The sequence below is a fragment of the Rhizobium sp. A37_96 genome (assembly GCF_053521765.1).
The window spans coordinates 114,541-171,958 of sequence record NZ_JBNWDS010000005.1 but is presented as its reverse complement, the minus strand read 5'-3'; the positions used below and the strand labels follow the sequence as shown (position 1 = coordinate 171,958).

The following is a 57,418-nucleotide window of genomic DNA, read 5'->3' as shown; positions in this document are numbered from 1 at the left end:
ATACGCAGTAGATCAGTCCCTGACGCCATACATATTACTTCCCGCTCACATGACCTTTGTGGCCTTCGCGGCACACTAACGTAGGCCATAACGGGTGTCTAGCTGGTCAAAGCAATGCAGAGACTTTAAAAAAACTGTCGTCTTTCCAGTGATATATCGGTCTATGCTGAACCGGGGGACGACAGGGGCCGCGAGGTCAGATTTTCGACTTGAACACGCCCTTCGAACTTCTTGGCGTCCCTGTGCAACAGAATGACCTGTTCAGCCTCCGACAGGCTGTCCGCCGCCGTTTCCTGAAAGATTTCCATCGCGCCATTGGCCGCGGTGGCGGCTTTCGGGTAGACGACGGTAAAGCGCTGGCGCACGCCACGCAGCTTCTCTTCGCCGAGTTTTCCCCATTCGCAATCGGTGTAGCTGGAGAATGCCTGGCTCGCGACGACCTCGGTCGAATATTTCTTGGTCAGGGATTGCAGCCGTTCCACCTCGTTGACGGCTGCCCCGAAGGCCGAGAACGTCAATCGGTCCTTCAATCCGACATTGCCGAACATGACGTTGCCGACATGAAGGCCTATTCCGTAGCGGACCTCGCTCAGGCCGCGCGACTGGCGGTCGCTGTTGAGCGCAACGACACGACGCTGCGCCTCGAAAACAGCCGACAAAGCCGCCTCGCAGGCCACTTTGGACGGGTCCTTGTGCCGTCCGCACGGATAGACGGCGAGAAACCCGTCACCGAGAAAGCTCAGGATTTCGCCTCCGTTGCGATTGAACGGGGCTGCGATCGCGTCAAAGAACTCGTTCAGCGTATCGATATAGGCCTGACGCCCTTCCTTTTCGGCATAGACGGTCGATTGCCGCATATCGCCCATGACCAGCGCCGCACGGATGGTCTCGCCGTCACCGCGGCGGATCTGCCCATTCAGCACACGCTTTCCGGCGTCGCCGCCGAGATAGGTGGTCAGCATATTGTTGGCGAGCCTGCCGAGAACCGCCATCTTGGCAGCCATGGCCAGATGGTTCTGCATGCGCATCAAAGCGCCGATCATATCCTCGCTGAACCCGCCGATACTATCTGTAGACCAGGAGCCCATCATGCCCTGGACCGAGCCTGCGCCGAAGGTCTGTACGAAGGCCATGTAGTCGGTGACGCTCTCCCTGCGCAGGTCCTCGAAGATCGGAAACTCGACCGCGCCGTCCACATCGATCCTGCGGCGCAGATGCTGAAGATTGTTGGAAAGAAGATAGTAGTAGGGGCTCTGCATGAAGCGCTCCGGCTTCTCGTTCACATGCCGGTAGCCCTCGATCGTCAGACCGCCGGAGCGCCGCCAGGTGAAACCGAGCGCGTCATAAAGCGGGTGAAGCATGGAAAAGGTGAGATGCACGCGGGCGATCGGCATTCCCGTCGCCGCCATGCGTTCGCAGAAGCCTCGAACGATGGTCTCGAGATTTTCGCCGGTCAACGCAGCCTGCGTCAACCATTCCGCCACTTTATCGAGAAGAATATCAGAAACATTCGAATGAATAGTCATTATCCCCGCGGCCTATCCTGCAGTGCCTGATGCCCCGTCCCGGCCATGAAACGCCGACGATTTCGCCGGCGCCCATTTCCAGAACCTCCGGCCTGTCGGTAAGGCCGGATGAAACCATCATGCTAAATCATCGACACCCTCTTTCACCAGAGAGCATCGACATCAGAAAATTCGACTGCGTTTTCCCGCGCCCCCGCACACGAAATGCAGCAGATGACAGCCGCAGCAAGCAGCGACTCTCGTTTTGTTCTCTTTCAGATAAGGCGCATATGCCGCTGAAACAATGGGCAAAAATAACAGTGATCGAGAAAATCAAGTCCACGACCCGTGCCAGCTGCAGGTGCTATCCGAAAAGTCACTCGCCTGCGGCCAGCTCAGGCGGCCTCTTCTGCCGCAAGGCCATGGCCGCCATCGCATACCCTCCACTTGCGCCATCGATGAAATGCATATGATCCCGCATGAGCGGAGTGGGCACGAAACACGTCATCAGCGCGCTGTCCTGCCGGTGCAGCCCGTAGCGACAGATCCCTTCAGCCTCGGCCTGGCGCAAACGCTCCTCGATGCGGGCGCGATGCGCGGCATCGACGTCGATGGTCATTTTCAGGCCATCGTCGAATTTGCGGAAATCGGAATTCGCGGCAAGATCGCGCCGGTAGATCTTGGCATCAAAGGTTGCCGTTTTCACGCCGAACTTGTCGAGCACCCAGACAAGCGCAATCTGGGCGTCGATGGCGAGCTTGCGCCACCTGCGATGGGGGGGCGATACAGCGGCGCGCGCCTCCATGTCGACACCATCGAAGTTGAGCGCCGGCGTCGGCCCCTCGACGGGTACGGGATGGCCGTCGCGATTTTGTTCGGCGGAAATGGCGATGATATCGGCAACCAGCTGCCGGAACTTCGGGCCATTGCCGGCATCGCCGGGAATGGCGATGATGGAAACGATCTCGCCGTTCTGCGCCTTGATCGGGTTCCAGCGGCAGGAAAGGCCCGTCAGGTCCGGCTCGCTGTCGGTCGTCGTCGCTTCGACGATGAAGTGCCCTGTTTTCATCTGCTTTTCCGCCCAGCTCGTCCCGCCGCCGGAAAACATCGCGTAGGACACATAGTCGCTCGGGCTGAAGCGGGCGACCCGCACATCGAGGCCTTCGCCGCGGATAGCGCTCATCGGCACCAAAGCCGTGCGCAGATCGAGATGCAGTTCCGCCATCACCCAGCCGCGAACGGCGGCAAGCGCCCGGCGAACCCGCTCCTCTCCCGTTGGCGGAATGGCCACCAACGCACCATCCCCGCCGAAGGCAAAGGGATAGTCGCCCCTGTCCAGGGCGTTAAGCACGGCGGAAATCACGCTCGCGCCCGCCATGTTGACGGATTTGTAGTGGCCGGCGGCAATCGCCTTCGTCGAGCTGACAATATCGGCGATCGCAATCAGCCAGTCATCCGGCAGAGGCTGATAGTTGGCGCCATCGGTGACGCCCTCGAAACGGGTGAAGCCCGTAATCCCATGGAAGAAATCATCTCTGGATGGCCCGGCCATGACGTTTCCCCCTTCAGTGAGCGCCGCGACAATCTATCCCTACAGCAAATGCATCGAAAAGCCAGCCGACGGTCGACGCCACGATGCAGGCCGTGCTACTCCCGCTGACGGAGAGGCACAACACGCCAAGGATACTTCAGATACGATGAGCCGCCTGGATAGTTTCATTCGCCGCCTGAGCGCACAACGCGACATCCTCAATGCCGTTGCCGATGAGGTCAGGGCGATCGATGGCCCCGTGCTGGAACTGGGTCTCGGCAATGGCCGTACATTCGACCATCTGCGCGAGCTCTTCCAGGATCGCCGCATCGTCGCATTCGATCGCGCGGCCAATGCCTACGGCCCCTCCATGCCATCGGCCGACAATCTCATTCTCGGCGAGATCAAGGATACGGCCAGGACCTTCGTCGGCGCGAACGCCTCGCTTGCCCATGCCGATATTGGCACCGGCTACGAAGACAAGGATGCGGTGACGCTGACCTGGCTGCCTCAGATCATGGCCGGCGTGCTGGCATCGGGGGGGCTCGCGGTCAGCGGCCTTCCTCTCGATCACCCCGATCTCCAGGCACTGCCCTTGCCCTCGAGCGTCAAGGAAGGGCGCTATTTCATCTATCGCCGCCGATAGAACGGTTCAGCCTCACCCCAGAAACAGAACGTCGAACTGCTCGCCTTCGGTGGGCAGCTCGATCACTTTCATGGCCCGCTCGCCATCTTCGAAAAAGGCGAGGCATTCGCTGTAGTGCGCGGCGAGATCGGCAATGAAGCCTCTGGTCTGATCCTTGCCGTAGAAGGCCGGCGTGAATTCCATGTAGAGCGGCACTTTGCGGGCCATCAGCGCGACCATCGAGCGGCAGGCCACCGGCTCATAGCCCTCGATATCCATCCAGATCAGCCCGACATCGGCGGGATCGATACCAGCCTGCAGAAGAATATCCGGGACGGGACGGACCGGGACGGAGATCTTTTCGTCAGTCGGGCTTTGGCGCAAGGCGCTGCTTTTGCCATGGTTCTTACGATTGAGGTAGAAGTCGAGCTGCCCTTCGCGGTCGCCGGCGGCGCAGTTGACCGCGGTCACTCTCCCCTCCAGGCCGTTGTCGGCGATGTTGATCGACAGCAGCCGGAAATTGCGCGGATCCGGCTCGACAGTGACGAGACGTCCGTACGCGCCGCTGAGAGCAAAATAGCATGTCTGCGTGCCGATATTGCCGCCGAGTTCCAGCAGGGCCGAGCCCTTGCGCAACAGGCCGCGTTCACGCAGCACGCCCAGCAGCCGATCGACGTGGTCGCGCTCGAAATGACCTTTGCGAAAGACCTTGCGGCCGATGTAGTCGGCCGGCGAGAAGCTCAGGACATGATCGCCGCAATCCACCGTCACGGTCCTGACGCGCGGGCCGAGCGCGCTGACAAGGATGTCCCGGCCCAGGCGCGTGTCGAACAGGCGCACGGCGATCGCATCCCGCTTCCTACGGAACGCACGTTTCCAGTATTTTTTCGAGAGGAACTTGCGGTCGAACATGAGGAGCATCCCTACACGAGGGCCTTGCCGTTGCAAACGGAGAACATCGGCGGATGCGCCGCCGGTTCGCTATCCGGATCGTCAGGCGAAACGGCCGCTCGCCTCCTTCGAAACGATATAAACCCGCAAGGGCTCGCCACGGCCGCGAACGGCGATCTCGCGGCTTTCGACACCGGCGGTATCGACCTCGGAAAGCTGTGCGACCGGCTCGGAAAAGACGAGCGCGCTGTTGAATTCCTTGGCAACGCTTTCCAGCCGGCTGGCGACATTGACGGTATCGCCGATCGCCGTCACGTTCTTGACGCTGCCATATCCCATGGAACCGACAACGGCCGAGCCGGTGTGAAGGCCGATGGCGATTTCGAGAGGGGCGGCCAGCTCATCGGCCAGCTCGGCACTGAGCTTGTCGATTTCCTGAATGATCGCGGCGGCCGCTTTCAACGCCTGGCGGTTGGCCTCCTTCGGGGTCGTGCGAAGACCGAAGAGCGCCATGGCGCCATCGCCGATGAATTTGTCCATCCGGCCGCCATTTTCCTCGATGATGCGGCCGACGATGGCGAAATAGCGATTGAGCAGGAAGACGATATCGAAGGGCAGGCGCGATTCCGTCAGCGACGTGAAGTGGCGCAGATCGCAGAAGAAGACCACGATCTCGCGTTCGCGGCCGGGGCTGGCGGTCTGGCTGTAGACGGGGATCGTCGCTTCCGCCATCGGCGTCAGGAGGGGGATGACGCTGATGTTGCCCGTCGGGCGCAGCTGACAGGCAAGCCGGACATCCGGGGTGGCACCGATACGGTTCAGCGTCTTCTGTTCCATCGGCTCCGGCGGCGGCGGGTTTTCGGCGCCTTCGACGATCTGGACACGGCACGTCGAGCATTGGCCCTTGCCCCCGCAGACGGAGTAATGCGGAATGCCGCCGAGGCGGCTTGCCTCGAGGACGCTGAAGCCGCGCGGCGCATGCACCACCTCTCCGCCCGCATAGCGGATGGCGACCTGGTGCTGCCGTTCGCGCAGCCTGCGATGCGCCCGAAAGGCAAAGAGAGTGACGATCGACAGGCTGAAGGCGCCGTAGAACCCGGCCCGATATGGCCATGTGGCCTCGGTCATCCGGTTACCCGGCGCGGAACCGGCCTCGCCGTAGCTTCGCACGTCGCTGTAATAGCCGCCGGGGTAGCCGCGCTCATCCTCCTGGGCTGCCTCATGCGCAACGGTCTTGCCCATAGCGGCAAAGCCGAGCAAGGCAAGAACCGGCAAAACGATGGCGAAGGCCAGCATGACAGGGGCGATGGTCATGTACCAGGAACGATACCGCAGCCAGAAATGAACGCCGATGCAGCCATGAAGCCATACGACCAGAAGCACGAGCGACTGACGTACGCCCATAACGGGCGAGGTTATCCACAAAGTGCGCACGATGGCCCGGTATGTGTCGTGGTAGCCGTAAACCTCGTGGACGACGCGGGTGCCGACGATATGATCGATCAGGAGCAGCGGCACCAAAAGGCCGGTGACGATCTGGAAGGCCTCGCCCGCAGGCATGACCAGCGTCCGGCGCATATACAGCAGCCGCAGCACCAGCGAGATATGGACGATCAATGCCCCGTAAAGAAGCGCAGTTCCCACGGGATTGCGCCAAACCACCAGGAACCAGTGTTGCGCGCGCTCGGCCACGCCGATCGAAATCAGCCCGAGAGAATGATTGGCCAGGTGCATGATCACGAAGGAAAAAACGACCAGACCCGAGCCAAGGCGGAACTTTCGCACGAGACGGTCGGAAATGATTGGCTTTCTTGCCTCGCTGGTCATCAAACCCAATGTATATTGCCCGTTCACAACAGGTGGGAAAACGGCTATCGCCTACTCATCTAGCCGCAACTCCGCATGCTGTCGAGAATGCGGCCTTTTGAAGCAGGGACCTTATTGTCACGCAACCGGTCGGAATTCGGGCAATCCTCTCACAATTCGGGCTCGTGCCATCACTTAATCGTCAACCGTGTGCCGGCAGCATGAAGATCGCCTTCTACGCCCCCTTGAAGTCTCCCAGCCACCCTGTCCCGTCCGGCGACCGCCTGATGGCACGGCAGATCATCGCGGCGCTTAAAATGGCGGGACATCAGGTCGAGATCGCCTCCGAACTGCGCAGTTTCACGCCGACGCCCGAGGCGGGATCGCTGGCGGGGATTGCCCTGTTGGCCGAGAAGGAACTCATCCGGTTGCGGGAGCGCTGGCAAGGCGAGCAGCCGCCCGACCTCTGGTTCACCTATCATCCCTATTACAAGACGCCCGATCTCATCGGCCCGCGAATCGCCCGCGAGATCAACATTCCCTATGTTACGGCGGAAGCTTCCTATTCCCGCCGCCATGACGACAATGGCTGGGGTGAAAACCAGCGCCTGGTTGCCGATGCGGTGCGGCTTGCCGCCGTCAACCTGTGCTTTACCGAACGGGACCGGATCGGCTTGTCGGATGCAATCCCCGATGGCCGCTACGAGCGCTTCCTGCCCTTCATCGATATTGCGCCCTTCTCACGCCACCTGCCGGATCCACGGCGGCTGATCACCGTCGCCATGCTCAGGAAGGGGGATAAGTTCAAGAGCTATGCCATGCTGGCAAGCGCGCTCGATATCATCCGCGATCAGGATTGGAGTCTGACCATCATCGGCGACGGGCCGATGCGAGCCGAGGTAAGGTCGCTGTTCTCCACCTTCGGCGAAGGCCGGATCATCTGGCGCGGGGAACGCTCCACCGCCGAGATCGCCGGGGAACTTGCAACGGCCGGCCTCTATGTCTGGCCCGGCTGCAACGAGGCGTACGGCCTTGCCTACCTCGAGGCACAGGCAGCAGGCCTGCCCGTGATCGCGCAGGCGACGGCCGGCGTGCCGGAAGTGGTGATGGCCGGCGGGACGGGCCTGCTGACGCCGGAAGGCGACCTTGATGCCTATGCCCAGGCCATCGCCCAGCTTTTGAACGATCAGACCCGACGGCAGACGATGGCGGACGCAGCCTACGACTTCGTCCGCCAAGAGCGCTCCTTGACCGCCGCGTCGAAGCGTCTTGAAACCATTCTTCGAAACTATCTGGGAGATACCTGTTATGAGCGATAAGGCCGAATGGCAGCCCTTGCGCGACGAGCTTCGGCGATGGAGCGACGCCGGACGAAAGGCGAAGTTCTGGTTCCGTGATGACGACGCTATCGAACCGACCCCTGCCCTCGATCGGCTGCTGTCGCTTTCCGATCGTTTCGATGTGCCAATGGCATTGGCGATCATCCCCGGCCCTACCGGAGAAGCGTTGGCCGAACGGCTGGCCCGCGAAGACCGCATCACGGCCACGGTGCATGGCTGGACACACCGGAACTATGCTCCCGACGACACCAAGAAGCAGGAACTCGGCCTGCACAGGCCCCAGGCAGTCGTGCTTGACGAGCTTCACCGCGGCTTCGACAAGCTGAAGGCGCTTTATCCCTCGCAGTTCGTTCCGTTGCTGGTGCCGCCATGGAACAGGATCGACGACGCGCTGCTGCCACACCTCGCTCCCTTCGGCTATCGCGCCGTTTCCGTCTTCGGACTGGCAAGGCAGGCTCCCATCGGTCTCATCAACACGCATATCGACATCATGAGATGGCATGGCGCGCGCGGAGGATTACCGCATGACGAAGTGATCGGGCGCCTCGTGGAAGAACTTCAGAACCGCTTCGACGGCAATGACGAGCCTATCGGCGTGATGACGCATCATCTCGTCCACGACGATCTCGCCTGGAGTCTCGTCGAGACGCTGTTTGAGGAAACGGCCGGCCATGCCGCCATCGAATGGCGGCCGGTCGGAGAGTTCGTACATTAGAACAATTCCGGGAAAAGTGAGCGGCGGTTTCCCGTCTGGAATCGCGTAAAAGCAAGGAGATAGAGCGGGTCCGCGGTTCCGTTAAGCGCGGACCCGCTCCGGCATCGATCCGCAGCTTCGGCTTGTCGCGGCGGGCCCTCAGAGCTGCAGCGATTGTCCGTCAAAGGCGACGAACGCTTCGGGAAAGCTCTTCTGCGCGTCGCGCTGCATCTCGTCGAGCTCGCTGTCCGTGCGGCCGGGCGCGTGATGGAAAAGGGCAAGCCGCTTGGCGCCAGCCTTCTTGGCGAGCTTGACGCCCTCCTGCCATGTGGAATGTCCGAAGCCCAGATATTTCGACATCTCGGCTTCGAGGTAGGTCGCGTCGTAGATCGCGAGATCGGCGTCGGCCATCAAGGCTAGCGCGGCTTCATCCAGTTGCCCGGCTACGTGCTCGGTATCGTAGACCATGGCGATGACCCGGCCGGACCATTCGATGCGATAGCCGATGCACCCGCCCGGATGGTTCAGCCGCGCCGTATGAATGACGATGCCCGGATGCGGCTTCAGCGTGTCGCCTGCGGCAAAGTCGCGAAAGCTCATCTCGGCGCGACAGATATCGGGCTCGACGGGGAACCACGGCGGCCGCATGAACTGGCCAATCATCTGCCGTGTCGTCGTCTTGCCGGCCAGATGGCCCGACCAGAGATCGACGCTGACGCGCGGATCGTAGATCGCGTTGAAGAACGGCAGACCGATGATGTGATCGTAGTGCGAATGGGTGAAGAAGAGATCGATATCGCGAACCCCCTCTTTCGCAAGCGACGCGGCCGCTTCGCGCAACCCGGTCCCGGCGTCGAATAAGATATGCCTGCCGTCATGCCGTAACTCGATGCATGACGTATTCCCGCCGTACCGCTCAAATTCCGGTCCCGATACAGGGATACTCCCCCGCACGCCCCAAAACTTCAGCTCGAAACTATCGTTGTTCATGGAAGTTTTTACACCATTCCCCTTTCGGTCAAAAAAAGCACACTTTTGCTATCGTGCGAAGCCAGCAAATTCCAAAAGTCGCGCGGTGGTAAAAACTGGATCCCATCGTCCGGCCGACGCTGATCGTTGGGCGGATGGCCGCCAACGGATCGCACAGACCTAATATAGGTATGGTATGACAAAATAGATAAGGGCCGGGTTGACGCCCCGCTTCTGCGCTCTATCACGAGATCATGACTGCGGCGGACCCGCCGGTGTCGACAAGGCAGGCACTGGCAATGGGCCTGCGCCCTTGTCGCCGCCTTACAGCGTTGCCGCCGACCGCGCGGCCTGTTCATAATAGCCGGAGAGAGCCCGGAGATGCGAGGCGATATCCGAGAGACCGTCCTGCGACAGGCCTGACACCTTGGTCGCCTCCACCAGCAGCCGCTCGCGAATTTCGGTATACCGCCTCAACGCGTCCAGGCCCTTGTCGGTGACACGGATGGTCTTTTCCTTGCCGGCCTTGCCGCTTTTGACGAGCCCCGCCGCCTCCAGCTTCTTGACGGCGTAATTGGCGACATGGGTATCCTCGATGTCGAGCACGAGGCAGAGATCGGCGAGCGTCTTCGGCCTGTCGCGATGTCGCACGGAATGGATGATCAGGATCTCGACCGGCGAAAGACCGGGCACGCCGGCTGCCGCCATGCAGCGCACCAGCCAGCGATTGAAGGCATGGGAAAAGAGGATCGATCCATATTCCAGCTCGGACAAGGCCGGCGAACTGCCGCCTGCAAGATGGGCTGACGATACGATCAATTCGCGTCGTTCACTCTTTTCCTCAGACGTCACCTGAAAACTCCTCAGAACCGGATCAAGGCACCTGCAGACTGCCGAGGCCGGGCGGTCGATTGCCGTCCGGCCTCGCCGTCATGTTCCTATTCGTCCCGCTTTCCGTAGCCGCCGCCGGTGGGGGTAACGACCGTGAAAGCCTCGCCCGCCTCGAGCACGGTATGAGCCGAGCCGATCAGCTCGTCGATCGTGCCATCGTTGCGGCGGACGTAGTTGCGGCCGGTTTGCCCCGCTTCACCGCCCTTGACGCCAAAGGGCGCCACGCGCCGATGACCCGACAGGATAGCGAATTCCAGCTTTTCGCGGGTGCGGATGGTGCGCTGCGTGCCGTTGCCGGCATTCCACTTGCCGCGCCCGCCGGAATGCGGACGAATGTGAAAATCTTCCAGCACGACCGGAAAGCGCGTCTCCAGGATTTCCGGATCGGTGAGCCGCGAATTGGTCATGTGCGTATGCACGGCATCGGCGCCGTTGAAGCCTGGTCCCGCCGGTGCGCCGGAGCAGATCGTCTCGTAATACTGATAGACGTCGTTGCCGAAGGTCAGATTGTTCATCGTGCCTTGCGCCGCGGCGAGCGCCTCGACAGCACCGAACAGGCAGTTGGTCACGGCCTGGCTGACCTCGACATTGCCGGCGACGACGGCGGCCGGATATTTCGGCGTCAGCATCGTGCCTTCGGGAATGATGATCCGGATCGGCCGGAGGCAGCCGGCATTCATCGGAATATCCGCCTCGACGAGAACGCGGAAGACGTAGAGCACGGCCGCGCGCGTCACCGGCTGCGGCGCGTTGAAATTGTCCGGCCGCTGCGGTGATGTGCCGGTGAAATCGACCGTCGCCTCGCGCTTGTCCTTGTCGATCGAGATCTTGACGACGATCTTGCAGCCCTGATCCATTTCGTAGGTGAACGCGCCATCCGACAGACGGTCGAGAACGCGGCGCACGCTTTCCGCCGCATTGTCCTGAACATGCCCCATATAGGCGTCGACGACATCTTCGCCGAAGAGCGCGATCATCTTCTTCAGCTCGGCCACGCCCTTTTCGTTGGCGGCAACCTGAGCCTTGAGATCGTTGACATTCTGCGCGAGCGTGCGCACCGGATAGCGGGCACCCGTGAGCAGCTTCGTCAGCTCTTCCTCGCAGAAACGGCCACGATCGAGCAGCTTGAAATTGTCGATATAGACGCCTTCTTCCTCGATATGGGTGGCGAGCGGCGACATGGACCCTGGCGAAATGCCGCCGATATCGGCATGGTGGCCGCGGCTGGCGACCCAGAAACGGATGCTCTTGCCGGCATCGTCGAAGACCGGCGTGCAGACGGTGAGATCGGGCAGATGCGTGCCGCCATTGTAGGGCGCATTGATCAGGAAGACGTCGCCCGGATGAATGATCGGATTTTCGCGAATAGCCGTTGCCACGGACGCATCCATGGACCCCAGATGCACCGGCATATGCGGCGCGTTGGCGACCAGATTGCCTTGCGCGTCGAAGACGGCGCAGGAGAAATCCAGCCGTTCCTTGATATTGACCGAATAGGCGGTGTTCTGCAGCGTCATGCCCATCTGCTCGGCGATGGACATGAAGAGATTGTTGAAGATCTCCAGCATGACGGGGTCGGCCTTGGTGCCGATGGCATTGCGCTCCGGCAGCGCCTTGATGCGCTTGAGGACGATATGATCCTTGAGCGTCAGTTGCCCCTGCCAGCCGTCCTCGATGACGATCGTCTGGTTGGGCTCGATGATGATGGCCGGGCCGGTGACGGTCTGTCCGGGCTCGATCGCATGGCGCAGGACAACGGCCGCATCATGGCTCTCGCCGCCGGAATAGAAGCTGGTGCGCCTTGCGGCCCGCGCCTCGCCCTCTCCGGTCGCTTCGAGCTTGACCGCGATATCGGCCGCCGCGCCGCCGATCGTTTCGATCTCCACGGCCTCGACGACCAAGGGCTTGTCCTCGGCAACGAAGCCGAAGCGGCGCTTGTGCAGCGTCTCGAACTGACTGCGCAGCCGCGCGGGGTCATCAACCTCGGGGAAGGTCGTCTCCACCGCCAGAATGGTGTCGGTGCCGGCATAGCGGATATGCGCGCGCTGGACGGTCTTGATCTCAGCCGTCGCAACGCCCTGCGCTTCCAGCTCGGGCAGGCATTCGCCGCGCAATTCGCTGCCAAGGGCGGTGATGGCGGCCGGGGCGGCGGCGTCGAGCGGGACGCCGAGCGCCTTCTGGCGCGTTGCCCTGATATCGGCAAGCCCCATGCCGTAGGCGGAAAGAAGGCCGGACATCGGATGCAGGAGGATGCTCTTCATGCCGAGCGCATCGGCAACCAGGCAGGCGTGCTGCCCGCCTGCGCCGCCGAAGCAATTGAGCGCATAGCGCGTCACGTCATAGCCGCGCTGCACGGAGATCTTCTTGATCGCCTCGACCATATTGGCGACGGCGATGCGAATGAAGCCGTCGGCGACGTCCTGCGGGCTGCGGCCGTCGCCGATCTCGGCAGCGAGTTCGGCAAACTTGCCACGCACCGTCTCGACGTCGAGCGGCTGATCCTGGTCGGGGCCGAAGATGGAGGGAAAGAATTCCGGCAGCAGTTTGCCGGCCATGACATTGGCGTCGGTCACCGCCAGCGGGCCGCCATTGCGATAGCAGGCCGGCCCCGGAAAGGCGCCGGCAGAATCCGGACCGACGCGAAAACGATCGCCGTCGAAATGCAAGATCGAGCCGCCGCCTGCGGCCACGGTATGGATCAGCATCATCGGCGCGCGGACGCGGACGCCGGCCACTTCCGTCTCGAAGGCCCGCTCGTATTCGCCGTCGAAATGCGCCACATCCGTCGAGGTGCCGCCCATGTCGAAGCCGATGACATTGGCAAAGCCCGCCTGTTCGCCGGTCTTTGCAAGGCCGACCACGCCGCCGGCCGGGCCTGAGAGGATGGCATCCTTGCCCTGGAACATATCGGCTGCCGTCAACCCGCCCGAGGACATCATGAACATGACGCGCGCGCCGGTGCGCTCAACATCGAGCTCATCGCAGACCTGGCCGATATAGCGGCCGAGCACGGGCGAGAGATAGGCGTCGATCACCGCGGTATCGCCGCGCCCGACGAGCTTGATGAGCGGCGAGACCTCATGGCTGACGGAGACCTGCTCGAAGCCGATGGATCTGGCGATCCTGGCGACGGCGGCCTCATGGGCCGGAAACTTGTAGGCATGCATGAAGACGATCGCCAGCGAGCGATAGCCTTTGGCGAGAAGGTCGCGCAGCGCCGTTTCGGCTGCCTTTTCGTCCAGGGCAAGCTCGACGGTGCCATCGGCAAGCACCCGCTCCTCAATCTCGACGACATCCTCGTAAAGCGCTTCCGGCTTGACGATCTCGGTCGCGAAGATCTTCTTGCGCTCCTGATAGCCGATGCGCAGGGCATCCCTGAAGCCCTTCGTCGTCACCAGGGCAAGGCGCTCGCCCTTGCGCTCGAGCAGCGCGTTGGTGGCGACGGTAGTCCCCATCCGGACCTCGCCGATGGTCCCCTCCGGAACCGGCTCGCCCTTGCCGAGGCCGAGATGCAGGCGAATACCGTGAACGGCTGCGTCGCGATAGGCATCGGGATTTTCCGACAGGACCTTGCGGGCATGGAGAGCGCCGGACGGATCGCGCCCGACAACGTCGGTAAAGGTGCCGCCGCGATCGATCCAGAAATCCCAACGACCCGAAGTGTTCTCCGACAAATCCGCCTCCAGCAGAACGACATCAATAACAATGATAATATATCGATAAATCGTCAACGTTTTGTCGTCAACATGAATCGCGAAACACCAGTGCGGTCGACGCCAAGACGAGGATGGGCTGACCGAAGAAACAGAGCAAGGCACAATCGCGCAGGCTCGATGCCACCTTGAGACCGCCGTTCCCGACGCCATCTGTCTTTCATGACAATGGAAAAGCGCGAAGCGGCCGCTGAAAAAGACGGATGCTAATGCAGCCCGCCGACGCCGAGCAGGCGCTCGACCGTATCATGATCCTGCGCGAGAGCCTGGGGTGTCCCCTTCCAGGCCAGCCGGCCGCGCTCCAGAATGATGACGTCGCTTGCAAAATCCAACGCGCTCTGGATGCGCTGCTCTACGAGCAGGATCGTCATGTCACCCGCCTTGGCGAGCTTGGCGAAGGCCGCCATCAATTCCTCGCAGATGACGGGCGCAAGCCCTTCCAGCGGCTCGTCCAGAAGCAGCACGGAGGGGCGGCCGAGGATCGTGCGGGCGGTCGACAGCATCTGCTGTTCGCCGCCGGAAAGCTGGCCGCCCAGGTTTCTGCGACGCTCCTTCAGGCGCGGGAACATGTCATAGGCTTCCTGCAGAACGCTCTTTGGCCGTCCCTTCAGCCCGACGGAGAGATTTTCCTCGACCGTCAGCGTCGGAAAGACGTCCCGCGTCTGAGGCACGTAGCCGAGGCCCTGATGGGCGCGTCTGGCGCTCGGCAGGCCGGCAATCTCTGCCGGCCCCAGCCGGATGCGGCCGTCATAGCGGCGGGTCTGGCCGGCAAGCGTGGCAAGCAGCGTGCTCTTGCCCATGCCGTTACGGCCGAGGACGGCAAGACGGCCACCGGCAGGCACGAAAAAGGAAACCCCTTCCAGCACGCGCGTCGGACCATAGCCGGCCGACAGGTTTTCCACTTCAAGCGGCGTGGCCGGCATTGGCATAGCTCCCGAGATAGGCTTCGCGCACACGCGCATCCTGCGTCACGTCTTTCGGCGAACCGTCGAATATGATCGTGCCGGCGGCCAGCACCACCACGCGCCTGGCGAAGCGGAAGACCAGATCCATGTCATGCTCGATCATCAGCACCGCGAGATCGGCGGGCAGATCGGCCAGCGCCTGCTCGATGCGGCCCGTATCGCTTTGCGGGACGCCGGCGGCGGGTTCGTCCAGCAGCAGCACTTTCGGCTTCAGGGCCATGGCGACGGCAATCTCCAGCAGCCGTTGCTGGCCATAGGCGATTTCGCTGACCTTTCGATGCGCAAGAGCCGCAAGCCCGAGGGTGCCGAGCAACGCCTCCGTCTCGCCCATGACATCGCGCATGGACAGGAAATTGCCGAACATGCGGCCGGAGCGGCCTGTCCGCTGCAGCACCGCCATGCCGACATGTTCGGCCGGCGTCATGTCCTGAAACAGCCGCGTCACCTGGAACGAGCGCACCAAGCCGCGCCTGACCCGGCCGATGGCATCGAGCCTGTTGACGTTTTGCCCAGCGATGCGGACCTCGCCGGAATCCGCCTGCAGATTGCCCGTCACGAGGTTGACGAAACTGGTCTTGCCGGCGCCGTTCGGGCCGATCAGGGCCACGCGATCTCCGGGCGCCATCGACAGGCTGACATTGTTGGTGACCGTCAGACCACCGAACGCCTTCTTCAGGTTATCGACCTCGAAAATCGCGCTCATGCCCGCGCCTCCCTGCGGCGCGCAACGTAAGCCGCGGCCGTGCCGTAGATGCCTTTCGGTGCGAACAGAACCACGAGGATCAGCAAGGCGCCGACGATCGTCAGCCAATGGAAAGGGTTCACGGCGGAGACGTAGTCCTCGAACAGCATGAAGATCAGCGTACCGGTGAGCGCACCGAACAGGGAGCCGGTGCCTCCGAGGACGAGCATGACGAGCGCCTCGGCCGACTGCGTGAAGGACAGGCTGTCGAGGCCGACGACCTGTGTCGAGATCGCGTTCAATGCGCCGCCAATGCCGGCTACGGCACCGGAAATCACATACATCTTGACCAGCGCCACTTTCGGCGACGCGCCCATGGCGCGGATGCGCAAAGGATCCTGCCGGATGCCGCGGCAGAGCATGCCGAAGGGCGAACGCACGAGAATGCGCAGCAGCACGAGCACGACCAGCAGCAACACCACGCCGTAGATGTAGGCCGTATGTCCGTAGAGATCGAATTCGAAAGCACCGAACAACGGATCCGGGGATATGCCTGACAGACCGTCGCTACCGCCCGTCCAGCTCGACGCCTTGTTGGCAAACTCATGGAAGAGATAGACCAGCGAGATCGACAGCACGAGTTGCGGCAATCCTTGCGCTCGCAAAATGACGATCCCACACACCAGGCCGGCGACGGCGCCGCCGACGATACCGGCAAGCGTCATCAGCAACGGATCGTTGATGCCGTAATGGGCGGACGCGATGCCGGCTGCGTAGGCGCCGGCACCGAAGAGCGCCGCATGGCCGAGGGTCGCCACGCCGCAATAGCCGGTGACGAGATCGAGCGACAGGACGAGGAGCGCAATCGCGATCAAACGGGTGAGAAGAGCGAGATTATCCGGAAACAGCAGATAGCCGGCGGCGGCCAATATGATGACGACCGCGACCGCAATCAGGTCCTGCCTGAATGTACGATGTCGGGTCACGGACGGCACGGCCGCTCTTTCAAGGGTCGAGGTCATGTTACTTCATTCTCCCGGCAAGGCCGCGCGGGAAAACGCAGACGATGGCAATGACGGCCAGATAGAAGAAGAATTCCCCATATTCCGGCATGAGATAACGGCCTGTCGTGTCGATGCAGCCGAGGATGAGACAGGCGAGCAGCGCACCCGAGATCGAGCCGGCGCCGCCGACGGAGACCACGACGAGAAACGTCACCATGTAGCGCAGGGCATAGTAGGGTTCGACCGGCAGAAGCTCGGCACCCACGACGCCGCCAAAGGCGGCAAGTCCGACCGCAACCGCGAAGCTGACCGCGTAGACGATTTCCGTGCGTACGCCGAGGGCCGCCGCCATTGCGGCATTGTCGACGGAGGCGCGCAGCTTCACGCCGAAAGAGGTCTTTTCGATGGTGTACCACAGCGCCAGGGCGACGATGAGACCGCAGACGATCGCGAAGATGCGATGGGTGCCGAGGGTCCGAAAGCCGAGATCGACGGAGCCTTGCAGACTGTCCGGCAAGGGTATGGTCTTCAAGGTCGGGCCGAAGACGTAGTTGGCAATGCCGATGATGCAGAAGGTGATGCCGATGGTCATCAGCACCTGCGTCAATTCCGGTGCGCCATAGATACGCCGATAAAGCAGCCGCTCGATCGGGATGGAGACGATGACGGTGCCGACCACCGCCAGCAATACGGCCGCGGCATAGCCAAGACCGAGATCGTGCGCGGCATAGGAAGCGATATAGCCGCCGATCATGGCGAAGGCGCCGTGGGCCAGATTGACGACGCGCATCAGCCCCATGGTGACGGAGAGGCCGATGGAGATGACGAACAGCACCATGCCGTAAGCGAGGGCATCGACTGCTATGCTGAGCACGGTTTGCATTGATATCGCTGGTCCGGTTGTTATTGCGCGGCCGCTGTCGTCAAACCTCCAAACGGAGATTTCCGTTCGGAGGTGTCGGGTTCAGGAGCGCCTCACTTCGCAGCGGCAAGGCCGGGATCGCCCTGCTTCTCGAAGGTCTGGATTTCCTTGTTGTAGTATTTGCCGTCGACACCCTTGGCGACTTCGCGCAGATAGATGTTCTGCGTGATATGCCGGCTTTCCGGATCGATGGTGACGGGGCCGCGCGGGCTGACCCAGGACAGGCCCTTCACCGCGTCGACGGCCTTCTGCGCATCCTGCTTGCCGCCGGTCGCCTCGATCATCTTGTAAATAACGTGCATGCCGTCGAAAGCGCCGACGGCGGGGAAGGTCAGCTCGGCCGGATTGCCGATCGCCTTCTCGGCGGCTGCGACAAACGCCTTGTTTTCAGGCGAGTCATGCGACACGGCATAGTGGAAGGTCGTCTGCATGCCGATTGCTGCGTCGCCAAGCGCGGGCAGATCGGATTCCTGCGTCAGGTCGCCCGGCGCGAAGAGTTTGATGCCGGCTGCCTTCAGGCCGTTTTCATTGTAGGCCTTGACGAAACCGAGTGTCGTCGGACCGGACGGCAGGAAGGCGAAGACGCCCTGCGCGCCTGAATCCTTGACGCGCTGCATGATCGGGCTGAAGTCGTTGGTCGACAGCGGCATGCGGATCGCCTGGACCACCTCGCCGCCCTGCTTCTCGAACCCGGCCTTGAAGGCATTTTCCGCATCGACGCCCGGGCCGTAGTCGCTGACGACGGAGATGACCTTCTTGACGCCGGCATCATAGGCAACCTTGGCGATCGGCGTCGAGGTCTGCCAGGTCGTGAAGGAGGTGCGCACGACAAGCGGACTCTTGGTGACGATGGCCGAGGTCGCGGCATTGAAGATCACCATCGGCACATTGGCCTGCTTGAGGATCGGCGTCACGGCCATTGCGTCCGGCGTGAAGTAGAAGCCGGCGAGATACTGGACATGTTCCTTGACGACGAGTTCCTGGGCAAGCGCCTTCGACTGGGCGGGATCGGCCTGCGGCAGGTCACGGTAGATCACCTCCACCTCGTCATTGCCGACCGTCTTGCCGTTGATTGCCATATAGGCGTCGATACCGGCCTTGAAATTCTTGCCTTGCAGCGCAAACGGGCCGGAGAACGGACCGATGACCCCGACCTTGATGGTATCGGCATAGGCAGCGCCGCCAAGAGCAACGGCAGCAATGGCCGCCAAGATAAACCGTTTCATTTTTCTCCTCCCGGCGACCGCGTTTCGAGCCGCCCTTGATCATCCAAATCCTGATCACCGCCAATTTCTCATAGGAAATGGTGATGTAAAATGAAATAAAGCCTTCTATCCATACTTATATGGTTATGAATAGCGAATAATATCTCACTCCGTTGTCGCTCCCAGGCGCTTGATCATGCCGATCAATTGCAGCGCATGGCGCAGAGACGCCGCCGTTGCCACCACCATAGGCGGCAACAGCAGCCATTCCAACGTCCAGGCAGCCCCGGAGCGTTCCTGTTCATGCACGAGCGCGTGATGAATGCCCGAAAGCTGAACGGCATTGAAACGGGCAAGCGCGACCAGCGTTTCGGCAGCGACCGGGTTCTGCTTATGCGGCATGGCCGAGGAGCCGCCACCGCCGGCAAGCTCTATCTCGTCGCCGGCCTGCGCCAGAAGCGCGATATCCTGGCCGATCTTGCCGAGGCTGCCCGAGATCAGGGAGAGCAATCCGGCCAGTTCGGCAATGCGCGCCCTCTGGCTTTGCCATTGAGGCTCATCCGACAGGCCGAGCGCCTGCGCCAGCGAGCTCCTGATTTCGGCCGCTTTCGGCCCGAATTTTTCCAGCGTGCCTGCGGCCCCGCCGAACTGCAGCGGAAATATCTCTTGCGTCAGCCGATCCCGATATTGATCGAGCGGATGACGCCAGGCCCGCAGCCGATCGGATACGGTGATCGCAATGGCGGCCTGCATCCGCGTGCGGCCCATAAGCCTGTTCGACCCGAAGCGCTCATCCAGCCTGGAAAGAGCCGATGACACGGCGAAGAGACGACCGCTCAGAAGAAAGGTAACGGCCTTCAGGCGCATCATCAGGCTTGTATCGATGACGTCCTGACTGGTGGCGCCGAAATGGACTTGGCCGCCCCCCTCCTCGCCGACCGCCTTGCGCAGCTGCCTGACCAGATCCGGCACGACGACGCCATCCGACGCCGTCGCAGCCTTCAGGCTCGGCACATCAGGCTCGAAACCCGCGCAGACGTCCAGGATATGCGCAGCGGCCGCCGACGGGATAACACCATGCTGCGCCTCGACCCTGGCGAGGGCCGCTTCGAAGGTGAGCATGGCGCGGATATCGGCCTTGGCGGAAAAATACTCCGCAATCTCCTCGTCACCGAGGAGACCGGACAGAAAGGGATGGTCAAAGGGAGAAACGCTCATGGCCTATATATCGAGGAAAACCGTTTCCTTGTCGCCCTGCAAATGGATATCGAAGGTGTAGAGGGAGCCTTCCTTCGTGGCGACGAGCGTTGCGAGGCGATCCCTGTGCTCGATGCGGGCAAGCAGTGGGTCTTCGGCGTTGGCGGCCGCCTCTTCCGGAAAATACAGGCGCGTGTGCAGGCCGATATTGATGCCGCGCGCCACGATCCAGAAGGTGATGTGCGGCGCCATCTTGCGGCCGTCCTTGAAGGGAACGCGGCCCGGCTTGATGGTCTCGAAACGAAAAACGCCGTCCGTGGAACTGGTCGGACAACGCCCCCAGCCGGTAAAGTTCGGATCGGCCGTGCCGCGCAGCTCCGAGGGGCTGTTGTAAAGGCCGGCACCGTCGGCCTGCCAGATCTCGAGGACGGCATCCTTGACCGGTGCGCCGGCGCCATCAAGAACCCTGCCTGTCACCGTGATGCGCTCGCCGAGCGTCTTGTCGTTGACCATGACGGAGCCGAGATCGGTCTCGTAGACGCCGCCGATCTCGCTGTAGTTCGGCGTGAGGCCGATGTGAACGTAAGGGCCTGCCGTCTGCGACGGCGTTTCCTTCAGGTAGCCGAGTTCCTGTACCATCAATTGCCCTCCAGCCGGTTCTCGAACAGGGTCGAACGGCGACCGCGCAGCACGATATCGAATTTATAGGCGCGCGCGTCCATCGGAATCGTATTGCCCCAGTCGAGCGGCGCAATCAGCTGTTCGATCGCCTGTTTGTCGGGGATCGTCCCGACGATCGGACATTTCCAGATCATCGGATCGCCCTCGAAATACATCTGCGTGATCAGCCGCTGCGCAAAGCCATGGCCGAAGACGGAGAAGTGAATATGCGCGGGCCGCCAGTCGTTGACGCCGTTCGGCCAGGGATAGGCGCCTGGACGGATGGTGCGGAAGGCGTAGCGCCCCTCGTCATCGCTGATGGCGCGGCCGCAGCCGCCGAAATTCGGGTCGATCGCCGCGAGATAGGTTTCCTTCTTGTGGCGATAGCGCCCGCCGGCGTTGGCCTGCCAGAATTCCAGCAGGACGCCCGGCACCGGCCGGCCGCGCTCGTCGAGCACGCGGCCATGAACGACGATGCGCTCGCCTATAGCGCTTTCGCCCGGCCTGGCGAAATTATGGATCAGGTCGTTGTCGAGCTCGTTCAGCATGGAATGGCCGAAGACCGGGCCGGTGATCTCCGAAATGGTTCCGTCGAGCGACAGCAGCGCCCGCTGCGGCGAACGCAATACCGATGTCTTGTAGCCGGGCGAAAACGCCGGCGGATGCCATGCGCGATCCCTGGCGAAAAAGGCGCCCGTTTCGGGCTTGCTGTTACTTCTGTCGGACATGTCTGCCTCGCTTCATGCCGCCTTTTCGGCGTCCATCTGTTCAAAAACCTGCTTGGCGATCTTGATCGCGTGATTGGCGGCCGGCACGCCGGCGTAGATCGCCACATGCAGAAGTGCCTCGCAGACGTCGTCGCGCGTCGCGCCGGTGTTGCGCGTCGCCCGCACATGCATGGCCACTTCCTCGTCCTGGCCGAGCGCCGCAAGCAACGCGATCGTCACGATGGAGCGCTCGCGCCGGCTCAGCGTCGGGCGCGACCAGACATGCCCCCAGGCCGCCTCGGTAATCAGTTCCTGGAAAGGTTGATCGAACGCCGTCACGGCCTGCTGGGCACGATCGACATGGCTGTCGCCAAGGACGGCGCGGCGCGTCTCCATACCCTGAAGATAGCGCTCGGACGGCGTGACGGGGTCATTCATGGGGCTTGTTCTCCACGCAGGACGACGTCGACGAAGGCACGGATGACTTCGCTCAACGCCTCGGGTTGTTCGACGCAGGGAATATGGCCGGCGTCCTTGATCACTTCATAGCGCGCGTTCGGAATGAGCTTTGCCATCGACAGCACCAGCTCCGGCGGCGTAGACCCATCCTGATCGCCGACGATGCAGATGGTGGGCACAGCGATCCTGGCCGCGGCTTCAGTCAGATCGGCATCGCGCAGGGCCGCGCAAGTGGCGGCGTACCCTGCCGCCGGCTGGCGGATCAGCATGTTGCAATAGCCCGCGAAATCGATGTTTTCCGGGCGGCGGAAGGCCGGCGTGAACCACCGCTCCATGATCGCGTCGACGATCGATTCGATGCCGTGCGCCTCGACCTGCGCGATACGGGCGTTCCAGCTGTCGGCCGTGCCGATCTTGTGCGCGGTGTCGCAGAGGATCAGCGCCCGCACCAGATCCGGGCGCCGCTGATAGAGCGATTGCGCAACCAACCCGCCGACCGACAGGCCGCAGATCACGGCGTCCTTGACCGAGAGGAAATCGAGCAGGCCGGCAAGGTCCGTGGCGTGATCCTCGATGGAATAGGGCATTTGGCCGAGATCGGAGAGGCCATGGCCGCGCTTGTCGTAGAGCACAATCGGAAAATCGCCGGCCAGGCGCACGATCACATCACGCCAGATCCGGAAATCGGTGCCGAGCGAATTGGCAAAGACAAGAACCGGCTTGTCGGCGGGGCCGCCAATGATCTGATAGTGGATCGTGACGTCGTTGATACGGGCAAACTGCACTGGAAATCTCCTCAGGCGCGAGATTGGATGTATAATCTGGTTAGGTAAAATGATATTTCTTCGCTCTATGATAACTCCGGGGTTATGACTGAGCATGCTCGACGCGCGCATCAAATTCCGCCATCTGCAAACCTTTGTCGAGGTTGCGCGCCAGAAAAGCGTGATCAAGGCTGCGGGCCTGCTGAACATCAGCCAACCGGCCGTAACGAAGACGATCCGCGAGCTGGAAGAGGCGCTTGGCGTTGCCGTCTTCGAGCGCGATGGACGCGGCATTCGCATCACCCGCTACGGCGAAGTTTTTCTCCGCCATGCCGGTGCCGCGCTGACGGCACTCCGGCAAGGCCTGGACTCTGTGTCGCAGGAGCGCTCCGGCGAGGCGCCGCCGATCCGCATCGGTGCGCTGCCGACGGTATCGACGCGGATCATGCCACGGGCAATGGAGCTGTTTCTGCGGGAAGAGACCTGGAGCCGCATCAAGATCGTCACCGGCGAAAACGCCGTGCTTCTGGAACAGTTGCGCGTCGGCGACCTCGATCTCGTCGTCGGCCGATTGGCAAGCCCCGACAATATGGCTGGCTTTTCCTTCGAGCATCTCTACTCCGAACAGGTGGTCTTCGCCGTCAGGGCCGGGCATCCGCTGCTGTCCGACAGGCAATCGCCGTTTTCCGATCTCAGCCGCTATACCATCCTGATGCCGACGCGCGGCTCGATCATTCGCCCCTTCGTCGAGAGCTTTCTGATCGCGAACGGCGCCGGCGGACTGCCGAACCAGATCGAAACCGTTTCCGATTCCTTCGGACGCGCCTTCGTACGCTCCAGCGACGCCATATGGATCATCTCGGCCGGCGTCGTCGCCGGCGATGTCGATGACGGTCTGCTGGCACTCCTGCCGATCGACACCAGCGAGACAAAGGGACCGGTGGGATTGACGATGCGCACGGACGCGGTTCCCACCCTTCCATTGTCGATCCTGATGCAGACGATCCGCGAGGCGGCAGCCGAGATAGCCAGGAAACCGTAGAGCCCGCTCAGAACGGCAGGCCGACATAATTCTCGGCGAGTGCGGTCGAAGCGGCTAGCGAATGGGTCAGATAGTCGAGTTCGGCTTCCTGAATCTTCTGGTCGAAATCGCCGGTATCGGGAAAGCGATGCATCATCGTCGTCATCCACCAGGAGAAGCGCACCGCTTTCCAGACGCGGGCAAGCGCATGACCGGAGTAGGCATCCAGGCCGGCGTTCGAACGATCATGATAATGCTCGGCAAGACCCGAAAACAGGTAATATACGTCGCTGGCCGCCAGATTGAGCCCCTTGGCGCCGGTCGGCGGCACGATATGCGCGGCGTCGCCGACAAGGAAAAGGCGGCCGAAACGCATGGGCTCGGCCACGAAGGAGCGCAGAGGCGCGATCGATTTTTCGAAGGAAGGTGCCGTGGTCAGCGCCTCGGCATGGTGAACCGGGAGGCGACGGCGCAGCTCGTCCCAGAAGCGATCGTCGCTCCAGTCCTCGACCTTCTCGTCCAGGGGACACTGAATATAGTAGCGGCTGCGCGCCATCGAACGCATCGAGCATAATGCGAAGCCGCGCGGATGATTGGCATAGATCAGTTCATGATCGACCGGCGTCACGTCGGCAAGGACGCCGAGCCAGCCGAAGGGATAAACCTTCTCGAAACTGCGCACCGCCTTTTCCGGCACCGATTTGCGGCTGACGCCATGAAAGCCGTCGCAGCCGGCGATGAAATCGCAATCGATGCGATGTGACATGCCATCCTTCTCGTAGGTGAGATAGGGCGTCTCGCCATCGAAGCCGTGAGGTTGGACATTGGCGGCATTGTAGATGACCGGGGCGCCGCTTTGCTCGCGGCGGGCCATGAGGTCGCGGGTCACCTCGGTCTGGCCGTAGATGACCACACGCTTTCCGCCGGTCAATCCATGGAGGTCGATGCGATGATCGCGGCCGTCGAAGGCAAGCGAGAAGCCATCATGCGGCAAGCCCTCCGCGTGCAGGCGCGCGCCTGATTTCGCCCGGTCCAGCAGCCGAACGGTGCCTTCCTCCAGAACGCCGGCGCGAACGCGACCGAGGATATAATCCTTGCCGACACGATCGAGGATAACATTGTCGATGCCGGCCTCCGTCAGCAACTGGCCGAGCAGCAGCCCGGACGGCCCTGAACCGATAATGGCGACTTGAGTGCGCATCGTCTCCTCCCATGCGTGATCTATCCTTCAAGTCTGTTCGCCGCGTCACGAGTGCGCAATGGACATTTCGGTCATGAAATTGCACATATCGAACATGATGAGGGAGAAGGGTCATGACGAAGACCGTGCCGACCTATGAGCTCTACGGCGAAAATACCGGTCGAAAGCCGGATTTCTGGCTGCATTGCGAGACGATTCCCTCCCGCAGCAGCCTCCACCAATGGGAGATCCGCCCGCATCGGCATGAGAGCTTCTTTCAGATCTTGTACATAGACGCCGGATCGGGCGACGCCGTCTTCGATGGAGTTCCCCATGCCATTGTACCGCCTGCCGTCATTACCGTGCCGCCGCGCCTCAATCATGGCTTCCGGTTTTCGCGCGATATAGACGGCTTCGTCATCACGGTGCTGATCTCGCATCTGAAGGCCGCTCCGGGCGATCGCAGCCGGCTGGGCGCATGGCTTGCCGATCCACACCTGACCTTGCTCGACACCGGCCAGGAAGACGCGGCCTATGTCGCCAGCACGCTGAGGCGTCTTGGTGAAGAGTTTGCCAGCCACCGCAACGGCCGCAACGACCTGCTCGACGCCTATCTGACCTCGGCATTGCTGTTGACGGCGCGCATCTCCCAGAAAGCCGATGAAGGATCGAGCGCGGGCGATGAGAGCGAGCGGCGGATGGAGATGCTGCAGGGCCTCATCCAGCGCCACTTCCGCTCGCACAAGCCGGCAGCCTTCTATGCCGAAAGCCTCGGCATCTCGCCGGCCCATCTCAGCCGCATCGTGCGCAGCAGGACAGGGCACGGCGCGCACGAACTGATTACCCGCAAGCTGCTCGATGAGGCCAAGCGCGAGCTGGTCTTCACCTTCGCGACCGTCCAGGAAATCAGCTATCGCCTCGGCTTTGCCGACCCGGCCTATTTCTCCCGTTTCTTCGTCAAGCAGACCAGCCAGACGCCCCGCGCCTGGCGCATCGAGGAGCGGGAGAGACTTGGCCTTTGAACAGGCATCGCCTATGCGGACGGTGGAAAATCCGGGCAACCACCCCCCTTCGTGGTTCGAGACGGCCCTTGGGCCTCCTCACCAGGGGGGCTGATCTTCTCGCGGTGCTGCCCGGGAATAGCAAACCAACTCGCGAGCAAGGTCTGCCCCATCCACATCCTGAGCTTGTCGAAGGACGAGGATGGCGCGTAAGGCCCGAAGATTAAGGCAGCACCAGCCGCAGCGCCTTTTGCGTCTCCTTCAGCAGCGGCAGGAACCGCTCCGCCATCTCGGAGGCGGTGACGTAGGCGGCTGGGGCGCCGATATTGATCGCCGCGACGGTCTGGCCGCGATCGTTTTCGACAGGAACGGCAATCGAGCACAGACCGATTTCCAACTCCTGGTCGATGACGGCGTAGCCCTGCCCCCTCACCCGACGGAATTCGGCCATCAGCTCTTCCGGATCGGTCTTGGTGTTCGGCGTATTCGCCTTGAGTTCGGTCCGCTTCAGCACCGAGCGCGCCTCGCTTTCCGGCAAGGCGGCCAGCAGGACCCGGCCCATCGAGGCACAGAAGGCCGGAAGGCGACTGCCGGGCGTCAGGTTGATCGACATCACCCGGCGCTGGGAGGCACGGGCAATATAAACCACGTCCGTCCCGTCGAGCACCGAGGCTGAAGCATTCTGCCCGGCGCGCTCGGCCAGCTGGTCGAGATGCGGCTGGATGATGATCGGCAACGGCGTCGCGGCAAGATAGGCATGACCGAGCCTGAGAATTTTCGGCGTCAGGGTGAAGAATTTCCCGTCATAGACGGCATAGCCGAGCTCGGAAAGCGTCAGCAGCGAGCGGCGAACGGTGGCGCGATCAAGCCCGGTGAGTTTCGACGCCTCGGCGATCGTCAGGCGCTGTTGCCTCTCGCCGAAGGCCTCGATGACCTTCAATCCCTTGGCAAAGCCGCTGACTAAATCCGTTTCGCGCATCCCTGATCCCGCACCCTTGTTGTGTCATTACGCAGAATCCCGACACTGTTCTCTTGCGAAATTCACAGCGCGCATCGTTCTGATTTGGCCACTTCGAGCCGATTGATTTGGCACCATAAATCCGGTGCCTCTGAACTGTCGACGCCGGTCAGTCAAAAAAATATGTGATTTGATGCCGGCGATCGTTCCACTCGGGTACATCGGCAATCGCCACAAGGCGGTTCCTGTTCGCAGGCGCGCGCCGGAAAATTCGGCTCTCCTGGCCTTGCGAAGACGTCGTGGCATTCCGATGCTGCGCCTGCACGGCGAATGCCTTATCCATCAGTCGCCGCCGAAAGCGATGATGGCCCTGACAAGCCAGCCCATCCGCCGCTCTGCTTCCTTGATCGAACAATTCTGTCCCTCGCGAAGTGCGCGCCAAGTTTCCCAGCTCGTCGCCACGTCGAGAGCGTCTGCCGCCTCGGGGCGATCCCGGAGTTCGTCTGCCAGCATCGACATGAGATTGGCACGCAGCATTCGTCGCGCACCATCGATGAACTCATCGAGCGCAACATTGCCCCGGCTCCTTGCGGCGTCGAGAAAGCGTCGCACCGGCGTAACCGTTTCATAGAGCCTGGCGCGGTGGGACAGAAGCGCGTTCATGCGGGTCCCGACGTCTCCAACCGGTTGCGGCAAGGGAAGATCCTCGGTGATCCACGACCGCATCCGCTGCGCCGTCTCCAGCTCGAGCGCGGCCCGCCCGTCGAAATAACGAAAGACCGTTCTGCGCCCGACTCCGGCGCGTCTGGCTACCGTCTCCACGTCGGGCATCGCACCGGTTTCACGAACGAGCTGCAGCAGTGCCATGCCGATCCGCGCTCTATTCTCATCTATCTTCGACACACGGACGTCCACGCGATCTTCAAATGATCTGGCACGGTGAGTGCCAAAATTCCTTGCAATTTGGCACTCACCGTGCCACGAATTCCGCAGCCGGACAAGCCCGGCTCGGGAGCCTGGAAATGGCAGCAATCGACCGCAAGAGCCGTACTCCGCTTGCGTTGGCATGGCGGCGCCTGAAAAATCTCTTTCATCCCGACGTAACGATTACCAAGGCGCCGCCGGGGCTGCACGCCGACTGGGACGTGCCGGTTGCCATGCGCGATGGCGTGACGCTGCGGGTCAATGTTTTCCGCCCCGAGGGCGAAGGCCGCTGGCCGGTCATCATGTCCGCCCACCCCTATGGAAAAGACAGGATCGCGGCACAGAGCAGAAGCGGCCGGCGGCTGGACTTCCAATATCGTCTTTGCCCGCAGCCCGATCCGATCTCCTTTTCCGACCTGACAAGCTGGGAGGCGCCCGACCCTGCGGTATGGGTGCCGCGAGGTTACTGCGTGATCAATGCCGACCTGCGGGGCTGCGGCACATCCGGCGGCGTCGGCGACCCCTTCACCGCGCTAGAGGCAAACGACTATTGCGACCTGATCAACTGGGCCGGGACGCAGCCCTGGTCGAGCGGCCGTGTCGGTCTCGACGGCGTCTCCTATCTCGCGATCAGCCAATATGAAGGTGCGGCCGTGAAACCCGCCCATCTTGCCGCCATCTGTCCGTGGGAAGGCTTCAGCGATCTCTATCGGGATTTCTTTCGTCCCGGCGGCATCAGGGAGGACGGTTTCAGCATCATCTGGAGCCGTGGAATGAGCCGGCGGCGCATCAGGACCAATCTCCGATCCGAGGTTGTGAAACACACCGAGCGGGATGCCTGGTGGCAGGAGCGCACGCCAAGTCTGGAGAGCATCGACGTTCCGATGTTGGTATGCGGCAGCTTCTCGGACCATTCGCTGCATACTCGCGGCTCGTTCGAGGTTTTTCGCCGCGCCGGTTCCTCGCGCAAGTGGCTCTACACCCATCGAAGCGGCAAATGGTCCACCTACTACGGCAATGACGCGACAGAGGCACGCATAGGCTTCTTCGACCATGTGCTGAAGGGCCTGGACAATGGCTGGGCGGAACGTCCCGCCGTGCGCCTCGCCATTCATGATATCGGTTCCGATCCGGTCGCGGTAACCGGAGAGGAGAGCTGGCCGCCGTCTGATCTCGACTGGAGACCCCTGTGGCTGGACGCCCGATCGGGTTCCCTGGCAAGCACCCAGCCGGACGCGGAAGCATCGGTGGCGTTCGACCTACCCGACGGATGCTGCAGCTACCTCTGGACCGTGCCGGAAGACCTCGACCTGATCGGTCCCATGGCGTTGCGTTTGCATCTCGAATTGCGTCGTGGTGACGATGCTTTCCTGTTCGCCGGCGTTCGCAAGCTCCGTGGCGGCGTCGAGACCAGGTTCGAAGGCTCGATGGGCTTTTCCGGCGACATGGTCAGCAAGGGATGGCAGCGTCTCGCCCACCGGGACTTGGATGGCGAACTCTCAACCGAAATGCAGCCGGTCCATATGCATGACCACGCCGGGCCTCTCAGGCCGGGTGAAATACGCCCCGTGACGATTGCATTGCTGCCGCATGCGACCCGCTTTCTGAAGGGCGATCAGTTACAGATCGACATTCGCGGCCGCTGGCACTACCCGCGCGATCCTCTTCGCGGCCAGTTCCCGATCTTTTATCAACCCAGCCCTTCCGCCCGCTGCGTCATGCACACCGGCGGCATTCACGACGCCCATTTGCTGGTCGGCACCCGTCAGATTGCCGCAACGGCGGAAAAGGCACAGGGATAGGAACGCTGCACTTTCTGCAGCCCGGAGCACCTTCCCCAAGGACAACGCCGTGGCTCGCCATATCATGACGCGCGCTTTGCTGCCCTGTGCATTCGGGTCGCCGCCGACACTCCCAACACATCCTTGAAAACGGCCATCGGCACGGAGTTGACCGAACGTCTCCGGCACCGGCACCGGCACAAAGCGCGACCGTATCGTGAGGCCTGTGTAGATTAGTTTTCCGAAATTCGAACATTAGAACCGTTAAAGTTTATCGAATTCTTTATTCTCGCCCAGTATTGATTGCTAAAACAGGTAGAACTTTTTGCTTTCCCGGGTGAGCAATGGATCGAACTAAGGAAGAGCAGCGCCTTTTGCAGGCGCTGACAATTGCTCTGGACGTGGGCCATATCTGGCCTGCCTTTCAGCCATTGGTCGATCTCAGAACAAAATCAATCTATGGCTTCGAGGTATTGGCGCGATGGTCCGATCCCGAGTTGGGAGATATATCCCCGGCTGTATTCGTCCCGCTTGCGGAAAACTCCGGCCTTATTTCACTGCTGACAGATCTTATTGTGAGAGAGGCAACGCGTCTGGTGGCCTCAACGGCAGGTGACTTCATACTTGCATTCAATATGTCGGCCGCTGAATTTCGGAACCCCGCACTATTGGAGTTCCTGAAAAACAGCCTCGCCCCCAGCCAGTTTCCCTTGTCGCGGATTTGTATCGAAGTTACCGAAAGCGTTCTTTTCGATGACGATGAACAAGCAAGAGAGACTTTCTTACAATTGAAGAACGCCGGAATCACAATGGCGCTCGACGACTTCGGAACAGGCTTCTCAAGCCTGTCGAGACTGCATTCATTTTCTTTCGATAAACTGAAAATCGACAAAAGCTTCGTGGAATCCATGGAAAGAGATGTCGACAGTCGGAAGATTATCACCTCCGTCATCGGGCTTGGGCAAAGCCTTGGAATGAGGGTTGTTGCCGAAGGGGTGGAAACCACGGTGCAAGCCGACGGTCTACGCGATCTGGGCTGCGATATTGGGCAGGGCTGGATATTTGGAAAGCCCAAGCGCTGGAGCGAGGCGCAGGGGATACTGCAAGCACTGCCGAGCAGACGTACAAACGTGATCGACGCCTCTCCTTTTCAACGTCTTCATCAATTGGACGCCCTTTACAAAACCGCACCGGTCGGCCTGTGCTTCCTTGATCTGAGTTTCCGCCATGTCAGTGTAAATGAACACTTTGCCAAGTTCATCGGGCTTGACCCCGAGGAGATTGTGGGAAGGACAATTTCCCAAATATGGCCCGAACCCGACGCCTCCCAGATCGCGGAGCGTCTTTCCCGGGTGCTGGAAGAAAAGACCATGGACACCCTCGAATACGACAGGGGATCGAGAGGGGTGTTCATAATAATAAACCAGAGAGTCGAAGACGGATTTGGAACGCTGCTCGGGATCTCCAGTGCCGCGATCGACATCACGCATCAACGGAGCCTGGAAAAAGCTTTGCAGGAAGCCGAGGAACGCTACTCCGCGCTGACGCGAAAGATGAACTCTCTAAACCCGGGAAGCTCGGAATATTCATTCGACCTGAAAACGATACCTATTGCCGAGGACTTCCCGCAGCCGGCAGCGTAGGTGGCCTGCCATCGAACTTTCATTCACGGCAGCGATTGGAGCCACGGCAGCTTTGGATACGCCAACTGGCGCGGTGGGAAAAGCCGACGGCTACGGGCGGAAATGGTTGTCATCGTCCGCCCATTCGGCCATGACGCTGGTGGCATTGCCGAAACCGAAGAACAGGCTCTCATTATCTTGCATCCTTTGACGACGCGAGGATCGCGTTCGACGTGAACTCTGTCCCATGGTCGGAAGCGACCCTGACGGGCTTGCCTCGCCACTCAAGGATCGCCGTCAATTCCCGAGCGGCACTGCGCCCGGAGACCGACATGCCAGGGGTCGCTACCGGGAGTTCGCGCATCTTCCCATCGACACTATCGAGCACGCAACCGCGACACGCTCCTATCCGCCAGGCACGATGTCCGCAAACGACGAAAGGGAACTTTGCCAGGTTCGCTCAGCGCGATCGGGCGCAAATCATCTGCAGCGCCGACGTACAGAACAAGAGGGCGCTCTTGCGCACCGATCAAATGCCGGCCCTTCTTCAAGGCCAGCCAAGAGCAAGGCATCCCAACAAAGCGGGTGAAGAAAATCCTTGTCTTCTATTTTCACTGAATTTGTGCGTTATATGAACAAATATCATATAACGCACAAATTCATTGACGATCCCAGGCCGAAAGCGCTTATTGACGCCTACGAGAACAGCATATGTTGAGGAGGCTCTATGGCGAAGATCCTGTCGCTTTCGCAGGCGGTAGCGGAGAATGTGCGTGATGGCGACACCGTCGCCATGGAGGGTTTCACCCATCTCATTCCCTATGCCGCCGGTCACGAAGTCATCCGCCAGGGCCGGAAAGACCTCTTTCTGATCCGCATGACGCCGGACATTCTTTACGATCAGCTGATCGGCGTCGGCGCGGCTCGGGGCATGAAATTTTCCTGGGGCGGCAATCCGGGCGTCGGCTCGCTCCATCGTTTCCGCGATGCGGTCGAGAACCAGTGGCCTCGCCCGCTTGAGATCGATGAGCATTCGCACGCGGCCATGGCCAATGCCTATGAAGCCGGAGCGGCAAACCTGCCCTTCGCCATGCTGCGCGGCTATATCGGCGCCGACCTGCCCAAGGTCAATCCGAACATCAAGAGCGTGACCTGCCCCTTCACCGGCGAAGTGCTGGCCGCCGTTCCCGCGATCCGGCCCGACGTCGCCATCATCCACGCGTTGCGGGCCGACCGGAAGGGCAACGTACTGCTCGAAGGCATCGTCGGCGTTCAGAAGGAGGCCGTGCTTGCCGCCAGGCGCTCGATCGTCACGGTCGAGGAAATTGTCGACGAGCTGAACCCGCCCTCGCCCAATTCCGTTGTCTTGCCGACCTGGGCCGTGACGGCGGTGTCGCTCGTGCCGGGCGGAGCATTCCCCTCCTATGCACAGGGCTATTATGCCAGGTCCAACGCCTTCTACATCGCGTGGGACGAAATCGCCCGCGATCGCGACAGCTTCCTTGCCTGGATCGACGAGCATGTGATGAAGGCCGGCCCGGAAGACTTTGCCAAGCATGCAGGCAAGCAGCCGGTCAAGTCGGCGTAAGGAGGTCAAGATGAGCGATTTTACGCCTACGGAAATGATGACGATTGCGGCCGCCCGCGCACTGACGAATGACGATGTGTGCTTCGTCGGCATCGGCGCGCCGTCAGCAGCCTGCAATGTCGCGCGCCTGACCCATGCGCCGGACATTACCCTGATCTACGAAAGCGGCACCGTTGGCACCAAGCCCGATGTGCTGCCGCTGTCGATCGGCGACGGCGAGCTTTGCGATACCGCGCTTTTCACGGTCGCCGTGCCGGAAATGTTCCGCTACTGGCTGCAGGGCGGCCACATCACGACGGGTTTCCTCGGCGGCGCGCAGATCGACAGGTTCGCCAATCTGAACACCACCGTCGTCGGCCCCTACGACCACCCCAAGGTTCGCTTGCCCGGTGGCGGCGGAGCACCCGAAATCGCCAGCAATTGCGGCCAGATCTTCATCACCATGGCGCTCTCCAAGCGCGGCTTTGTCGAGAAGCTGCCCTTCATCACCTCGATGGGTCATGGCGAAGGCGGAAATCACCGTGAGCGCCTGGGCATGAAGACGAAAGGTCCGACTCGCGTTATTACCGATCTCTGCATTCTCGAGCCTGATCCGGTCACCAAGGAATTGACTGTCGTGTCTATCCATAAGGGTGTAAGTCGCGAGCAGATATCGGAGAATTGCGGCTGGGCGATCAAGTTTGCCGACGAGGTGATCGAGACCCCAGCACCGACTGAAACCGAACTATCCGTCCTGCGCGATATCAACGCGCGTACCAAGAAAGCCCATGAGGCAGCCTGATGACCGACGCTTTTATCTGTGACTACATCCGCACCCCGATCGGCCGCTTCGGCGGATCGCTCTCCTCCGTTCGCGCAGACGATCTCGGCGCCGTGCCGCTAAAGGCGCTCATCGAGCGCAATGCTTCGGTCGACTGGGAAGCCGTCGACGACGTGATCTATGGCTGCGCCAACCAGGCCGGCGAGGACAATCGCAACGTCGCACGCATGGCGAGCCTGCTTGCCGGGCTGCCCATCGCAGCCGCCGGCACGACGATCAACCGGCTGTGCGGCTCGGGCATGGACGCCATCATCGCAGCGGCTCGCGCCATCCGCGCCGGCGAGGCGGATTTGATGATTGCCGGCGGCGTCGAAAGCATGTCGCGCGCGCCCTTCGTCATTCCGAAGGCCGAAAGCGCCTTTTCGCGCAATGCCGAAATCTATGACACCACCATCGGCTGGCGCTTCATCAATCCGGTCATGAAGAAACAATATGGCGTCGACTCCATGCCGGAGACGGGCGAGAACGTCGCCGAAGATTACAAGGTCGCCCGCCAGGATCAGGACGCTTTTGCCGTGCGCTCGCAGGCGAAGGCTGCTGCAGCCCAGGAAAGCGGCCGGCTTGCCAAGGAAATCACGCCGGTCACGATCCCGCAGCGCAAGGGCGATCCGGTTGTTGTCGGCAAGGACGAGCATCCGCGCGCAACGACGATAGAGGCGCTCGCCAAGCTCGGCACGCCCTTCAAGAAGGAAGGCGGCACGGTGACCGCCGGCAACGCTTCCGGCGTCAACGACGGTGCCGCCGCCCTCATCATCGCTTCGGAAGCCGCCGCAAAGAAATACGGCCTGACCCCGATTGCCCGCATCCTCGGCGGAGCCGCCGCCGGTGTTCCCCCGCGCATCATGGGCATCGGCCCGGTTCCGGCTTCGCGCAAGCTGATGGCCCGGCTTGGCATGCGCCAGGAACAGTTCGACGTCATCGAACTCAACGAGGCCTTCGCCTCGCAAGGGCTTGCCGTGCTGCGCGAACTCGGCATTGCCGATGACGATGCCCGCGTCAATCGCAATGGCGGCGCGATCGCGCTCGGCCATCCCCTCGGCATGTCCGGCGCCCGCATCACCGGCACCGCGGCCCTGGAACTGCAGGAGACCGGCGGACGCTATTCGCTGTCGACCATGTGCATCGGCGTCGGCCAGGGCATTGCCATCGCTCTCGAGCGGGTCTGATTGTTTCGATCAGCTTTGGTCCGTCGCCGCATCGGCGGCGGGCCATGCCGGCAGGCGGGGCTGGATGCTGGCCTGGCCAAGGCAGCGATTGCCGAGTGACCGTCCAGTCGGCCAGCCCATACTACAACTGGGTGGCGATGGCCGCCTTGTCTATGATCGACCAGACGTTTCGGGCGCGTCCCTCCCAAAACTCATAGAAGACATTTTCGGCGAACTGCACCCTTTTGCCGTTCACCGGCATCCCGAACAACACCCCCTTCGGCCTGCAGTCAAACTGCAGACGGCTTGCAACATGGGGTGGTTCGCAAATCAGCAGCCGAATGTCGAAATGGAGATCGGGAATGGCGCGGAAGTCGCCTTCGAGCATTTCGCGATATCCCGACAATCCAACATGGCTGCCGTTGTAATGCACGTCGTCATGGATGAATTTGCCGAGATTCGACCAATCCTGCCGGTTCAAGCAAGCAATATAGCCGCGATAGATCTCGGACAGGTCGACGCTTTCCATTCACATTGCCTTCTGCCTGGGATCGATCGGCCTCAGGCCGATGCCTGCAAACGGCGCCGGCCGGTTTGTCTTATCGCCATCGGATGCTTCAGCGGCGGCGCCGGCCGGCCGATGTGATATCCCTGGACGGCGTCGATACCGAAGGATTTGACGAGATCGAGTTGCTCCTCGTTCTCGACCCCTTCGACAAGGATGCGATGACCTCGATTGCGCACCAGCCCGATGATGTCTTCGAGAAGAACCTTTGCGCCCTCGTTGTCCGCGGCATCGTGCAGGAACGATTTGTCGATCTTGACGGTCTCGAAATCCATCAGGCGAAGCCAGGAAAGGCCGGCAAAGCCTGTGCCGAAATCATCCAGCCAGAATTTGATGCCGAGCTTCTTGAGATCCTGAATGCTGTCGAGCACATCGGGGCGTATTTCCATGTCGACGCCTTCGGTGATCTCGAATGCGATCCTGTGCCCCGAAACGCCCGTTTCAGCGAGGATGGCGGCCACCTGCGCCGCGAAGCCCGGAGCACGCAACTGGATCGGAGAAACATTGATGCTCACCGTATCGACGATATCACGGAACAGCAGTTCGCAGCACGCACGCCTGATCGCCCAATAGCCGAGTTCGATAATGGCGCCTGTACGCTCCGCGATCGGGATGAAGACGGCAGGGGAGGAACTCGATCCATCGAGCATTTGCAGACGCATCAAGGCCTCGTAGGCACCGATCTCGCCAGTCTCGAGATACAGGATCGGCTGGTATACCAGCGAGACGAGATTCTGCTGAATGGCGATCTTCAGGATCGCCGCAATGTTTTCGCTCGCATCGCCGCCGGGCAGCTCGTTGGGATCAAACAGCCTTGCACAGTTGCGACCGCTGGCCTTGGCGGAATACAGGGCGCGGTCCGCTTCATTGATGACGTTTTCCAGTTTCGTGCCGGCGACGTCTCTCGTCACGGTCGCCCCCACGCTCACGGTGACGTGCCGGAAGCCATCGAGCCGCTGCGCATGGATGATATCTAGGTCCTCGATCCCGTGGCAGATGGCTTCTGCCAGAGCCAGGGCATCCGCTCCACGCTCCAGATCGAGAATGACGATAAACTCTTCGCCGCCATATCGGCCGACGGTCGCGCCCAAGGGCGCGACGATATCGGACAAGGCATTGGCGACCGTCACAAGGCAATGGTCGCCCTCCTGATGCCCATAATAGTCATTGTACTTCTTGAAGAAATCGACATCGACCAGCAGGACCGCAAACGCCACGCCGTCCTCACGCCAGCGCTCCCAGAACTGCTTCAGCCTTATATCAGCCGCTCGGCGATTTTCCATGCCCGTCAGGGAGTCGGTAATGGACAGACGCAGAAGCGCCTCCCCGCGCTCGGTTGCCTGGCGCTGCTGCAGTTCGGCTTCCCTGGCATTGAGGAAGACGTTGAAACGTTCCTTGTTCAGCTTCCAGTTCACATAGGAGGTGAAGACGAAGCAGCAGAGATAGAAGGTGGTAAAGGCAAGACAATAGGCAGGGCTGTAGTGAAACTCGGTCAGCGAGAGCAGGAACGATGCGAAGATCAGCCCGGACGAGGCGATGGCGAGACCGAACTCGAGGCTGAAGAAAAGGTTAACGCCCATCATGAAGATCGCGCCGAAGGCGGCATAATAAGAGAAAGCTTCGGCATTGGCGGTCTGCAGCGCCGGCACCAGCCACACCACATAGCCCAGGACCACCGCGGCGGCACATGTCGCCTCGAGCTCGCCTGCACGACGCCCGCGCGAGAACTGGATCTCCAGGATAAGAAGCGAAGCACCGCCGATGAGAAAACGCGCAGGAATGGTTACATTCGACACATCCGGAATGAAGATCAGGTCGGTTATCAGGAAGAGAACGTAGACGGGGACAGCAAGCCACAGGCCGCTGCGAGCCAGGGCACGGCGCGCCTCGTTGCCGTAGTCTTTGTAGAGCGTGCGAAGTTCGGCGGAACGACTCGCCCGGCGGACTTCTCCCCGGCCAAGATTATCTACCCCCGACAATCGACGCATGCTCACCATCACCCGAGTTAGCCGAGACTTCATGTCACCGCGTTACCTTTGCGCCGCTCGACTGAACAAATCATCGCCTCACGAAGCGGCTGATTTGGTCCGTTTGATAGCGATAGCGTTGCCGTAGCGACATTAACAAAACCATAGCGCCCAATTTTTATATGAGATATGGTTTGCATAGTGTTCACGGAATCATTTAAAATTGAAACAATTTCAAACTGCACTCGACGGCTATAGCCTTGTTACCGCGCAGTCCATTTCGGAACATGCGAGATCATCCGGTAACATTCTCACCACCGATCAGATCAAAGAGGGCGAAGCAGAGCTCGCCCTCATTCTTTCCCTGACGCAGCAGGGCTTCGAAGCGAACGCGCCAGTTCAAGGCATCATGAAGGCTTTGACGGAGCGGCTGCAGGCATTGATGAACAAATCGACCCCGCTCGTCTGGACGCATCTGGCTTCCATCGCGCAGGCCCATCCCGTTTCATCGTACCTGCTGCAGGATCCCCTGACGCGATGGTCGTTCGAAAAGCCTCGCGGCTATAGCGGCGATGCCTATCTACTTGATTTCATCTACGAACATCCTGCAGTCGCGGCGCAGGTGAAAGCCGCTTCGCCCCTCGGCTCGGAAATTTACAATTTCACCAGAAGCGCCCCGTCCGCCGTCGCGGTGCGCGAGAGGCGCGATCTTCTTGCCGCGCATGTCGATGCCGTCGCCGGTGAAAACGACAATGCGGAAATTCTGGCGATTGCGGCGGGGCACCTTCGCGAAGCGGAGCGTTCCCAGGCCCTGCAAAGCGGCAAGCTCAAGCGCTGGGTTGCGCTCGATCAGGATCCCATCAGCGTCGGCACCGTGAGCTCGGCCTTCCACGGAAGCTGCGTCGAAGCGGTTAACGGTTCGGTTCGCACCATATTGGGGCGGGCGCAGAAGCTCGGCACATTCGACTTCATCTATGCAGCCGGCCTTTACGACTATCTCGCCGAAAGTGTCGCTGTGCGGTTGACCGAGCGTTGCCTGCAGATGCTGAAGCCAGGCGGCAAGTTCCTGCTCGCGAATTTCGCCAAGGACATCGGCGTCGAAGGTTACATGGAAACCTTCATGAACTGGCCGCTGATCTGGCGAACGGACGAAGATGTCCAGTCGATCATCGACAAGGTCCGACACCATCTCGCCGACATCTCCGTTACGCGCGGTGAAAACGGCGGCGTCATATATGCAGTCCTGACCGTATAGTTTACGGGAGCGGCACAGCTGGCCAGGCCGCGCCGCGGCTTGGCCGGAAAAGCGCAATAGAGCAAATGGCAGGCAATAGCCTGGATCGACTGCTGTGATGGCGGCACGGATCGGGGTGTACTGTGTGCCTATCTGTTTGCACACCATGTCATCCAATGCCTTGACGGCGCATGATGGCGCGCAATCGGGCCATAAGTCTCTTAATGGCGAATGACTTGAGGGGATAGCAGGCGCCGCCGGTATCGAGACCGTCTATGCGGTCATCGAACTTCTCGCGTGCAATCGACATGCAGTTGGCATACCCACCTCAACGACATGCTACCCCAAAGCGATCAACAGCCCCTTGCCGTCCGGAACCCGGCGATCCAGAGGGATGGCATGATAGGGGACTTCGCCGCTCGCCGCTCCTCGACGGCAGCCAATCCCGGGCGACGATCGCATTGCATAGATGGGTTGCGACCGCCTTGGACACGCCTGCTCAACAGCAAGGAAATTGAAACCCGCGGCTGATGCCTATGCAGGATGCCAAGGTACAGCAGGAGAGAGCGCGTGGCCGCCTCCCCTGCCTGATACCTCCCAGGGCAACCCATCGATAGGCTGCAACGCGCAAGAACGACAGCTCCGTTGCGTGAGCAGCTTCTTCTTTTGTCACCCTTCGGAAGCGCATGCCGACATCGGTCGACAACGGCATGCAGCGAGGTTCGCACCTGTGCCGCGCCCACCTCAGTTGAAGCTGCGCAGATGCGGCGGCAGGTAGCCGGGATACCCCAGGGCGTTTTCCCGCTCGGGAAGACCGATATCGCGAAGCTGGTAGTTCGATAGCTCGGCCACCTGCTTGCGCGTCTGACGTTGCCTCCAGACAACGAGCAGCAAGGCGCGTGCCGTCCTCCAGGCACCGAATTTCTGGTACAGTTCATCGACCGTCGCCGTCAAACTGTCGGCAACTAAAAATTGTGAATGCATCATTGTATTTTCCTGGCGCAGTCACGCAGCCAGGTCCTCTCGAAGCTTGACCGGCTTCAGGAGCTGACGCATGGGACATGCGCCGATTCATTCCATCAGCAAGTCATGATGTGTTGGTGAGAAAACGCCTAAGTGGCGGAATTTAAAGCTTTTCGAGCTTTAAACGATCGCTCGTCGCGCAACCGGAGTGGCACATGCAAAACCAGAGCCGAGCAGTCCGCTAGAGGCGTACGTAAACATTCGAATATGACACATTTCACGCCTCCTCTGTTTGATTGCGGATAGGTGTATAATATGCAAGATTCGTCTTGCGGCAAGCCTGCAATTTCGAATTGCAAATCTCCGTCGCATTGTGTTGCCTTGTAGCAACAGTCCATATGCTGCCGCACACAGGTTCAAACTGCTTTTCCAGGCGATCGAAACCGCGTTAGAACGAGTTGACGATGCCGCCGCCCGTACGCATCTGCTGAACCATGATATGGGCATGATAATGCATGGCACACTTGATCGCGTAGATCTGCAGAACGACGGGCGAGCGGCGATGCCGCAGGAGATTGAATAGCCGCCGGCGATAGACGGCGCGCAAGTCCGCCTCCTTCACCCGGCCCATCAGCCGGACGAAAATGCCGACGGCTTCGAATGCCCATGTCGCATTGAGCGCAAGCAGACGCAACGGATGCCGGCGCAGATGTCGCAAACGGGTACTTTCCGGCTCGATATGCGCATCGATGTAAAGCGCATCCAGTCGGTCGAAATAGGCGGCCGGTTGATGCAGATCGCTAAGAACGGAAAGATATCCGTCCCGCAGGGTCTCCCGCGAGAGATTGAGCGGGATGACATTGGTGCCGTAAGCGGGCGGATCGTCGTGATCGAGCCTCCCCTCCTTGGCAAGACGAGTGTAGAGCGGCGTCTTCGGAATGGCTGCCAGCATGCCGATCATGGCGTTGACGATACGCGCATCCTTGATGAAGATGCGCTGCGCATCGAAGATGGTCGCATCGTCGCTGTCGAAACCCAGGATCATGCCGCACCAGACTTCCATGCCGGTTTGCTGGATCGTATGGATCTTTTCCAGCATCGTTCCGCCCTTGCGCAGGTTCTGCAGCTTCTTGGTTTCGCGCAACGCCTCCTCGTTTGGCGTCTCGATGCCGATGAAGACGACGCGGATATTGGCGTCGACCATCAGCTGCATCAGCTCCGCATCGTCGGCCAGGTCGATCGACGCCTCCGTCAGAAACGTCATCGGATAATGATGCCGTTCCTGCCAGGCGACGACATCGCGCAAGACCTCCTTGATCGCCTTCTTGTTGCCGATCAGGTTGTCGTCGACGATGAAGGCCGTGTCCGTTCCGGTCGCCAGCAAGGCTTCCATCTCGGCGACGATCTGGGCGCTGGTCTTGATGCGCGGCTTGCGGCCGAAGACCACGATGATGTCGCAGAAATCGCAGGTGAAGGGACAGCCGCGCGAGAACTGAACGCTGCCGACCGCATATTCATCCATTTTCAGGAGATCGAAGCGCGGCACCGGCACCGTGCTCATATCCGTCCTGTCGGACTGTTCGTAACGCCGGGCATGGCAGCCCTGCTGCCATTCCTCCAGGAATTTCGGCCAGGTTTCTTCAGCCTCGCCGATGAAGGCGACGTCGGCAAGGTTGCCGAAATATTCCTCCTTGACCGTAACCCAAGGTCCGCCGACGACGGTAAAGCAATCGCGTCGCTTGAGCTCGGTCAGGATCTCCGTCATCCGGAACCGCTGGACGATCATTCCCGTCAGCGCAACGATATCGGCCGTCTCGCAGAGGCCGTAGTCTATCGGCTCGACATTCTCGTCTATCAGCGTGACGGTATGTTCCGAGGGTGTCAGCGCAGCCAGCAAGGGCAGGCAGGCTACCGGTAGATTGGCCTTGACATCGAATAGCGGCAGAGCGTGCTCCATGCCCCAGTAGGAGGTTTCGAAGCGCGGATTGATGATGACGATATGAGCCATTGAATATGCCGCTCCATGATTTGGAAGATCTGGTTCGGTATTGCGTTGAGCCTGTATGTCATTTGCGGTTGCCTGCATTCGCCCATAGGCGGCGAGGCGGGTTTTTCCAGCATCGCGGCGGCTGTCTTAGCAGCCCTATATGAGCCGAGGATTAAATTCCGGGCGACGGGATGCCGGTGGCATCCTCGACACATCATCTCTGCGGGTCGGCATTTGAGGTGAAGCTCCCGTATGTGCGGCGTGGCCCGAATATTTGACGGGAGCATTGCGCCACGACGTTTTCGCCGCCAGGATCAAAAGCCCAGTTGCAATGCCAATCGAAACTTTTTGGGCGACGATGTCGAAATCCCTCCGATGCGATCGTCTTTATTACGGACCTGATGCGAAAGGCGAATGGCCGATCTTTCGCGTCTTGGGCGGAACCGGATGAAGGGAGTTGCGAAATGAATTCGTCCTATCGTTGGGTGATCGTCGGGGCCGGAGCCCTGATGACCTGCGTTGCGCTCGGAGCGATGTTTTCCCTGGCGATCTTTCAGGTGCCGATGGCTGCCGACACCGGCTGGTCCCATATCGGCATCGCCACCGCCATGACATTGAATTTCCTGACGATGGGCTTGGGTGCCTTCGCCTGGGGCGCTGCAAGCGATCGTTTTGGCGTTCGCAGCGTCGTGCTGATCGGCGCGGCGCTGCTTGGGCTTGCGCTGGTCCTGGCCAGCCGGGCAGGCTCCCTTCTGCAATTCCAGCTGACCTATGGCATCCTTGTCGGCCTTGCCGCCAGCGCCTTCTTCGCGCCTATGATCGCGGCGACGACCGCCTGGTTCGACAAAGGCCGAAGCCTCGCGGTATCACTCGTCTCGGCCGGCATGGGCGTTGCGCCGATGACCGTCTCGCCTTTTGCGCGCTATCTGATTTCCGCCTATGACTGGCGTTTCGCCATGCTGGTGATCGGCATCCTGGCGTGGGCGCTTTTGATCCCGGCGGCGATGCTTGTGCGCCGAGCGCCCGTTCTTGCCGAAGCCTCCAGCCCGGATGCGCAAAGGGAAGAACAAAGCCTGCCGCTTGGCCGCATCTTCCGCTCGCCGCAGTTCCTCGTTCTCGGCGCGACCTTCTTTGCTTGCTGCGCCGCTCATTCCGGCCCGATCTTCCACATGGTCAGCTATGCCACCATCTGCGGCGTCGGGCCGATGGCCGCCGTCAGCATCTATAGCGTCGAAGGGCTCGCGGGGCTCGGCGGACGGCTTCTTTATGGAACGCTCGCCGACAGGCTGGGCGTGAAGCCGGTGCTGGTCGCCGGACTGCTGGTACAGGCGCTCGCGCTTGCCAGCTATCTGCTGGTCAGCGAACTCGGCGAATTCTATGCGTTGGCGGTCGTCTTCGGCAGTGCCTATGGCGGCGTCATGCCGCTTTATGCGGTTCTGGCGCGCGAGTATTTCGGACCACGCGTCATCGGCACCGTGTTCGGCGCAGCCTCGATGCTCTCAAGCATCGGCATGGCAGCCGGATCACTCATCGGCGGCTGGATATTCGATACCTTCGCCAACTACTCCTGGCTCTTCATCGGCTCGTCCATGGTCGGACTGGGCGCCGCCGCCATAGCACTTGCCTTTCCGCCGATGCGGCGGCTGCGGCTGCAGACCGCATGACCTAGGCAAAAAGGTCAGGATTCGCATGCCGAGCTTTCCTGGCTGCGTCATATTTCGGCGAGCCTGACATCGCTCCTCCCGACGAGAAGCCGCGGCGGGAGGAGCGAGCGGCGATATATTCATATTTCTTGATACTTACACACAGTTTTCCATAAGCGACACCGGTTGCAGGCATTGCAATTTTCAATTTTTGGCCAACACTCGCAAGTGCATCAGGTGCGTGATCTCCTGGGGGAGGGAATCAGGGGAGCACCCACTGGCGCGACTTTCCGCGCCCATCGGCAGGAAAGTCCTGCGTAATGTCATCATGGGGGACATGACACGGGTCTTTTGACCATGTCCCTGGTGCAATTGGGAGGATTGATTCATGGCAACCGCGTCCGTTGCCGCGACGAGAAGTCGTGGCATGACCAGGGAGGAGAAGAAAGTCATCTTCGCCTCCTCCCTCGGAACTGTGTTCGAATGGTACGATTTCTATCTCTACGGATCCCTGGCCGCCTTTATCGGCACCGCTTTTTTTAGCGACTATCCGGAAGCAACCCGCAACATCTTCGCCTTGCTGGCCTTTGCCGCAGGCTTCCTCGTCCGGCCTTTCGGCGCACTGGTCTTCGGCCGGATCGGCGATCTCGTCGGACGCAAATATACCTTTCTCGTCACCATCCTGATCATGGGCCTCTCGACCTTCCTGGTCGGCGTTCTCCCTGGTTCGGCAAGCTGGGGCATCGTTGCCCCGGTCATTCTGATCATCCTTCGCCTGCTACAGGGCCTGGCGCTTGGCGGCGAATATGGTGGTGCGGCCACCTATGTCGCCGAGCACGCCCCCGACGACAGGCGCGGCTACTACACGTCCTGGATCCAGACGACGGCGACGCTCGGCCTGTTTCTGTCGCTGATCGTCATCCTGGTCGTACAAAACGCGGTCGGCAAGGATGCCTTTGCCGCCTGGGGCTGGCGCATTCCGTTCGTCTTGTCCTGCCTTCTGCTGGCCATCTCCGTCTGGATCCGGCTGTCGCTCAGCGAATCGCCGGCCTTCAAGAAGATGAAGGAAGAGGGAAAGGGCTCCAAGGCACCGCTGTCTGAGGCCTTCGGGCAATGGAAGAACGCGAAGATCGCCCTCATCGCGCTGCTCGGTCTCACCGCCGGCCAGGCGGTCGTCTGGTATGCCGGCCAGTTCTATTCGCTGTTCTTCCTGCAGAACGTGCTCAAGGTTGATGGCCAGTCGGTCAATATCATGATTGCGATCGCGCTTCTGATCGGCAGCGGCTTCTTCGTGTTCTTCGGCTGGCTTTCCGACAAGATCGGCCGCAAGCCGATCATCATGGCAGGGCTTGCGCTGGCGATCCTGACCTACTTCCCGCTCTTCAATGCGCTGACGCGGGCTGCCAATCCGGCGCTTGCCCAGGCGGAACAGACCATCCGCGCCACCGTCACGGCGGCTCCGGGCGATTGCACATTCCAGTTCAATCCGGTGGGAACCGCCAAATTCAACAACTCGTGCGATATCGCGACGTCGTTCCTGTCGAAGTCGTCCGTTCCCTACACGGTTGCCGAGGGACCGGCGGGCCAGCCGGCGACCGTCAAGGTCGGCGATGCAACCGTGACCTCTTATGACGCCACTGCGGCCGGCGCCGGTGCGGCGGCCAAGGGCACGGCATTTACACATGACATGAATCTCGCCCTGCAAAAGGCCGGCTTCCCGCTGGCGCGCGACCCGATCAAGGTGCCGGACGCGAAGCTCGACGCCTTCCTCGCCGCCAATCCCGAACTTGGGCTCGATGCGGCAGCGATACGGGCAGGCGAAAAGACAGTGACGCCCGTCGCCGACCTCGTGAAGGCGAAGCTCCTGACGGCGGACCAGGCCGGCGGGGCGACCGACATGCCTGTCTACACCATCGCCAATGGCGGTGCCTTCAAGATGGTTGCCGATCCAGCGGCAATCAATTGGCCGCTGACCATCCTCATCCTGACGATCCTCGTGATCTACGTGACGATGGTCTACGGCCCGATTGCCGCCATTCTGGTGGAGATGTTCCCGACCCGCATCCGCTACACCGGCATGTCGCTGCCCTATCATATCGGCAACGGCTGGTTCGGCGGCCTGCTGCCGGCCACGGTCTTTGCCATGAGCGCGGCCAAGGGCGATATCTATTATGGCCTCTGGTATCCCATCGCGATTGCCGCGATGACCCTCGTCATCGGCCTTATCTTCGTCCGGGAAACCAAGGGCGTCGATCTCGACGCCATCGAATAGTCCCACGGGAGCCCGGCGTGTTTTCGCGCCGGGCTTTTTTGCGTCTGTCTTGTAGCCCCCTATGGCGGTTCAGCCGCTCAGGTCCTGTTTGAGCGCCTGCAGCAACCGCAAGGAAAGGGGGAGCCCCGCGCCGGCCTCGAATATCGGAAGATCGCTCAGTGAGGCGGCGCCAAATGGAAATTTATTCTATAGAATAAATCAACAAAGTAAGCTCGATCCTTGAGATAAAGCAGCAGTGGCTTACGAGTGTCGCAGACGATTGATCATCGAACTGCACCCATGGCTTTGCTGGATATTCAAAATCTTTCCCTTGCTTTCGGCTCGACACAGGCCCTGGCAGGTGCGTCCCTGACCATCGATCGCGGCGAGATCGTCGCGCTGATGGGTGCCAACGGCGCTGGCAAGTCGACGCTCGTGAAGATTCTGTCCGGCATTCATCGTGCCGATTCAGGCAGGATCCTGTGGAACGGCGGCGATTATCGCGCCGATCATCCGGCGGCAGCCAGCGCGCAGGGCATCGTCACCGTGCATCAGTCCACCGATGTCGTCGGCGTAGCCGGCCTTTCCGTCGCGGACGCTCTCCTGCTCAATCATTTCGTCGATGGCCGCCAGCCTTTCTTCCTGTCAAAACGCTCGGTGCGGCGGCGGGCGGCTGCCATTCTCTCGGAAGCCGGCTTCGACCTGCCGCTCGACCGGGACTTTGGCGAGCTTGGTACTGCCGACCGGCAGATGGTTGCCATTGCCCGTGCTCTATCCAACAAGGCGCAGCTGCTGATCCTGGATGAGCCGACCGCAAGCCTTTCCGCACGCGAGACCGGGCGTCTTTACGACATCGTCCGCCAGCTGAAGAGCCGCGGCCTCGGCGTGCTCTATATCTCACATCGCACGGCGGATCTCGATGCGCTTGCCGATCGGGTCGTCATCCTGCGTGGAGGCCGCAATGTCGGCGCCTTCTCTCGCCCCATCGATTTCAACGCGGCCATCGAAACCATGATCGGACGATCGATGACGGCCGCGCGCCCGCATCGTCGCGACCAGTTCGACCAAACGGTGCTGGAGCTTCAAGGCGTACGGCTACTCGAAGACAGGCCGCCGATCGATCTCAAGCTGCGGGCGGGCGAGGTCGTCGCAATTACCGGCGTTCTCGGGGCTGGCAAGAGCCGGCTTTTGTCCGCTCTTTTCGGCATCGAGCGCTTTGCCGGCGGGAACGTGCTTCTGGCTGGCGCTGATTTTCGGCCCGCTTCGCCTGCGGATGCGATTGCGCATGGTGTCGTCATGGCCGCTGCCGACCGGCATCGCTCCTCGCTGATGCCGTCGGATTGGCCGGGAGAAAGCATCGCGGCCACCATCAGCCTGCCGCATCTGAAGCAATGGTATCCGTCCGGCTTCCTGTTTTCGGGACGCGAGAGCCGTGAGGGCGACAGGGCAATCCGGCGCCTCGGCATAAAGGCGCGCGGTCCGGATGCGTCCGTGTGGTCGCTTTCGGGCGGCAACCAGCAAAAGGTCGTCCTGGCACGCTGGGAGGCGGAGCCGAGCCGCCTGCTGCTGCTCGACGAGCCTTTCCAGGGCGTGGATGTCGGAGCGCGGCAGGACATTATCACAGCCATCCGCGCTCATAGCGACCGCGCCACCTTAATTGCGACATCCGATCCCGAGGAGGCGCTCGAAGTCGCCGACCGGGTATTGGTGATGGAACACCACGCCTTGAGGGATGTCGGTCAGACGAGCGCCGGCGACCGGCAGAACGAGGAATACGCTTGATGAGTGAAGGCACCGCTGAAGTCCCGGGACAGGGCAAGGCAGCAGAGAGCACGATATCGCCGTGGGAAATCGTGCGTCGGGGGGCGGTGTTCTTCCTTCTCCTTGCCCTCGTCGTCATCTTCAGTTTCGCACAGCCGGCCTTCATCAACGTCAACAATCTGATGAGCATCCTGCAGGCTGTATCCGTCGTCGCCATCATCGGCGCGGGCGTGACCGTGACGCTTGCCATCGGCGGCTTCGATCTCTCCGTCGGCGCGGTGGCCGCGTCCAGCGTCATGGCCGCGAGCTACGCCATGATCGTGTGGAATCTCAACGCCTATCTGACGGTTCCGCTGGTACTTGCCTTCGGCGCAATCGTCGGGCTCGCCAATGCGCTGCTGATCGTCCGGCTCAAGGTGCCGGATCTGCTGGCCACTCTCGCCACCATGTTCCTGCTGACAGGTCTGCAGCTGATCCCGACGGCCGGGCGTTCGATCTCGGTGGGACTGATCCTCCCGGACGGAACGACGACGACCGGCAAGGTCGACCCGGCCTTCCTGACGATCGGCCGCTCAAGCCTGTTCGGCACGGTCCCCTTCCCGGTCATCCTCATGCTCGTCGTGGCCCTGGTACTCTATGTCCTTACCGAACGGACGCGTCTTGGCCGCCTTCTTTATGCGACCGGCGGCAATGAAGCCGCAACGCGGCTGGCCGGCGCCAATATCGCCCGCCTGAAGACCTTTGCCTATGTGCTTTCCGGCGTTCTCGCCTCGCTCGGCGGCATTATCGTTGCCGCCCGTGTCGGCCGCGGCGACGTCTCGTCCGGCGCCTCGCTGCTGATGGACTCCGTCGCCGCCTCTCTCATCGGCTATGCCGTCCTCGGATTGCGCCGTCCCAACGTTCTCGGCACGACGATCGGCGCAGTCTTCGTCGGCGTTCTTCTGAACGGGCTGACGATGCTCAACGCTCCCTACTACACGCAGGACTTCATCAAGGGCGCCGTTCTCGTCGGCGCGCTTGCCCTTACCTATGGGATCAGCCGCGGCAAGGCGTGACCCCAGTCCCTTCCAACCTAACGCCCAATGGATTTTCAATGATCAAATTGTTTACGACCATCGCTTCGGCTGTTGTCGCCGGCTCGCTTTTCGTGACCACGGCATCGGCTGCCGGTCTTGCCGGAGCACCTGCCCCCTTCGACAAAAGGACCGTCAATATCGCCGTCGTCAGCTTTCTCGGCAGCGGCGACTGGCTGCAGGCTTTCGAGGCCGGCGTCAAGCGGCAGGCCGACTCGCTCGGCGTGAACCTCACCGTCTCGCAGGCTCGCAACGACAACGACACGCAGCGCAATCTCGTCGAGCAGGCAATCAATCTCGGCGTTGACGGCATCATCATCAACAATGGCAGACCCGAAGTGCTGAAGGATGTCGCGCAGAAGGCACTCGACAAGGGCATCAAGGTCGTCGCCTATGACGTGAACCTCGACAATCCGCAAATCCCGCAGGTCGAGCAGAGCGACAAGGACATGGCCAGGCTCGTTCTCGAACAGGCCGTCAAGGACAAGGGCGACGGCTTCACGGGCGGCGCTGTCTATGTCGCCGGTTTCGCGCCTCTCGACCGCCGCTATGCGGTGTGGAAGGACGTCGTCGCCAAGCACAATCTGAAGGAAAAAGCCGTCTGGGGCGTGGTCAACGACACAGTTCCCGCCTCCGTCGCCGACCAGACCAAGGCGGTCCTGCGGGCCAACCCTGATATTTCGGTGATCTTCACGCCATGGGACGAATTCGCAAAGGGTGCCAAGCTCGCCATCGACGAGCTCGGACTTTCCGGCCAGGTCAAGATCTACGGCGTCGACACCTCGACCGCCGACATCCAGCTGATGACCGAGCCTGACAGCGCCTGGGTTGCGACCGCCGCCACGAATGCCGCCGTTGTCGGCGAAGTTTCGGTCCGCGCCGTCTCGCTCGCCATTGCAGGTCAATTCCCGGGCCGTTCCGTTCTCCTGCAGCCGACGCTCATCACGCGCGACGATCTCGTCAACAACAAGATCGGCACGATCGAAGAGCTGCAGCAGAAATTCCCCGCCTTCCTGAAAAGCGATGCCGCAACGGCCGCCTGGATTCCGGCTGCCAAAAACTGAGCCGCATCTGCCGCTTTTCACAGGTGCCGCCCGCAAGGGCGGCCCTTTCGTTCCCCTTACGCATTGAGAAGATCCATGGCATCGATCGACCTGCCCAAACCCGATTTTGCCCGCAACATGACGCTGATCGGCCATAGCGATATTGGCGGCCGCGGCGACGGACTGCAGCTGATGGTCCATCGTGGCCATGCCTATGTCGCCCATCCTTGGTCACAAGGCTTCTCGATCGTGGACGTGCGCGACCCGAAGAATCCAGCGACTGTCAATTATGTGCCGGCGCCGGCGAACAGCTGGAACATCCATCTGCAGACGCATGACGACCTGCTGCTGGTCATCAACGCGCTCGATCTTTTCGCCGATGTCGAGACCTTCACCGACGAGAAGGCCTACTACACGCAGTCGGTTGGCGAGACCGTCGCCTCGAAAAAGCGGGAACGGGCCTGGACCGCCGGCATGAGCGTGTTCGATATCTCCGTTCCGGACAGGCCGCGCAAGATCGGCCAGCTGGATGTCGAGGGCGTCGGCTTTCACCGGCTCTGGTATGTCGGCGGCCGCTATGCCTATGCGTCGGCGCTGCTCGACGGCTTCAGCGACTATATCTTCGTCACTATCGACATGGCGGATCCGACCCGGCCTGAGCTCGTCGGTCAATGGTGGCTTCCCGGCATGAACCGGGCGGCGGGAGAATTGCCGGGCTGGGGCGACGGCAAGCGGTATGCCCTGCACCACGCGCTGGTCCACGGCGACACCGCCTATGCCTGCTGGCGTGATGGCGGACTGACGCTTCTCGACATCAAGGACCATTCGGCGCCGAAGCTCATCAGGCACCATAACTGGTGCCCGCCCTATGGCGGCGGCACGCATTCGCCATTGCCGCTTCCCGGCCGCGATCTGCTCGTCGTGGCGGATGAAGCCGTGCTTGATAACGAGGAAGACGGCCGGAAGCACACCTGGATCTTCGACATTCGCGTGCCCGAAAACCCGATCAGCATCTCCACCTTTCCGATCCCCGCCGAAATCGACTACGCGAAGAAGGGGGGCCATTTCGGTCCGCACAATCTGCACGAAAACCGGCCCGGCTCGTTCGTGTCCGAAACCCTGATCTTCGCGACATGGCAGAATGCCGGCATCCGCGCCTTCGATATTTCCGACCCCTACTACCCGGTCGAGACCGGGGCGCTGGTACCGGCGGCACCGACGACGATGACGGACCGCCGTCCCGGCCGGCCGAAGGTCATCCAGTCCGCCGACGTCTTCGTCGATGCCAATGGCTTGATCTATGCGACGGACTACAATGCCGGCCTTGAGATCATCGAATATGGCGGCTGAGGGATTAGGGTTCGTCAACCTGCCATCCGCCGCAAGGTGATCTGCCCGTGGTTGCGGGCAGATTTTTGAAACCTGTCAAACCACCTCGTCGTGAGAAGGCTTTTCCCAGAGGTTAATGCCGCCTTCGACGGCATAGCGATCGATCTCGGCGAGTTCTTCTGCGCTGAACGTCAGATCGTTCAGGGCTGCCACGTTTTCCTCCACCTGACGCGCCGAGCTTGCGCCGATCAGCGCCGAGGTGACACGCGGGTCCCTGAGAACCCAGGCGATGGCAAGCTGGGCAAGCGACTGGCCGCGACGCTTGGCGATCTCGTTCAGCGCACGGGCCCGCTCGATGTTTTCATCCTTCAAATGCTCGGGGCGCAGAAAATCGCCGCCAGGCCGATTGACGCGGGCATCCTGCGGGACGCCGTTGAGATATTTGTTGGTGAGCAAGCCCTGGGCGAGCGGCGTGAAGGCGATGATACCGGCGCCGACGTCGTCCGACGCCGCCAGCAGATCCTTCTCGACCCAACGGTTGAAGAGGTTGTAGGCCGGCTGGTTGATCAGCAGCGGCACCTGCCGCTCCTTCAGAAGCGCGGCGATCTCGCGGGTCTTGTTGCCGGAATAGGAGGATACGCCGACATAGAGCGCCTTGCCCTGCCGGACCGCCTGGGCAAGCGCGTCCGCCGTTTCTTCGAGCGGCGTCTCGGCATCGAAGCGATGCGAGTAAAAGATATCGACATAGTCGAGGCCAAGGCGACCAAGGCTCTGGTCAAGGCTGGACAGGAGCGCCTTCTTCGACCCGCCGCCGCGACCATAGGGGCCCGGCCACATATCCCAGCCCGCCTTGGTCGAGATGACCAGCTCGTCGCGATAGGCGGCCAGATCCTGTTTCAGGATATGACCGAAATTGATCTCGGCGCTTCCCGCAGGCGGACCATAATTGTTTGCAAGATCGAAATGGGTGATACCAAGATCGAACGCCTTGAAAAGGATCGACCTTTGCGTGTCGAGGGGCGTCGTATCGCCGAAGTTGTGCCAAAGGCCGAAGGAAATGGCCGGTAGTTTGAGGCCGCTTCGACCGACGCGGCGGAAATGGGCCGAGTCATAGCGTTCCGGATCGGGGCGGTAGGTCATGAATTGTCTTTCTGTCGATCAAAATGTTTCAGCCTGCGTGACGCCTGCGCCTTTGCGCACGGATCATCAGATCCTGTCGTCGTTGCGATCTCGCAACGTGCCGAGAATGGCAGAGCCCAGCCCGATAAGAAGACATTCCATATTCTTTATTGATTAAGCGGAGAAAGTTTTTTCCAGATCGGCGCGCCGCAGGCTCCATGCCATCGCAAGGCGGTGTGAAGAACCTATCGATCCCGACGCTCCACCCATATTCTGGCGCTGCCGAGCGTTGCCTTTTAGGCAATCGATAGTACGCATAATTGTTCTTTATTAGAACGCTGAATTCCCCCATCATCCCGGCATTGGTGGATAACGAGACAAAAAGTCCGATCGCCCAATCAACAGGGGAACTATCAGAATGTCTCAATTCATGATGAATCGCCGTCGTTTCCTGTCCAACGCTGCCTTGGTCGGAGGTCTTGCCGCAACCCAGACTTTTGTCGGCATCCGCGCCGGCAAGGCGGCCGATGCCGCCGAGGTCCGCATGCAGCTCGGCTGGCTTGCCTCCAACGGCCTGATCGGTGAGGTCGCGGCCCAGAAGAAGGGCTTCTTTACCGAACAGGGCATCAATTTGACCATCGTGCCGGGCGGCCCGAATGTCGATGGCGTCGCCGGCGTTGCGGCCGGCCAGTCCGCCATAGGGCAGATTTCCTCAAGCCCGTCCGTCATGCTCGCCCGCTCGGCCGGCATGCCGGTCAAGGCGTTTCTCGCCGGCTATCGCAAGCATCCCTTTACCTATTTTTCGCTGAAGAAGGCGCCGATCCGCGAGCCGAAGGACATGATCGGCAAGACGATCGCGACCCAGCCGACCGCCTTCATCCTGTTGCGCGCGCTGCTCGCCCAGAATGGCATTCCGGAAGACCAGGTGAAGATGGTCAATATGGGTTCCGACATGAACCAGCTGATCACCGGGCAGGCCGACGCCGTGACCGGCTGGGTGACGAACACCAATGCGCTGAAGGTGCTGGGCGACGAGCGTGTCGACATGATGCTCTGGGATGCCGGCCTGCAGCTCTACGCCAACGTCTACTATACGACCGACGAACAGCTCGACAAGCATTCCGACGTGCTGGTGCGCTTCACCACGGCCGCCGCCAAGGGCTGGGGCTATGTCCGCGACCATCCGGAAGAAGCGGTCGACATGCTGGTGGATGCCTATCCCAACCTCGACAAGGCGAGCGAACTCGAAGCCGTCCACCCGGTCATCGACTTCTCGTTCGGCGACAGCACCAAGCAGACCGGCTGGGGCGCGATGAACAAGGACAATTGGGCAGCCCAGATCAAGGCTTACGCCGATCTCAAGCAGTTTACCGGTGCCACGCCCACGGTCGATGATGTCGCCACCATGGCGATCCTCGACGCCACCACCGACATCCGCAAGCAGATCGGGTGAACGTCATGATGAGCGCCGCCACCATCCAGCAGCCGCAGCCGCGACCGGCCGCCGAAACGGCGAGGCTCGCCGTTTCTATTCGCGATCTCGACATCCGCTTCGGCGACAAGGGCAACGAGTTCACAGCCCTGTCCAATGTGTCCGTCGACATTGCGGAGGGCTCGTTCGTCACCATGCTTGGGCCGTCCGGCTGCGGCAAGTCGACCCTGCTGCGCTGTATTGCCGATCTCGTGCATATCAGCGACGGCTCTGTCTCGGTTTTCGGCCGGCCACCCCGCCAGGCGCGCGAGGGCCGCGACTTTGCCTTCGTCTTCCAGGAAGCGACACTGCTGCCGTGGCGCAGCGTCATCGACAATGTCCGCCTGCCGCTGGAAGTGGGCAGGCATGACAAGAGTGCCTATGCCGATCCGATGGAACTGCTGGCCCTCGTCGGCCTGAAAGGGCGCGAAAACGCGCTGCCGCACGAATTGTCGGGCGGCATGCGCCAGCGCGTCGCCATCGCCCGCGCGCTGGTGACCAAGCCGCGTATCCTGCTGATGGACGAACCCTTCGGCGCACTCGACGAGATCACCCGCGACAAGCTCAACGAGGAGCTGCTGCGCATCTGGCGCGAAACGGGCACGACCATCGTCTTCGTCACGCATTCCATTCCCGAAGCGGTCTTCCTCGGCCAGCATGTGCTGATGCTGCAGGCCCATCCGGGCCGGGTGAAGGAATTCATGAAGGTCGACCTTCCCTATCCGCGCGCGCTTGCCATGCGCGACACCGTCGACTTCATCAAGGTTACCGCGCACCTGCGCGCGCTGCTGGAGGAATGCATATGAGCAACGCAGTGCACTCCGACATCGGCCGCATCGCCAAGGCGCCGCGCAAGGTCGCCATCCTCGACGCGACCGTCGGCGTTCTTTCTTCGCATATGCCGGCGATCCTTGCCGCGCTCGCCTGCATCGTGCTCTGGCAGGCAGTCATCTGGATCTTCAAGATCCCGACCTTCATGGCGCCAAGCCCGCTCGACGTCCTCTATGCCTTCCGCGACAACGCCGCGACGCTAACGCGCAACTTGCTGCCGACGGTACTGGAAGCCGTGCTCGGTTTCGTTTTTGGCAACCTCGTCGCGATCCTGCTGGCTATCTGGTTCGTCCACAGCGCCACGGCGGAAAAGGCCTTCTACCCCATCGCCGTCTTCGTCAAGGCGATCCCGATCATCGCGCTTGCGCCGATCCTCGTCCTGATCTTCGGCAACGGCGTCGCTCCGAAGATCATCATTGCCGGGCTCATCTGCTTCTTCCCGACGCTGGTCAACATGGTCCAGGGGCTTCGCTCCGCAAGCCCGGCCATGCTCGATCTCATGCGGGTGCTTTCGGCCAGCAACTCCGAAATCCTCTGGAAGGTCCGTCTCCCAAGCTCGCTGCCATTCCTCTTTGCCGCCTTGAAGATTGCGGCCACAAGCAGCGTCATGGGGGCGATCGTCGCAGAATGGATCGGCTCGAGCTTCGGGCTCGGCGCGCTCATCATCGAAGCGACCTATAATTTCCGCTCGCCGCTTCTCTACGCGACGGTCGTCATTGCCGCGCTGCTCGCCGTGATCCTCTTTTTCATCGTCTCGGTCGCCGAGGCGCGGATGATCCGCTGGAAACCGGCCGGCCAGCACTGAGCGCCACAAAAACACGAAGGAAACACCAATGAACCAGGTTATTCATCAGCCTGCACGGGATATCCGTGTCGTCGATCGCTCCGATGTGGTGGTGGTCGGCGGCGGCCCGGCAGGGATTGCCGCGGCGGTTTCGGCCGCAAGAAACGGCGCCAGCGTCACGCTTCTCGAACGCTACCCCTATGTCGGCGGCCTTGCCGCCGGAGGCATGGTGCTGGTGCTCGACGACATGATCAACGAACTCGAAATCACCGTGCGCGGCATCTGCATGGAAATGATCGAGCGCATGAAGCTCTGGGGGCTCTGCGTGACCCCCACCGACCGCGATCGCCTGATCGAATTCCGCGACACGCCGGAAGCCTGGCAGCGCTGGGCGCGCTGGGGCCTCTTCGATTTCCATACCCAATCGATGCCGCACCCGATCTGCTTCTCGGCCGCCTTCGACCCCGACGCCTTCAAGCGCGCCGCCTACGACATGATAGGCGAAGCGAAGATCAAGCTCAGGACCCATAGCTGGTTCTCCTCGGCGATCGTCGAGGATGGCGCGATCAAAGGCGTGATCTGCCAGACGAAGGACGGCATGCAGGCGATCCTCGGCGACGTCGTCATCGACACCACAGGTGACCTCGATGTAGCCGCAAGCGCGGGAGCCGATCATATCGAATCCAACTTCATCCTGACGACGGTGTCGCGCTGGGGCGGCATCGATACGGAAGCGGCGGAACGCTTCGAACAGCAGGAGCCGGAAACCTTCAAGGCGCTCGATCACGAAGCCAAGCGGCTGATCGGCGGCTGCTGGTCCTTCTGGTGGCTGAAGACGCCGCTTCCCGGCGTCGTCTGGCTGAATTGCCCGCATATGCCGACCTTGAGCGGCCTGAAGGTCGAGGATCTGACCAAGGCGGAGATGGAAGGCCGCTCAAGGATCGCCAGGCTGCTCGACTTCGCGCGGGAAAAGATGCCCGGTTTCGAGAATGCCTATGTCGTCGATTTCGCGCCGCAGACCGGCGTGCGCCAGACGCGGCTGTTGCAGGGGGACTATGTCGTAACGAAGGACGACGTCATGACCCGCCGCCATTTCACCGACACGGTTTGCCGCGGCCGCGACTACTACACGCCCTATCGCGCCATGCTGCCGAAGGAGGTCGATCAGCTGATCGTCGCCGGCCGGCATTATTCGGCAACGCCGCAGGCCCAGAAATCCAGCCGCGAGATTCCGCCCTGCATGGCGATGGGCGAAGCGGCAGGCGTGGCCGCGACCGTTGCGCTCAACGCGGGGACGACCGTCCGCAAGGCCGATATCCGCGCAATTCAGAAGCAGATGCGGGCCCAGGGGGCCGATCCCGGCGATATCCCCTCGGAAAACGCGACATATTTGGAGGCTGCAGAATGACGACTTTACCACTCGACGGAATCCGCGTGATCGATTTCACGCAGGTCATGCTCGGACCCTCCTGCACGCAGGTCCTGGCGGATTACGGCGCCGAAGTCATCAAGATCGAGAAGGTGAAGATCGGCGACCTCTCGCGCTGGTCGCTGGGCTCCGATCCAGACGGACTCAACAATCCGGTCTTCTGCTCGCTGAACCGCAACAAGAAGAGCCTGGCGCTCGATCTGAAGGATCCCGTCGCGAACAAAACCGTTCTGACGCTGCTCGATACGGCCGATGTCGTCGTCAACAACTTCCGTCCAGGCGTCATGGAGCGCATGGGCTTCGGCTACGAAGACCTGAAGAAGATCAATCCCCGCCTGATTTACGCCGTCGGCACGGGCTTCGGACTGACCGGCCCCTATCAGCACAAGGGCGGGCAGGACGTGCTGGCACAGGCCGTCTCCGGCGTCATGCGCCGCAAGTCCGACAACAGCCATCCGACGTCGATCTATGCCACGCCGCTCGCCGATTACTCAGCCGGCATGCATCTCGTCCAGGGGATCCTGCTTGCCCTCCTCCAGCGAGACAAGACCGGCGAAGGCCAGCAGGTCGCCGTCAGCCTCTACAACTCCATGATCGCCATGCAGATGCAGGAGGGCACGACGCATCTGATGCGGCAGAAGGATCTGAACTGGGGCGCTTTCCCGCTGACCGGCGTCTTCGAGACGACGGACAGCGCGATCGTCATGGTCGGCGCCTTCAAGCCCAACCCCTTGCGCGACATCTGCGAAGCGCTTGAGATCGAAGACCTCTCGCAATATCCGCAATACAAGGATTTCGACTCCCAGATGGCGCGGCGGCCGGAACTGCAGGCGATCTTCCGCGACAACTTCGCCAAAAACAGCACGGCGCACTGGATCGAGCGGCTGGAAGGCGTCGATATCCTCTGCGCGCCGGTACGCTCGCTGCCGGAGGCGCTGAAGGACGAACAGACCATCATCAACAAGATGATCCTCGAGGCGGGCGAGACGGCCGCAGGCCCGATCCGGCTGATCGGCTCGCCCATCGACATGTCCGCCGCCCACGTCACCGTGCGCATTTCGCCGCCACAGCTTGGCCAGCATAACGAGGAAATTCTGGCCTCGCTGTCCGGGCTGCAGGGGGATGCCGCATGAGCGTCTCCTTCACCGTAGAGGACCGCGTCGCCCGCGTGACACTCGACCGGCCCGACCGGATGAATGCGGTCGATGCCGAGACCGAGGCGACGCTCGAGGCGATCTGGACCGAGATAGAACGGCGTGACGACATCAGCTGTGTCGTCCTGACCGGCTCAGGCGAGAAAGCCTTCTGTGCAGGCGCCGATCTGAAGGGAGGAAGCGGCAGCTCCGGCGTCGATTACTGGGCGGTTGGCCGGGAGAACGGCTTTGGCGGCCTTGCCTT

At 61.4% G+C, this 57,418-nt stretch carries 49 protein-coding genes and 1 pseudogene (2 of these 50 running past the window's edge); 23 read left to right on the top strand and 27 right to left on the bottom strand.

The genetic code is table 11. The annotated features are described in order from the left end of the window. From ACQZ6J_RS16400 to ACQZ6J_RS16390, 3 genes are all read right to left on the bottom strand, one after another. On the bottom strand, positions 1–29 hold the beginning of the coding sequence (locus ACQZ6J_RS16400) for an ABC transporter ATP-binding protein (RefSeq protein WP_449084841.1). 1,879 nt of this gene lie to the left of the window's left edge; 29 of the gene's 1,908 nt are visible here — the first part of the coding sequence; its start codon is at positions 27–29; its stop codon lies off the left edge, out of view. Positions 30–161: 132 nt separating this feature from the next. Continuing rightward, positions 162–1,526 (bottom strand): adenylate/guanylate cyclase domain-containing protein, encoded by a 1,365-nt coding sequence (locus tag ACQZ6J_RS16395; protein ID WP_449084840.1) that lies wholly within the window; start codon positions 1,524–1,526, stop codon positions 162–164. A gap of 355 nt (positions 1,527–1,881) precedes the next feature. Then, complete coding sequence (locus ACQZ6J_RS16390) at positions 1,882–3,057, bottom strand: DUF3095 domain-containing protein (protein ID WP_449084839.1); 1,176 nt, start codon at positions 3,055–3,057, stop codon at positions 1,882–1,884. Positions 3,058–3,202: 145 nt separating this feature from the next. Between ACQZ6J_RS16390 and ACQZ6J_RS16385 the strand changes: the two genes are divergently transcribed. After that, the gene (locus tag ACQZ6J_RS16385; protein ID WP_163985686.1) at positions 3,203–3,682 is read left to right on the top strand and encodes a class I SAM-dependent methyltransferase; all 480 of its coding nucleotides are present in this window, start codon (positions 3,203–3,205) and stop codon (positions 3,680–3,682) included. Positions 3,683–3,694: 12 nt separating this feature from the next. Here ACQZ6J_RS16385 and ACQZ6J_RS16380 read toward each other — a convergent pair whose 3' ends face one another. Further along, positions 3,695–4,573 carry an FkbM family methyltransferase gene (locus ACQZ6J_RS16380; protein ID WP_449084838.1) on the bottom strand — a complete coding sequence of 293 codons (879 nt, stop codon included), beginning with the start codon at positions 4,571–4,573 and terminating at the stop codon, positions 3,695–3,697. A gap of 81 nt (positions 4,574–4,654) precedes the next feature. After that, on the bottom strand, positions 4,655–6,379 hold the full coding sequence (locus tag ACQZ6J_RS16375) for an adenylate/guanylate cyclase domain-containing protein (RefSeq protein ID WP_449084961.1): 1,725 nt from the start codon (positions 6,377–6,379) through the stop codon (positions 4,655–4,657). Between the two features lie 200 nt (positions 6,380–6,579). On the opposite strand from ACQZ6J_RS16375, the gene ACQZ6J_RS16370 reads away from it, so the two are divergent. Continuing rightward, complete coding sequence (locus ACQZ6J_RS16370) at positions 6,580–7,677, top strand: glycosyltransferase family 4 protein (protein ID WP_449084837.1); 1,098 nt, start codon at positions 6,580–6,582, stop codon at positions 7,675–7,677. Further along, a complete protein-coding gene (locus ACQZ6J_RS16365; RefSeq protein ID WP_163985690.1) occupies positions 7,667–8,413 on the top strand; it encodes a polysaccharide deacetylase family protein in 747 nt (248 codons plus the stop codon). Before ACQZ6J_RS16370 ends, ACQZ6J_RS16365 begins: the two co-directional genes overlap by 11 nt. A gap of 138 nt (positions 8,414–8,551) precedes the next feature. On the opposite strand, the gene ACQZ6J_RS16360 is transcribed toward ACQZ6J_RS16365, so the two are convergent. From ACQZ6J_RS16360 to pcaD, 13 genes are all read right to left on the bottom strand, one after another. After that, entirely contained in the window at positions 8,552–9,382 is an 831-nt protein-coding gene (locus ACQZ6J_RS16360) for an MBL fold metallo-hydrolase (RefSeq protein WP_163985691.1), read from the bottom strand. Between the two features lie 303 nt (positions 9,383–9,685). Then, entirely contained in the window at positions 9,686–10,213 is a 528-nt protein-coding gene (locus tag ACQZ6J_RS16355) for a winged helix DNA-binding protein (protein ID WP_449084836.1), read from the bottom strand. Positions 10,214–10,299: 86 nt separating this feature from the next. Beyond that, a complete protein-coding gene (locus ACQZ6J_RS16350; RefSeq protein ID WP_449084835.1) occupies positions 10,300–13,926 on the bottom strand; it encodes a hydantoinase B/oxoprolinase family protein in 3,627 nt (1,208 codons plus the stop codon). A 245-nt stretch (positions 13,927–14,171) separates the two neighbouring features. Then, positions 14,172–14,888, bottom strand: a complete 717-nt coding sequence (locus ACQZ6J_RS16345) for an ABC transporter ATP-binding protein (protein ID WP_449084834.1) — start codon at positions 14,886–14,888, stop codon at positions 14,172–14,174. After that, complete coding sequence (locus ACQZ6J_RS16340) at positions 14,869–15,633, bottom strand: ABC transporter ATP-binding protein (protein WP_449084833.1); 765 nt, start codon at positions 15,631–15,633, stop codon at positions 14,869–14,871. The genes ACQZ6J_RS16345 and ACQZ6J_RS16340 overlap by 20 nt, the downstream gene beginning before the upstream one ends. Continuing rightward, positions 15,630–16,634 (bottom strand): branched-chain amino acid ABC transporter permease, encoded by a 1,005-nt coding sequence (locus ACQZ6J_RS16335; RefSeq protein ID WP_449084832.1) that lies wholly within the window; start codon positions 16,632–16,634, stop codon positions 15,630–15,632. Before ACQZ6J_RS16335 ends, ACQZ6J_RS16340 begins: the two co-directional genes overlap by 4 nt. Position 16,635: 1 nt before the next feature. Continuing rightward, positions 16,636–17,499: a branched-chain amino acid ABC transporter permease gene (locus ACQZ6J_RS16330; RefSeq protein ID WP_449084831.1), complete on the bottom strand. Its 864-nt coding sequence runs from the start codon at positions 17,497–17,499 to the stop codon at positions 16,636–16,638. A gap of 92 nt (positions 17,500–17,591) precedes the next feature. Further along, positions 17,592–18,764 (bottom strand): ABC transporter substrate-binding protein, encoded by a 1,173-nt coding sequence (locus ACQZ6J_RS16325; RefSeq protein ID WP_449084830.1) that lies wholly within the window; start codon positions 18,762–18,764, stop codon positions 17,592–17,594. A gap of 144 nt (positions 18,765–18,908) precedes the next feature. Beyond that, positions 18,909–19,961: a 3-carboxy-cis,cis-muconate cycloisomerase gene (locus ACQZ6J_RS16320; RefSeq protein WP_449084829.1), complete on the bottom strand. Its 1,053-nt coding sequence runs from the start codon at positions 19,959–19,961 to the stop codon at positions 18,909–18,911. Positions 19,962–19,964: 3 nt separating this feature from the next. Further along, entirely contained in the window at positions 19,965–20,579 is a 615-nt protein-coding gene (pcaG, locus tag ACQZ6J_RS16315; protein ID WP_449084828.1) for a protocatechuate 3,4-dioxygenase subunit alpha, read from the bottom strand. Further along, on the bottom strand, positions 20,579–21,328 hold the full coding sequence (pcaH, locus tag ACQZ6J_RS16310; protein ID WP_449084827.1) for a protocatechuate 3,4-dioxygenase subunit beta: 750 nt from the start codon (positions 21,326–21,328) through the stop codon (positions 20,579–20,581). Before pcaH ends, pcaG begins: the two co-directional genes overlap by 1 nt. Positions 21,329–21,340: 12 nt before the next feature. After that, on the bottom strand, positions 21,341–21,745 hold the full coding sequence (gene pcaC / locus ACQZ6J_RS16305; protein WP_449084826.1) for a 4-carboxymuconolactone decarboxylase: 405 nt from the start codon (positions 21,743–21,745) through the stop codon (positions 21,341–21,343). Beyond that, positions 21,742–22,551 (bottom strand): 3-oxoadipate enol-lactonase, encoded by an 810-nt coding sequence (pcaD, locus tag ACQZ6J_RS16300; protein ID WP_449084825.1) that lies wholly within the window; start codon positions 22,549–22,551, stop codon positions 21,742–21,744. The genes pcaC and pcaD overlap by 4 nt, the downstream gene beginning before the upstream one ends. 94 nt (positions 22,552–22,645) lie before the next feature. Between pcaD and pcaQ the strand changes: the two genes are divergently transcribed. Then, positions 22,646–23,572 carry a pca operon transcription factor PcaQ gene (gene pcaQ, locus ACQZ6J_RS16295; protein ID WP_163985704.1) on the top strand — a complete coding sequence of 309 codons (927 nt, stop codon included), beginning with the start codon at positions 22,646–22,648 and terminating at the stop codon, positions 23,570–23,572. Between the two features lie 7 nt (positions 23,573–23,579). On the opposite strand, the gene pobA is transcribed toward pcaQ, so the two are convergent. Beyond that, positions 23,580–24,752, bottom strand: a complete 1,173-nt coding sequence (gene pobA / locus ACQZ6J_RS16290) for a 4-hydroxybenzoate 3-monooxygenase (protein ID WP_449084824.1) — start codon at positions 24,750–24,752, stop codon at positions 23,580–23,582. 113 nt (positions 24,753–24,865) lie between these two features. Here pobA and ACQZ6J_RS16285 point away from each other — a divergent pair, with 113 nt between their 5' ends. Beyond that, positions 24,866–25,753: a helix-turn-helix domain-containing protein gene (locus ACQZ6J_RS16285; protein WP_449084823.1), complete on the top strand. Its 888-nt coding sequence runs from the start codon at positions 24,866–24,868 to the stop codon at positions 25,751–25,753. A 202-nt stretch (positions 25,754–25,955) separates the two neighbouring features. Here ACQZ6J_RS16285 and ACQZ6J_RS16280 read toward each other — a convergent pair whose 3' ends face one another. Together ACQZ6J_RS16280 and ACQZ6J_RS16275 are read right to left on the bottom strand one after the other, a co-directional pair. Further along, positions 25,956–26,711, bottom strand: coding sequence for an IclR family transcriptional regulator (locus ACQZ6J_RS16280; protein WP_449084822.1), 756 nt, complete (start codon positions 26,709–26,711; stop codon positions 25,956–25,958). A 321-nt stretch (positions 26,712–27,032) separates the two neighbouring features. Further along, a complete protein-coding gene (locus ACQZ6J_RS16275) occupies positions 27,033–27,593 on the bottom strand; it encodes a TetR/AcrR family transcriptional regulator (RefSeq protein ID WP_449084821.1) in 561 nt (186 codons plus the stop codon). Positions 27,594–27,712: 119 nt separating this feature from the next. Between ACQZ6J_RS16275 and ACQZ6J_RS16270 the strand changes: the two genes are divergently transcribed. Then, positions 27,713–29,416 carry a CocE/NonD family hydrolase gene (locus ACQZ6J_RS16270; RefSeq protein WP_449084820.1) on the top strand — a complete coding sequence of 568 codons (1,704 nt, stop codon included), beginning with the start codon at positions 27,713–27,715 and terminating at the stop codon, positions 29,414–29,416. A 323-nt stretch (positions 29,417–29,739) separates the two neighbouring features. Continuing rightward, positions 29,740–31,038, top strand: coding sequence for a sensor domain-containing phosphodiesterase (locus ACQZ6J_RS16265; protein ID WP_449084819.1), 1,299 nt, complete (start codon positions 29,740–29,742; stop codon positions 31,036–31,038). Between the two features lie 93 nt (positions 31,039–31,131). On the opposite strand, the pseudogene ACQZ6J_RS16260 reads toward ACQZ6J_RS16265, so the two are convergent. Next, a pseudogene (locus ACQZ6J_RS16260) lies at positions 31,132–31,405 on the bottom strand (hypothetical protein); the annotation flags it as partial. A gap of 339 nt (positions 31,406–31,744) precedes the next feature. Here ACQZ6J_RS16260 and ACQZ6J_RS16255 point away from each other — a divergent pair. The 3 genes from ACQZ6J_RS16255 to pcaF are packed head-to-tail and all read left to right on the top strand — an operon-like array spanning position 31,745 to position 34,591. Beyond that, positions 31,745–32,605, top strand: coding sequence for a CoA transferase subunit A (locus tag ACQZ6J_RS16255; RefSeq protein WP_163992592.1), 861 nt, complete (start codon positions 31,745–31,747; stop codon positions 32,603–32,605). 10 nt (positions 32,606–32,615) lie between these two features. Further along, positions 32,616–33,386 (top strand): CoA-transferase subunit beta, encoded by a 771-nt coding sequence (locus ACQZ6J_RS16250; RefSeq protein ID WP_449084818.1) that lies wholly within the window; start codon positions 32,616–32,618, stop codon positions 33,384–33,386. Then, entirely contained in the window at positions 33,386–34,591 is a 1,206-nt protein-coding gene (gene pcaF, locus ACQZ6J_RS16245; RefSeq protein ID WP_449084817.1) for a 3-oxoadipyl-CoA thiolase, read from the top strand. Before ACQZ6J_RS16250 ends, pcaF begins: the two co-directional genes overlap by 1 nt. A gap of 121 nt (positions 34,592–34,712) precedes the next feature. Here the strand turns inward: pcaF and ACQZ6J_RS16240 are convergent, their stop codons facing one another. Further along, on the bottom strand, positions 34,713–35,099 hold the full coding sequence (locus ACQZ6J_RS16240) for an ester cyclase (RefSeq protein WP_449084816.1): 387 nt from the start codon (positions 35,097–35,099) through the stop codon (positions 34,713–34,715). Positions 35,100–35,131: 32 nt separating this feature from the next. After that, the gene (locus ACQZ6J_RS16235; protein WP_246726082.1) at positions 35,132–37,123 is read right to left on the bottom strand and encodes a putative bifunctional diguanylate cyclase/phosphodiesterase; all 1,992 of its coding nucleotides are present in this window, start codon (positions 37,121–37,123) and stop codon (positions 35,132–35,134) included. Positions 37,124–37,325: 202 nt separating this feature from the next. Between ACQZ6J_RS16235 and ACQZ6J_RS16230 the strand changes: the two genes are divergently transcribed. Then, positions 37,326–38,357 (top strand): class I SAM-dependent methyltransferase, encoded by a 1,032-nt coding sequence (locus tag ACQZ6J_RS16230; protein WP_449084815.1) that lies wholly within the window; start codon positions 37,326–37,328, stop codon positions 38,355–38,357. A 723-nt stretch (positions 38,358–39,080) separates the two neighbouring features. Here the strand turns inward: ACQZ6J_RS16230 and ACQZ6J_RS16225 are convergent. After that, positions 39,081–39,323: a DUF1127 domain-containing protein gene (locus ACQZ6J_RS16225; RefSeq protein ID WP_449084814.1), complete on the bottom strand. Its 243-nt coding sequence runs from the start codon at positions 39,321–39,323 to the stop codon at positions 39,081–39,083. Positions 39,324–39,747: 424 nt separating this feature from the next. Continuing rightward, complete coding sequence (locus ACQZ6J_RS16220; RefSeq protein WP_449084813.1) at positions 39,748–41,307, bottom strand: DUF4070 domain-containing protein; 1,560 nt, start codon at positions 41,305–41,307, stop codon at positions 39,748–39,750. 443 nt (positions 41,308–41,750) lie between these two features. On the opposite strand from ACQZ6J_RS16220, the gene ACQZ6J_RS16215 reads away from it, so the two are divergent. From ACQZ6J_RS16215 to ACQZ6J_RS16190, 6 genes are all read left to right on the top strand, one after another. Continuing rightward, the gene (locus tag ACQZ6J_RS16215; protein ID WP_449084812.1) at positions 41,751–42,950 is read left to right on the top strand and encodes an MFS transporter; all 1,200 of its coding nucleotides are present in this window, start codon (positions 41,751–41,753) and stop codon (positions 42,948–42,950) included. Between the two features lie 367 nt (positions 42,951–43,317). After that, positions 43,318–45,201, top strand: coding sequence for an MFS transporter (locus ACQZ6J_RS16210; protein WP_449084811.1), 1,884 nt, complete (start codon positions 43,318–43,320; stop codon positions 45,199–45,201). Between the two features lie 279 nt (positions 45,202–45,480). Then, complete coding sequence (locus tag ACQZ6J_RS16205) at positions 45,481–46,962, top strand: sugar ABC transporter ATP-binding protein (protein WP_449084810.1); 1,482 nt, start codon at positions 45,481–45,483, stop codon at positions 46,960–46,962. Beyond that, positions 46,962–47,996, top strand: a complete 1,035-nt coding sequence (locus ACQZ6J_RS16200) for an ABC transporter permease (protein ID WP_163992571.1) — start codon at positions 46,962–46,964, stop codon at positions 47,994–47,996. Before ACQZ6J_RS16205 ends, ACQZ6J_RS16200 begins: the two co-directional genes overlap by 1 nt. Before the next feature lie 38 nt (positions 47,997–48,034). Continuing rightward, positions 48,035–49,078, top strand: a complete 1,044-nt coding sequence (locus tag ACQZ6J_RS16195; RefSeq protein WP_449084809.1) for a substrate-binding domain-containing protein — start codon at positions 48,035–48,037, stop codon at positions 49,076–49,078. A 75-nt stretch (positions 49,079–49,153) separates the two neighbouring features. After that, entirely contained in the window at positions 49,154–50,407 is a 1,254-nt protein-coding gene (locus ACQZ6J_RS16190) for an LVIVD repeat-containing protein (RefSeq protein WP_449084808.1), read from the top strand. A gap of 75 nt (positions 50,408–50,482) precedes the next feature. Here ACQZ6J_RS16190 and mgrA read toward each other — a convergent pair whose 3' ends face one another. Continuing rightward, positions 50,483–51,526 carry an L-glyceraldehyde 3-phosphate reductase gene (gene mgrA / locus ACQZ6J_RS16185; protein WP_449084807.1) on the bottom strand — a complete coding sequence of 348 codons (1,044 nt, stop codon included), beginning with the start codon at positions 51,524–51,526 and terminating at the stop codon, positions 50,483–50,485. Positions 51,527–51,923: 397 nt separating this feature from the next. On the opposite strand from mgrA, the gene ACQZ6J_RS16180 reads away from it, so the two are divergent. The 6 genes in view from ACQZ6J_RS16180 to ACQZ6J_RS16155 are tightly spaced (at most 28 nt apart) and all read left to right on the top strand, a layout consistent with a single transcriptional unit that may run on beyond the window. Then, positions 51,924–52,958 carry an ABC transporter substrate-binding protein gene (locus ACQZ6J_RS16180; protein WP_449084806.1) on the top strand — a complete coding sequence of 345 codons (1,035 nt, stop codon included), beginning with the start codon at positions 51,924–51,926 and terminating at the stop codon, positions 52,956–52,958. Between the two features lie 5 nt (positions 52,959–52,963). After that, positions 52,964–53,782 carry an ABC transporter ATP-binding protein gene (locus ACQZ6J_RS16175; RefSeq protein ID WP_449084805.1) on the top strand — a complete coding sequence of 273 codons (819 nt, stop codon included), beginning with the start codon at positions 52,964–52,966 and terminating at the stop codon, positions 53,780–53,782. Further along, entirely contained in the window at positions 53,779–54,612 is an 834-nt protein-coding gene (locus ACQZ6J_RS16170) for an ABC transporter permease (RefSeq protein ID WP_449084804.1), read from the top strand. Before ACQZ6J_RS16175 ends, ACQZ6J_RS16170 begins: the two co-directional genes overlap by 4 nt. Positions 54,613–54,640: 28 nt before the next feature. Next, entirely contained in the window at positions 54,641–55,999 is a 1,359-nt protein-coding gene (locus tag ACQZ6J_RS16165) for an FAD-dependent oxidoreductase (protein WP_449084803.1), read from the top strand. Next, complete coding sequence (locus tag ACQZ6J_RS16160; protein ID WP_449084802.1) at positions 55,996–57,153, top strand: CaiB/BaiF CoA transferase family protein; 1,158 nt, start codon at positions 55,996–55,998, stop codon at positions 57,151–57,153. The genes ACQZ6J_RS16165 and ACQZ6J_RS16160 overlap by 4 nt, the downstream gene beginning before the upstream one ends. Continuing rightward, on the top strand, positions 57,150–57,418 hold the 5' end (the start) of the coding sequence (locus tag ACQZ6J_RS16155; protein ID WP_449084801.1) for an enoyl-CoA hydratase-related protein. The gene runs 508 nt beyond the window's last position; 269 of the gene's 777 nt are visible here — the first part of the coding sequence; the start codon lies at positions 57,150–57,152; its stop codon lies off the right edge, out of view. Before ACQZ6J_RS16160 ends, ACQZ6J_RS16155 begins: the two co-directional genes overlap by 4 nt.

What these genes read in the sequence shown, in the direction of transcription:
- ACQZ6J_RS16320 (WP_449084829.1), bottom strand. Translation starts at nt 19,961, where the DNA reads ATGAGCGTTTCTCCCTTTGACCATCCCTTTCTGTCCGGTCTCCTCGGT.
- ACQZ6J_RS16335 (WP_449084832.1), bottom strand. Translation starts at nt 16,634, where the DNA reads ATGACCTCGACCCTTGAAAGAGCGGCCGTGCCGTCCGTGACCCGACAT.
- ACQZ6J_RS16170 (WP_449084804.1), top strand. Translation starts at nt 53,779, where the DNA reads ATGAGCAACGCAGTGCACTCCGACATCGGCCGCATCGCCAAGGCGCCG.
- ACQZ6J_RS16190 (WP_449084808.1), top strand. Translation starts at nt 49,154, where the DNA reads ATGGCATCGATCGACCTGCCCAAACCCGATTTTGCCCGCAACATGACG.
- ACQZ6J_RS16180 (WP_449084806.1), top strand. Translation starts at nt 51,924, where the DNA reads ATGTCTCAATTCATGATGAATCGCCGTCGTTTCCTGTCCAACGCTGCC.
- ACQZ6J_RS16345 (WP_449084834.1), bottom strand. Translation starts at nt 14,888, where the DNA reads ATGCCGGCCACGCCGCTTGAAGTGGAAAACCTGTCGGCCGGCTATGGT.
- ACQZ6J_RS16390 (WP_449084839.1), bottom strand. Translation starts at nt 3,057, where the DNA reads ATGGCCGGGCCATCCAGAGATGATTTCTTCCATGGGATTACGGGCTTC.
- ACQZ6J_RS16330 (WP_449084831.1), bottom strand. Translation starts at nt 17,499, where the DNA reads ATGCAAACCGTGCTCAGCATAGCAGTCGATGCCCTCGCTTACGGCATG.
- ACQZ6J_RS16195 (WP_449084809.1), top strand. Translation starts at nt 48,035, where the DNA reads ATGATCAAATTGTTTACGACCATCGCTTCGGCTGTTGTCGCCGGCTCG.
- ACQZ6J_RS16285 (WP_449084823.1), top strand. Translation starts at nt 24,866, where the DNA reads ATGACGAAGACCGTGCCGACCTATGAGCTCTACGGCGAAAATACCGGT.
- ACQZ6J_RS16365 (WP_163985690.1), top strand. Translation starts at nt 7,667, where the DNA reads ATGAGCGATAAGGCCGAATGGCAGCCCTTGCGCGACGAGCTTCGGCGA.
- ACQZ6J_RS16250 (WP_449084818.1), top strand. Translation starts at nt 32,616, where the DNA reads ATGAGCGATTTTACGCCTACGGAAATGATGACGATTGCGGCCGCCCGC.
- ACQZ6J_RS16165 (WP_449084803.1), top strand. Translation starts at nt 54,641, where the DNA reads ATGAACCAGGTTATTCATCAGCCTGCACGGGATATCCGTGTCGTCGAT.
- ACQZ6J_RS16220 (WP_449084813.1), bottom strand. Translation starts at nt 41,307, where the DNA reads ATGGCTCATATCGTCATCATCAATCCGCGCTTCGAAACCTCCTACTGG.
- ACQZ6J_RS16240 (WP_449084816.1), bottom strand. Translation starts at nt 35,099, where the DNA reads ATGGAAAGCGTCGACCTGTCCGAGATCTATCGCGGCTATATTGCTTGC.
- pcaC (WP_449084826.1), bottom strand. Translation starts at nt 21,745, where the DNA reads ATGAATGACCCCGTCACGCCGTCCGAGCGCTATCTTCAGGGTATGGAG.
- ACQZ6J_RS16205 (WP_449084810.1), top strand. Translation starts at nt 45,481, where the DNA reads ATGGCTTTGCTGGATATTCAAAATCTTTCCCTTGCTTTCGGCTCGACA.
- pcaH (WP_449084827.1), bottom strand. Translation starts at nt 21,328, where the DNA reads ATGTCCGACAGAAGTAACAGCAAGCCCGAAACGGGCGCCTTTTTCGCC.
- pobA (WP_449084824.1), bottom strand. Translation starts at nt 24,752, where the DNA reads ATGCGCACTCAAGTCGCCATTATCGGTTCAGGGCCGTCCGGGCTGCTG.
- ACQZ6J_RS16325 (WP_449084830.1), bottom strand. Translation starts at nt 18,764, where the DNA reads ATGAAACGGTTTATCTTGGCGGCCATTGCTGCCGTTGCTCTTGGCGGC.
- ACQZ6J_RS16265 (WP_449084819.1), top strand. Translation starts at nt 29,740, where the DNA reads ATGGATCGAACTAAGGAAGAGCAGCGCCTTTTGCAGGCGCTGACAATT.
- pcaF (WP_449084817.1), top strand. Translation starts at nt 33,386, where the DNA reads ATGACCGACGCTTTTATCTGTGACTACATCCGCACCCCGATCGGCCGC.
- pcaQ (WP_163985704.1), top strand. Translation starts at nt 22,646, where the DNA reads ATGCTCGACGCGCGCATCAAATTCCGCCATCTGCAAACCTTTGTCGAG.
- mgrA (WP_449084807.1), bottom strand. Translation starts at nt 51,526, where the DNA reads ATGACCTACCGCCCCGATCCGGAACGCTATGACTCGGCCCATTTCCGC.
- ACQZ6J_RS16370 (WP_449084837.1), top strand. Translation starts at nt 6,580, where the DNA reads ATGAAGATCGCCTTCTACGCCCCCTTGAAGTCTCCCAGCCACCCTGTC.
- ACQZ6J_RS16360 (WP_163985691.1), bottom strand. Translation starts at nt 9,382, where the DNA reads ATGAACAACGATAGTTTCGAGCTGAAGTTTTGGGGCGTGCGGGGGAGT.
- ACQZ6J_RS16375 (WP_449084961.1), bottom strand. Translation starts at nt 6,379, where the DNA reads ATGACCAGCGAGGCAAGAAAGCCAATCATTTCCGACCGTCTCGTGCGA.
- ACQZ6J_RS16210 (WP_449084811.1), top strand. Translation starts at nt 43,318, where the DNA reads ATGGCAACCGCGTCCGTTGCCGCGACGAGAAGTCGTGGCATGACCAGG.
- ACQZ6J_RS16385 (WP_163985686.1), top strand. Translation starts at nt 3,203, where the DNA reads ATGAGCCGCCTGGATAGTTTCATTCGCCGCCTGAGCGCACAACGCGAC.
- ACQZ6J_RS16200 (WP_163992571.1), top strand. Translation starts at nt 46,962, where the DNA reads ATGAGTGAAGGCACCGCTGAAGTCCCGGGACAGGGCAAGGCAGCAGAG.
- ACQZ6J_RS16160 (WP_449084802.1), top strand. Translation starts at nt 55,996, where the DNA reads ATGACGACTTTACCACTCGACGGAATCCGCGTGATCGATTTCACGCAG.
- ACQZ6J_RS16270 (WP_449084820.1), top strand. Translation starts at nt 27,713, where the DNA reads ATGGCAGCAATCGACCGCAAGAGCCGTACTCCGCTTGCGTTGGCATGG.
- ACQZ6J_RS16380 (WP_449084838.1), bottom strand. Translation starts at nt 4,573, where the DNA reads ATGTTCGACCGCAAGTTCCTCTCGAAAAAATACTGGAAACGTGCGTTC.
- ACQZ6J_RS16255 (WP_163992592.1), top strand. Translation starts at nt 31,745, where the DNA reads ATGGCGAAGATCCTGTCGCTTTCGCAGGCGGTAGCGGAGAATGTGCGT.
- ACQZ6J_RS16235 (WP_246726082.1), bottom strand. Translation starts at nt 37,123, where the DNA reads ATGCGTCGATTGTCGGGGGTAGATAATCTTGGCCGGGGAGAAGTCCGC.
- ACQZ6J_RS16225 (WP_449084814.1), bottom strand. Translation starts at nt 39,323, where the DNA reads ATGATGCATTCACAATTTTTAGTTGCCGACAGTTTGACGGCGACGGTC.
- ACQZ6J_RS16340 (WP_449084833.1), bottom strand. Translation starts at nt 15,633, where the DNA reads ATGAGCGCGATTTTCGAGGTCGATAACCTGAAGAAGGCGTTCGGTGGT.
- ACQZ6J_RS16175 (WP_449084805.1), top strand. Translation starts at nt 52,964, where the DNA reads ATGATGAGCGCCGCCACCATCCAGCAGCCGCAGCCGCGACCGGCCGCC.
- pcaG (WP_449084828.1), bottom strand. Translation starts at nt 20,579, where the DNA reads ATGGTACAGGAACTCGGCTACCTGAAGGAAACGCCGTCGCAGACGGCA.
- ACQZ6J_RS16395 (WP_449084840.1), bottom strand. Translation starts at nt 1,526, where the DNA reads ATGACTATTCATTCGAATGTTTCTGATATTCTTCTCGATAAAGTGGCG.
- ACQZ6J_RS16280 (WP_449084822.1), bottom strand. Translation starts at nt 26,711, where the DNA reads ATGCGCGAAACGGATTTAGTCAGCGGCTTTGCCAAGGGATTGAAGGTC.
- ACQZ6J_RS16215 (WP_449084812.1), top strand. Translation starts at nt 41,751, where the DNA reads ATGAATTCGTCCTATCGTTGGGTGATCGTCGGGGCCGGAGCCCTGATG.